The organism is Pseudomonas sp. 910_23, from assembly GCF_052850795.1.
On record NZ_VXCZ01000026.1, the window covers coordinates 1 to 57,671 of the forward strand.

49 protein-coding genes and 1 pseudogene (1 of these 50 running past the window's edge) are annotated in these 57,671 nt (G+C 60.9%); 23 read left to right on the top strand and 27 right to left on the bottom strand.

Features of this window, described 5'->3' with window-relative positions:
- Positions 1-64 precede the first annotated feature (64 nt).
- Positions 65-1,294 (bottom strand): acyl-CoA dehydrogenase, encoded by a 1,230-nt coding sequence (locus tag FW800_RS24920; protein ID WP_103734472.1) that lies wholly within the window; start codon positions 1,292-1,294, stop codon positions 65-67.
- Positions 1,295-1,444: 150 nt separating this feature from the next.
- Here FW800_RS24920 and FW800_RS24925 point away from each other — a divergent pair, with 150 nt between their 5' ends.
- The 3 genes from FW800_RS24925 to FW800_RS24935 all read left to right on the top strand — a co-directional run bounded on the left by FW800_RS24925 (position 1,445) and on the right by FW800_RS24935 (position 3,804).
- The gene (locus FW800_RS24925; RefSeq protein ID WP_032880570.1) at positions 1,445-2,380 is read left to right on the top strand and encodes a LysR family transcriptional regulator; all 936 of its coding nucleotides are present in this window, start codon (positions 1,445-1,447) and stop codon (positions 2,378-2,380) included.
- A 115-nt stretch (positions 2,381-2,495) separates the two neighbouring features.
- Positions 2,496-2,888 carry a MerR family transcriptional regulator gene (locus FW800_RS24930; protein WP_005789203.1) on the top strand — a complete coding sequence of 131 codons (393 nt, stop codon included), beginning with the start codon at positions 2,496-2,498 and terminating at the stop codon, positions 2,886-2,888.
- A gap of 16 nt (positions 2,889-2,904) precedes the next feature.
- On the top strand, positions 2,905-3,804 hold the full coding sequence (locus FW800_RS24935; protein ID WP_148853527.1) for a hydroxymethylglutaryl-CoA lyase: 900 nt from the start codon (positions 2,905-2,907) through the stop codon (positions 3,802-3,804).
- Between the two features lie 541 nt (positions 3,805-4,345).
- Here FW800_RS24935 and FW800_RS24940 read toward each other — a convergent pair.
- Positions 4,346-5,983, bottom strand: coding sequence for an AMP-binding protein (locus tag FW800_RS24940; RefSeq protein ID WP_446438670.1), 1,638 nt, complete (start codon positions 5,981-5,983; stop codon positions 4,346-4,348).
- Positions 5,984-6,134: 151 nt separating this feature from the next.
- Between FW800_RS24940 and FW800_RS24945 the strand changes: the two genes are divergently transcribed.
- From FW800_RS24945 to FW800_RS24960, 4 genes are read left to right on the top strand one after another with little or no spacing between them, the layout of a single operon-like run.
- Positions 6,135-7,298 carry an isovaleryl-CoA dehydrogenase gene (locus tag FW800_RS24945; RefSeq protein ID WP_005789212.1) on the top strand — a complete coding sequence of 388 codons (1,164 nt, stop codon included), beginning with the start codon at positions 6,135-6,137 and terminating at the stop codon, positions 7,296-7,298.
- 11 nt (positions 7,299-7,309) lie between these two features.
- Positions 7,310-8,917, top strand: coding sequence for a carboxyl transferase domain-containing protein (locus FW800_RS24950; protein ID WP_216091728.1), 1,608 nt, complete (start codon positions 7,310-7,312; stop codon positions 8,915-8,917).
- A 15-nt stretch (positions 8,918-8,932) separates the two neighbouring features.
- Positions 8,933-9,739 (top strand): gamma-carboxygeranoyl-CoA hydratase, encoded by an 807-nt coding sequence (locus tag FW800_RS24955; RefSeq protein ID WP_032880565.1) that lies wholly within the window; start codon positions 8,933-8,935, stop codon positions 9,737-9,739.
- Positions 9,736-11,661, top strand: a complete 1,926-nt coding sequence (locus tag FW800_RS24960; protein WP_446438671.1) for an acetyl/propionyl/methylcrotonyl-CoA carboxylase subunit alpha — start codon at positions 9,736-9,738, stop codon at positions 11,659-11,661. The genes FW800_RS24955 and FW800_RS24960 overlap by 4 nt, the downstream gene beginning before the upstream one ends.
- Here FW800_RS24960 and FW800_RS24965 read toward each other — a convergent pair.
- Positions 11,658-12,293: a LexA family protein gene (locus tag FW800_RS24965; RefSeq protein WP_446438672.1), complete on the bottom strand. Its 636-nt coding sequence runs from the start codon at positions 12,291-12,293 to the stop codon at positions 11,658-11,660. The genes FW800_RS24960 and FW800_RS24965 overlap by 4 nt on opposite strands.
- Positions 12,294-12,423: 130 nt before the next feature.
- On the opposite strand from FW800_RS24965, the gene FW800_RS24970 reads away from it, so the two are divergent.
- Entirely contained in the window at positions 12,424-12,774 is a 351-nt protein-coding gene (locus tag FW800_RS24970; RefSeq protein WP_177464476.1) for a DUF6124 family protein, read from the top strand.
- 462 nt (positions 12,775-13,236) lie between these two features.
- The gene (locus FW800_RS24975; protein WP_005789223.1) at positions 13,237-14,388 is read left to right on the top strand and encodes a M14 family metallopeptidase; all 1,152 of its coding nucleotides are present in this window, start codon (positions 13,237-13,239) and stop codon (positions 14,386-14,388) included.
- Between the two features lie 30 nt (positions 14,389-14,418).
- On the opposite strand, the gene FW800_RS24980 is transcribed toward FW800_RS24975, so the two are convergent.
- The 5 genes from FW800_RS24980 to FW800_RS25000 form a co-directional block, all read right to left on the bottom strand.
- Positions 14,419-14,958: a cytochrome b gene (locus tag FW800_RS24980; protein ID WP_032880561.1), complete on the bottom strand. Its 540-nt coding sequence runs from the start codon at positions 14,956-14,958 to the stop codon at positions 14,419-14,421.
- Positions 14,955-16,037, bottom strand: a complete 1,083-nt coding sequence (locus FW800_RS24985; RefSeq protein WP_078821699.1) for a catalase family peroxidase — start codon at positions 16,035-16,037, stop codon at positions 14,955-14,957. The genes FW800_RS24980 and FW800_RS24985 overlap by 4 nt, the downstream gene beginning before the upstream one ends.
- A 118-nt stretch (positions 16,038-16,155) precedes the next feature.
- Positions 16,156-16,920, bottom strand: a complete 765-nt coding sequence (locus tag FW800_RS24990) for an enoyl-CoA hydratase-related protein (RefSeq protein WP_032880559.1) — start codon at positions 16,918-16,920, stop codon at positions 16,156-16,158.
- Positions 16,921-16,962: 42 nt separating this feature from the next.
- A complete protein-coding gene (locus FW800_RS24995; protein WP_446438673.1) occupies positions 16,963-18,249 on the bottom strand; it encodes a hypothetical protein in 1,287 nt (428 codons plus the stop codon).
- Entirely contained in the window at positions 18,242-19,849 is a 1,608-nt protein-coding gene (locus tag FW800_RS25000; RefSeq protein ID WP_446438674.1) for an amino acid adenylation domain-containing protein, read from the bottom strand. Before FW800_RS25000 ends, FW800_RS24995 begins: the two co-directional genes overlap by 8 nt.
- Positions 19,850-20,046: 197 nt before the next feature.
- Between FW800_RS25000 and FW800_RS25005 the strand changes: the two genes are divergently transcribed.
- On the top strand, positions 20,047-20,553 hold the full coding sequence (locus FW800_RS25005) for a sigma-70 family RNA polymerase sigma factor (RefSeq protein WP_148853534.1): 507 nt from the start codon (positions 20,047-20,049) through the stop codon (positions 20,551-20,553).
- Complete coding sequence (locus FW800_RS25010) at positions 20,550-21,287, top strand: anti-sigma factor family protein (RefSeq protein ID WP_446438675.1); 738 nt, start codon at positions 20,550-20,552, stop codon at positions 21,285-21,287. Before FW800_RS25005 ends, FW800_RS25010 begins: the two co-directional genes overlap by 4 nt.
- On the opposite strand, the gene FW800_RS25015 is transcribed toward FW800_RS25010, so the two are convergent.
- The 7 genes from FW800_RS25015 to FW800_RS25045 form a co-directional block, all read right to left on the bottom strand.
- The gene (locus FW800_RS25015) at positions 21,284-22,240 is read right to left on the bottom strand and encodes a Csu type fimbrial protein (protein ID WP_216092176.1); all 957 of its coding nucleotides are present in this window, start codon (positions 22,238-22,240) and stop codon (positions 21,284-21,286) included. The two genes, FW800_RS25010 and FW800_RS25015, sit on opposite strands and share 4 nt — an antisense overlap.
- Before the next feature lie 41 nt (positions 22,241-22,281).
- Positions 22,282-24,630 carry a fimbria/pilus outer membrane usher protein gene (locus FW800_RS25020; RefSeq protein ID WP_446438695.1) on the bottom strand — a complete coding sequence of 783 codons (2,349 nt, stop codon included), beginning with the start codon at positions 24,628-24,630 and terminating at the stop codon, positions 22,282-22,284.
- Between the two features lie 72 nt (positions 24,631-24,702).
- On the bottom strand, positions 24,703-25,491 hold the full coding sequence (locus FW800_RS25025) for a fimbrial biogenesis chaperone (protein ID WP_248132556.1): 789 nt from the start codon (positions 25,489-25,491) through the stop codon (positions 24,703-24,705).
- 26 nt (positions 25,492-25,517) lie between these two features.
- Entirely contained in the window at positions 25,518-26,006 is a 489-nt protein-coding gene (locus FW800_RS25030) for a Csu type fimbrial protein (protein ID WP_032880552.1), read from the bottom strand.
- A 2-nt stretch (positions 26,007-26,008) separates the two neighbouring features.
- Entirely contained in the window at positions 26,009-26,551 is a 543-nt protein-coding gene (locus FW800_RS25035) for a Csu type fimbrial protein (protein ID WP_032881297.1), read from the bottom strand.
- A gap of 18 nt (positions 26,552-26,569) precedes the next feature.
- Positions 26,570-27,115 (bottom strand): Csu type fimbrial protein, encoded by a 546-nt coding sequence (locus FW800_RS25040; RefSeq protein WP_446438676.1) that lies wholly within the window; start codon positions 27,113-27,115, stop codon positions 26,570-26,572.
- Positions 27,109-27,609, bottom strand: coding sequence for a Csu type fimbrial protein (locus FW800_RS25045; protein WP_446438696.1), 501 nt, complete (start codon positions 27,607-27,609; stop codon positions 27,109-27,111). The genes FW800_RS25040 and FW800_RS25045 overlap by 7 nt, the downstream gene beginning before the upstream one ends.
- Before the next feature lie 181 nt (positions 27,610-27,790).
- Here FW800_RS25045 and zapE point away from each other — a divergent pair, with 181 nt between their 5' ends.
- Together zapE and FW800_RS25055 are read left to right on the top strand one after the other, a co-directional pair.
- Positions 27,791-28,885, top strand: coding sequence for a cell division protein ZapE (gene zapE / locus FW800_RS25050; RefSeq protein WP_446438677.1), 1,095 nt, complete (start codon positions 27,791-27,793; stop codon positions 28,883-28,885).
- 37 nt (positions 28,886-28,922) lie between these two features.
- Positions 28,923-30,215 carry a protein kinase gene (locus tag FW800_RS25055; protein ID WP_446438678.1) on the top strand — a complete coding sequence of 431 codons (1,293 nt, stop codon included), beginning with the start codon at positions 28,923-28,925 and terminating at the stop codon, positions 30,213-30,215.
- A gap of 54 nt (positions 30,216-30,269) precedes the next feature.
- On the opposite strand, the gene FW800_RS25060 is transcribed toward FW800_RS25055, so the two are convergent.
- Positions 30,270-30,977 (bottom strand): YebC/PmpR family DNA-binding transcriptional regulator, encoded by a 708-nt coding sequence (locus tag FW800_RS25060; protein ID WP_005789254.1) that lies wholly within the window; start codon positions 30,975-30,977, stop codon positions 30,270-30,272.
- Positions 30,978-31,086: 109 nt separating this feature from the next.
- On the bottom strand, positions 31,087-32,412 hold the full coding sequence (locus tag FW800_RS25065) for an MFS transporter (RefSeq protein WP_103734460.1): 1,326 nt from the start codon (positions 32,410-32,412) through the stop codon (positions 31,087-31,089).
- A gap of 258 nt (positions 32,413-32,670) precedes the next feature.
- Here FW800_RS25065 and FW800_RS25070 point away from each other — a divergent pair.
- A pseudogene (locus tag FW800_RS25070) lies at positions 32,671-33,537 on the top strand (LysR substrate-binding domain-containing protein); the annotation flags it as partial.
- Here FW800_RS25070 and FW800_RS25075 read toward each other — a convergent pair.
- Positions 33,536-34,390, bottom strand: a complete 855-nt coding sequence (locus tag FW800_RS25075) for a LysR substrate-binding domain-containing protein (protein WP_103734458.1) — start codon at positions 34,388-34,390, stop codon at positions 33,536-33,538. The pseudogene FW800_RS25070 and the gene FW800_RS25075 sit on opposite strands and share 2 nt — an antisense overlap.
- A gap of 111 nt (positions 34,391-34,501) precedes the next feature.
- Between FW800_RS25075 and FW800_RS25080 the strand changes: the two genes are divergently transcribed.
- From FW800_RS25080 to FW800_RS25090, 3 genes are all read left to right on the top strand, one after another.
- Positions 34,502-35,611 carry a 2-aminoethylphosphonate--pyruvate transaminase gene (locus FW800_RS25080; protein ID WP_078821710.1) on the top strand — a complete coding sequence of 370 codons (1,110 nt, stop codon included), beginning with the start codon at positions 34,502-34,504 and terminating at the stop codon, positions 35,609-35,611.
- Between the two features lie 29 nt (positions 35,612-35,640).
- Complete coding sequence (gene phnX / locus FW800_RS25085) at positions 35,641-36,468, top strand: phosphonoacetaldehyde hydrolase (RefSeq protein WP_248090082.1); 828 nt, start codon at positions 35,641-35,643, stop codon at positions 36,466-36,468.
- A 114-nt stretch (positions 36,469-36,582) separates the two neighbouring features.
- Positions 36,583-37,143, top strand: coding sequence for a cytochrome b (locus FW800_RS25090; protein WP_446438679.1), 561 nt, complete (start codon positions 36,583-36,585; stop codon positions 37,141-37,143).
- A 3-nt stretch (positions 37,144-37,146) separates the two neighbouring features.
- Here FW800_RS25090 and FW800_RS25095 read toward each other — a convergent pair whose 3' ends face one another.
- Together FW800_RS25095 and FW800_RS25100 are read right to left on the bottom strand one after the other, a co-directional pair.
- Positions 37,147-38,034: a 1-aminocyclopropane-1-carboxylate deaminase/D-cysteine desulfhydrase gene (locus tag FW800_RS25095; protein ID WP_446438680.1), complete on the bottom strand. Its 888-nt coding sequence runs from the start codon at positions 38,032-38,034 to the stop codon at positions 37,147-37,149.
- A gap of 57 nt (positions 38,035-38,091) precedes the next feature.
- Entirely contained in the window at positions 38,092-40,131 is a 2,040-nt protein-coding gene (locus tag FW800_RS25100) for an oxidoreductase (RefSeq protein ID WP_446438681.1), read from the bottom strand.
- Positions 40,132-40,342: 211 nt separating this feature from the next.
- Here FW800_RS25100 and FW800_RS25105 point away from each other — a divergent pair, with 211 nt between their 5' ends.
- The 3 genes from FW800_RS25105 to FW800_RS25115 all read left to right on the top strand — a co-directional run bounded on the left by FW800_RS25105 (position 40,343) and on the right by FW800_RS25115 (position 43,843).
- A complete protein-coding gene (locus FW800_RS25105; RefSeq protein WP_032880538.1) occupies positions 40,343-41,473 on the top strand; it encodes a carbon-nitrogen hydrolase family protein in 1,131 nt (376 codons plus the stop codon).
- Positions 41,474-41,476: 3 nt separating this feature from the next.
- Positions 41,477-42,511 carry an AraC family transcriptional regulator gene (locus tag FW800_RS25110; protein WP_103734452.1) on the top strand — a complete coding sequence of 345 codons (1,035 nt, stop codon included), beginning with the start codon at positions 41,477-41,479 and terminating at the stop codon, positions 42,509-42,511.
- Between the two features lie 327 nt (positions 42,512-42,838).
- On the top strand, positions 42,839-43,843 hold the full coding sequence (locus tag FW800_RS25115) for a transketolase-like TK C-terminal-containing protein (protein WP_446438682.1): 1,005 nt from the start codon (positions 42,839-42,841) through the stop codon (positions 43,841-43,843).
- 54 nt (positions 43,844-43,897) lie between these two features.
- Here FW800_RS25115 and FW800_RS25120 read toward each other — a convergent pair whose 3' ends face one another.
- Complete coding sequence (locus FW800_RS25120; protein ID WP_005789278.1) at positions 43,898-44,368, bottom strand: MarR family winged helix-turn-helix transcriptional regulator; 471 nt, start codon at positions 44,366-44,368, stop codon at positions 43,898-43,900.
- A 145-nt stretch (positions 44,369-44,513) separates the two neighbouring features.
- Between FW800_RS25120 and aceE the strand changes: the two genes are divergently transcribed.
- Entirely contained in the window at positions 44,514-47,174 is a 2,661-nt protein-coding gene (gene aceE / locus FW800_RS25125) for a pyruvate dehydrogenase (acetyl-transferring), homodimeric type (RefSeq protein WP_446438683.1), read from the top strand.
- 1 nt (position 47,175) lies between these two features.
- Here the strand turns inward: aceE and FW800_RS25130 are convergent, their stop codons facing one another.
- A complete protein-coding gene (locus FW800_RS25130; RefSeq protein WP_446438684.1) occupies positions 47,176-47,994 on the bottom strand; it encodes a DUF2242 domain-containing protein in 819 nt (272 codons plus the stop codon).
- A gap of 83 nt (positions 47,995-48,077) precedes the next feature.
- Positions 48,078-48,983, bottom strand: a complete 906-nt coding sequence (locus FW800_RS25135) for a LysR family transcriptional regulator (RefSeq protein ID WP_446438685.1) — start codon at positions 48,981-48,983, stop codon at positions 48,078-48,080.
- Positions 48,984-49,098: 115 nt separating this feature from the next.
- Here FW800_RS25135 and FW800_RS25140 point away from each other — a divergent pair, with 115 nt between their 5' ends.
- Together FW800_RS25140 and nhaA are read left to right on the top strand one after the other, a co-directional pair.
- Positions 49,099-50,277 (top strand): MFS transporter, encoded by a 1,179-nt coding sequence (locus FW800_RS25140; protein WP_446438686.1) that lies wholly within the window; start codon positions 49,099-49,101, stop codon positions 50,275-50,277.
- A gap of 118 nt (positions 50,278-50,395) precedes the next feature.
- Positions 50,396-51,739, top strand: a complete 1,344-nt coding sequence (nhaA, locus tag FW800_RS25145) for a Na+/H+ antiporter NhaA (RefSeq protein WP_446438687.1) — start codon at positions 50,396-50,398, stop codon at positions 51,737-51,739.
- A gap of 82 nt (positions 51,740-51,821) precedes the next feature.
- On the opposite strand, the gene FW800_RS25150 is transcribed toward nhaA, so the two are convergent.
- From FW800_RS25150 to clpX, 4 genes are all read right to left on the bottom strand, one after another.
- A complete protein-coding gene (locus FW800_RS25150; protein ID WP_446438688.1) occupies positions 51,822-53,696 on the bottom strand; it encodes a SurA N-terminal domain-containing protein in 1,875 nt (624 codons plus the stop codon).
- A 230-nt stretch (positions 53,697-53,926) separates the two neighbouring features.
- The gene (locus FW800_RS25155) at positions 53,927-54,199 is read right to left on the bottom strand and encodes an HU family DNA-binding protein (protein ID WP_003174819.1); all 273 of its coding nucleotides are present in this window, start codon (positions 54,197-54,199) and stop codon (positions 53,927-53,929) included.
- Positions 54,200-54,347: 148 nt separating this feature from the next.
- On the bottom strand, positions 54,348-56,744 hold the full coding sequence (gene lon / locus FW800_RS25160) for an endopeptidase La (RefSeq protein ID WP_032880520.1): 2,397 nt from the start codon (positions 56,742-56,744) through the stop codon (positions 54,348-54,350).
- Between the two features lie 188 nt (positions 56,745-56,932).
- Positions 56,933-57,671, bottom strand: partial view of an ATP-dependent Clp protease ATP-binding subunit ClpX gene (clpX, locus tag FW800_RS25165; protein ID WP_003238279.1) — the 3' portion only. It continues 545 nt past the right edge of the window; the window shows 739 of its 1,284 coding nt (coding positions 546-1,284); its start codon lies beyond the right edge, outside the window; it ends in the stop codon at positions 56,933-56,935.

Consider the following 57,671-nt stretch of genomic DNA (forward strand, 5'->3'; position numbering starts at 1 on the left):
CTTGGATTTGTGAATACAGTCAAAATGTGGGAGGGGGCTTGCTCCCGATAGAGGTGACGCGGTGTTACTGCCCGCCGCGCATCAACTCACGCGGCACATACTTGCCAATCTCGAACTTGCCGATCGCCGCGCGGTGCACTTCGTCCGGGCCATCCGCCAGGCGCAGGGTACGTTGCATGGCGTACATATAGGCCAGCGGAAAATCATTGGAAACCCCGGCGCCGCCATGAATCTGGATCGCACGGTCGATCACCTTCAAGGCCACATTCGGCGCCACCACCTTGATCTGGGCGATTTCGCTTTTCGCCACTTTATTGCCCACGGTGTCCATCATGTACGCCGCTTTCAGGGTCAGCAGGCGCGCCATGTCGATTTCCATGCGTGAGTCGGCAATCTTGTCGATATTGCCACCCAGGCGGGCCAGCGGCTTGCCGAACGCGGTGCGGCTCACCGAGCGTTTGCACATCAATTCCAGGGCACGCTCAGCCATGCCGATGGAGCGCATGCAGTGGTGGATACGGCCCGGGCCAAGGCGGCCCTGGGCGATTTCGAAGCCACGACCTTCCCCCAGCAAGACGTTCTCATACGGCACGCGCACGTTGTCGAACAGCACCTCGGCGTGGCCATGGGGGGCATCGTCGTAGCCGAACACCGGCAACGGGCGCACGATTTTCACGCCGGGGGTGTCTACCGGCACCAGAATCATCGAGTGCTGCTGATGGCGCGGCGCATCCGGGTTGCTCAAGCCCATGAAGATCAGGATTTTGCAACGCGGGTCACAGGCGCCGGAGGTCCACCATTTCTTGCCGTTGATCACCCACTCATCGCCCTGGCGTTCGGCGCGGGCGGCCATGTTGGTGGCATCCGAAGAGGCGACATCGGGCTCGGTCATGGCGAAGGCGGAGCGAATCTCTCCCCGCAACAGTGGCTCAAGCCAGCGTTGTTTCTGCTCTTCGTTGGCGTAGCGCACCAGCACTTCCATATTGCCGGTGTCGGGAGCGGAGCAGTTGAACGGCTCCGGGCCCAATAACGAACGCCCCATGATTTCCGCGAGCGGCGCGTACTCAAGGTTAGTCAAGCCAGCGCCCAGCTCGGATTCCGGCAGGAACAGGTTCCACAAGCCCTCCGCTTTTGCCTTGGCCTTGAGTTCTTCCATGATGGCCGTGGGCTGCCAGCGATCACCTTCGCTGACTTGGCGCTCAAACACCGGCTCGGCCGGATAGACGTATGCGTCCATGAACGCAGTGACGCGCTCACGCAGTTCCTGAACCTTGGGCGAATAGGCGAAATCCATGAGCAGCTCCCTTCTTTGAGAGGTTGTTTAGGTCATGTATTCGATGCTAGAACAGCGCTGATAATTTACCTAGCCTATTCTCGGCGTGTATTAACATTCATCACCGATATATGATCGGCGCATGGACACTCACAATAAGAGCGCAACGAAATGAATTTGAGCAAGGTCGACCTCAACCTCTTCATCGTCTTTGATGCGATCTATACCGAAGCCAACCTGACCCGCGCCGGGCAGATCGTCGGCATCACCCAGCCAGCGGTGTCCAACGCCCTGGCACGTCTGCGCGAAACCTTCAACGACCCGCTGTTTGTGCGCACCGCCCAAGGCATGGTGCCCACACCGATGGCGCAGAACATCATCGGCCCGGTGCGCAATGCGCTGTCGTTGCTGCGCGTGTCGGTGCAGGAAAGCCGGATTTTCAATCCCCAGCAGGCCGCCAAGACCTACCGCATCAGCATGACCGACCTCACTGAAGCGGTGATTCTGCCGTTATTGTTCCAGCGCCTGCGCCGCCTGGCGCCGACCGTGGTGATCGAGAGTTTCCTGTCCAAGCGCCGTGAGACCACCAAGGAACTGGCCGCCGGGCGCCTGGATTTTGCCGTGGATGCGCCGCTCAACACCGACCCGCAGGTGCGCCATGTCAAATTGATGGAAGACCGCTACGTGTGCGCCATGCGCAAGGGTCACCCCATGGCAGGCAAGGACAAATTCAGCCTGGATGACTACCTGTCATTAACCCACATCCATATCTCCAGCCGTCGCAATGGCTTGGGCCATGTGGACCTGGCGCTGGGCAAAATGGGCATCCAACGCAAGATCGCCCTGCGCTCGCAGCACTACCTGATGGCTTCGCAAGTGTTGCAGCAGACCGACATGGTCATGACCGTGCCCGAACGCTTCGCTCGTCGCCATGAACTGCACTGGTTCAACCTGCCGGTCAACGACGTGCCCCCGGTGGAAACCCACCTGTACTGGCATGAAAGCACCGACCAGGACCCGGCAAACCGCTGGATGCGTGAGCAGATGATCGAGTTGTGCCAGCAAGTCACCGCCCACGAAAAGAAGCTCGACAAACAGCAATCCTAAGGTTCAAGAATACCCATTGTGGGAGGGGGCTTGCCCCCGATGGCACGCGCAGCGCCCCTTGACGTTCACGTCAACCTGCAATTAGCTTAGCGCCAAGCCTTTCTTGAGCATCGCTATGAGCACCACCTACAGCATCTCCGACCTCGCCCGCGAGCTCGACATCACCACCCGCGCCATTCGCTTCTATGAAGAACAAGGCCTACTGGCCCCGGAACGTCGGGGCCAGGAGCGTATCTACTCGGCGCGGGACAAAGTCAGCCTCAAGCTGATCCTGCGGGGCAAGCGCATCGGCTTTTCCCTGGCCGAATGCCGCGAACTGATCGAACTCTACGACCCCAGCGGCGGCAACCAGATCCAGCTCAACAGCATGTTGGCGAAGATCGCCGAACGCCGCGAACAGTTGGAACAGCAACTGCTGGATATCGAACAAATGAAGCTGGAACTGGACACCGCCGAAGAGCGTTGCACCCAGGCCCTTGCGCACACCATGAGCCAAGCCGGCCATTAACCAGAAGGTAACTGCCATGTCCCTCCCCTCTTACGTGCGCCTGGTGGAAGTCGGCCCACGCGACGGTTTGCAGAACGAAGCCCAGCCCATCAGCGTGGCGGACAAAGTCCAGTTGGTAGACGCGTTGAGCGAAGCCGGCTTGAGCTATATCGAAGTCGGCAGTTTTGTCTCGCCAAAATGGGTGCCGCAGATGGCCGGTTCGGCTGAGGTATTCGCGCAGATCCAGCGCAAGCCCGGCGTGACCTACGGTGCACTGGCGCCGAACCTGCGCGGGTTTGAGGATGCGCTGGCGGCCGGGGTCAAGGAAGTTGCGGTGTTTGCCGCGGCGTCCGAGGCGTTTTCCCAGCGCAATATCAACTGCTCCATCAGCGAAAGCCTGGAGCGATTCGCGCCGATCATGGCCGCGGCCAAACAGCACGGCATCAGCGTGCGCGGGTATGTGTCGTGCGTGTTGGGCTGCCCTTACGAAGGCGATATCGCCCCGGAGCAAGTGGCCGCGGTCGCCAGTGAGCTGTACGCCATGGGCTGCTATGAAGTGTCCCTGGGTGACACCATCGGCACGGGCACCGCGGGCGCAACTCGGCGCCTGTTCGAAGTGGTCGGGGCGCAAGTGCCAAGGGACAAGCTGGCCGGGCATTTCCATGACACCTACGGCCAGGCCATCGCCAATATCTATGCCAGCCTGCTGGAAGGCATAAATGTATTCGACAGCTCTATCGCGGGCCTCGGCGGCTGCCCTTACGCCAAGGGCGCCAGTGGTAACGTGGCCACCGAAGACGTGTTGTACCTGCTCAACGGTTTGGGGATCGAAACGGGGATCGACCTGGAACGCTTGATTGGCGCAGGCCGGCAGATCAGCCACGTCCTTGGTCGACCTAGCGGGTCCCGTGTTGCGAAGGTGCGTAACGCCAGTTGAGTAGCACAGCTGTGACAATGTGTTACCGCACACCTGCACAACGGGTAACGCGGGAACATAATTCGTCATGCCTAGGCAAAACTATTTGCCCGAAAAATACTAACTACATGATTTTAAACGAATTTAAAAAGTTGGCACGGCTCCTGCTATCTCTATGGCATAACAAGAATAAAAAGCGCCAAACCTAATAAAAACAAGACGAAACGACTCTGACATAACAAAAACAACACGGCAGAGACGCAGCTAACAGATTTTTTTGGAGAAGATGTGCTTCGCAGGGTACGGCATGCCGCAACCCGCAACCGGATAGAGAAAAATAAAACTACCTCAGGTAGCTACCACTGGTTGGATCGTTTACGAAGAAGCAGGTCAGCGCTCAAAAAAATACGTTTGCTCTTGACCCCGGATGGGGGTCGCCAAAAATAGCGGTACGGGCCACGGCTACCAAAAACAACAACAGGCCGCCCCTCAATAATAAGAAAAGAGCACGCAACGACAAATTAAAGGGGACCTTCGGGTCCCCTTTGTGCTTTCTGGCGCGTTATTGAGGACGCTTTCGCAACTCTTCGATGGAAATTTCGCGCATCCGGAATTTCTGGATCTTGCCCGTCACCGTCATCGGAAACTCGTCCACAAACTTGAAGTACCTGGGCGTCTTGAAGTGGGCGATGCGGTCCTTGCACCAGCTCGACAGTTCCAGCTCGTTGGCCACATGGCCGGGATGAAACTTGATCCAGGCGACGATTTCTTCACCGTAACGCTCATCCGGAATACCGATGATCTGCACATCGGCCACTGCCGGGTGGGTGAAGAAAAACTCTTCCAGCTCACGCGGGTACACGTTCTCGCCCGCGCGAATAATCATGTCCTTGTTACGCCCGGCAATGCAGACGTAGCCGTGCTCGTCCATGGTTGCCAGGTCGCCGGTGTGCATCCAGCCGGCCTCATCGATTGCCTCGCGGGTGCCGTCGGGGTTGTTCCAGTAACCGAGCATCACGCTGTAGCCGCGCGTACATAGTTCACCGATCACGCCGCGCACCACGGTGTTGCCGGCATCATCGACAATCTTGGTCTCCAGTTGCGGTTGGGTGCGGCCCACCGTGGTGACGCGCCGTTCTATATCGTCATCCGCCCCGGTTTGCAGCGACACGGGGCTGGTTTCGGTCATGCCGTAGGCAATTTGCACTTCGCGCATGTGCAGTTCGTTGATGACCCGGCGCATGACTTCGATAGGGCATGTCGCCCCGGCCATAATGCCGGTGCGCAGGCTGGCCAAGTCGAACGCGGCCCGGCCTGGGTGATCAAGCATGGCGATAAACATGGTCGGCACGCCGTACAGGCCGGTGGCTCGTTCTTCGGCGACGGCAGTCAGTGTCAGCAGCGGGTCGAAACCATCATTGGGATAGATCATGGTGGTGCCGTGGGTGATGCAACCGAGGTTGCCCATCACCATGCCGAAGCAGTGATACAGCGGCACCGGGATGACCAGGCGGTCCTGCGCGGTCAAGCCCAGGCTTTCGCCGACCATGTAACCGTTATTGAGGATATTGTGATGACTGAGGGTGGCACCCTTGGGGAAACCGGTGGTGCCGGAGGTGTATTGGATATTCACGGGTTGGTCGAAGTGCAGGCTGGTCTGCCGGCTTTGCAGTTGCTCGGGCGGCACGCCTGCGCCCAGGGCCGATAATTGCGACCAGGGCATGAATGTCGGCGGCGGGCTGGGATCGAGACTGATGAGGCCGCGCAGCTCAGGCTTCAATGCCTGGAGCATGGCGTGGTAATCGGAGTTCTTGAACGAACCGGCGCACACCAGCCATTGGCAGCCGGATTGCTTGAGCACGTAATCCAGCTCACTGCTGCGATAGGCCGGGTTGATATTGACGAGGATCACACCGAGCTTAGCGCTTGCCACCTGGCAGATCAGCCATTCGGCGCAATTGGGTGCCCAGATACCCAGGCGGTCACCGATCTGCATACCCAAGGCGAGGAACGCCCGTGCATGCAGATCAACCGCCTCGGCCAGTTGCCGCCAGGTGTAGCGCAGCTGCTGATGGCGAACCACCAAGGCTTCGCCATCGGGATACTGCGCGACGGTTTGATCGAATGCCTGGCCAATGGTCATGGCCAGCAAGCGCTTGTCCTGAGAGCCACGGCTGTAGCTCTGATTCGGTTGATCCATAACGACCCCTTGTTGTCTTTTTTGTAGGTTGACGTAAACGTAAACTACGATTGACAGCACCGCAACGCAAGCTTACGTTAACGTAAAGGTGAGCGCCCTCCTCCTGCGCCCAACCCACACAACAACAAAGCTGACATTAAGGTGCCTGCCCATGAGTTACCCGTCCCTGAACTTCGCCCTCGGCGAAACCATCGACATGCTGCGCGACCAGGTGCAGTCCTTTGTGGCCAAGGAAGTCGCACCGCGTGCGGCGCAGATCGACATCGATAACCTGTTCCCCGCCGACCTGTGGCGCAAGTTCGGGGACATGGGCCTGCTGGGCATCACCGTGCCGGAAGAATACGGCGGCGCCGGCCTGGGTTACCTGGCCCATGTAGTGAGCATGGAAGAAATCAGCCGCGGCTCGGCCTCGGTGGCGCTGTCATACGGTGCGCACTCCAACCTGTGCGTCAACCAGATCAATCGCAACGGCAACCACGAACAGAAACTCAAGTACCTGCCCAAGCTGATCAGCGGCGAGCACATCGGCGCCCTGGCCATGAGCGAGCCGAATGCCGGCTCCGATGTGGTCTCGATGAAACTGCGCGCCGACAAACGCGGCGACCACTACGTACTCAACGGTAGCAAGACCTGGATCACCAACGGCCCCGACGCCAATACCTATGTGATCTACGCCAAGACCGACCTGGAAAAAGGCCCCCACGGCATCACAGCCTTCATCGTCGAGCGCGACTGGAAAGGCTTCAGTCGCAGCAACAAGTTCGACAAGCTGGGCATGCGCGGCTCCAATACCTGCGAGCTGTTTTTTGATGACGTGCAAGTACCGGAAGAAAACATCCTCGGCGTGCTCAATGGCGGCGTGAAAGTGCTGATGAGCGGCCTGGACTACGAACGCGTGGTGCTGTCCGGCGGCCCCACCGGGATCATGCAGGCGTGCATGGATTTGATCGTGCCCTACATCCACGACCGCAAGCAGTTCGGCCAGAGCATCGGTGAATTCCAGCTGATCCAGGGCAAGGTTGCCGACATGTACACCCAGCTCAACGCCAGCCGCGCCTACCTCTACGCCGTGGCCCAAGCCTGCGAGCGGGGCGAGACTACGCGCAAGGACGCCGCCGGTGTGATCCTGTACAGCGCCGAGCGCGCCACGCAGATGGCCCTGGATGCGATCCAGATCCTGGGCGGCAACGGCTATATCAACGAATTCCCCGCCGGGCGCCTGTTGCGTGACGCCAAGCTGTATGAAATCGGCGCCGGCACCAGTGAAATTCGGCGGATGTTGATCGGTCGCGAACTGTTCAACGAAACCCGCTGAAGGAGCGCGTCATGGCCACCCTGCATACCCAACTCAACCCGCGCTCGGCGGAATTTGCCGCCAATAGCGCGGCGATGCTTGCACAGGTCGACGCCCTGCATACCCTGCTCGCCCACGTGCAACAGGGTGGCGGTGCCAAGGCCCAGGAACGCCACACCTCGCGCGGCAAGCTGCTGCCCCGGGAGCGCATCAATCGCTTGCTCGACCCGGGTTCGCCGTTTCTTGAACTCAGCCAACTGGCGGCTCATCAGGTGTATGGCGAAGACGTACCGGCGGCTGGCGTGATTGCCGGAATCGGCCGTGTGGAAGGCGTGGAGTGCATGATCGTCGCCAACGATGCCACGGTCAAAGGCGGTTCCTACTACCCACTGACAGTGAAAAAGCACCTGCGCGCCCAGACCATCGCCGAGCAGAATCGTCTGCCGTGCATCTACCTGGTGGATTCCGGCGGCGCCAACCTGCCGCGCCAGGACGAAGTATTCCCCGACCGCGAACACTTCGGGCGGATCTTCTTCAACCAGGCCAACATGAGCGCCCAGGGCATCCCGCAGATCGCCGTGGTGATGGGTTCATGTACCGCCGGCGGCGCCTATGTGCCGGCGATGGCCGATGAAGCAATCATGGTGCGCCAGCAAGCCACCATTTTCCTTGCGGGCCCGCCGCTGGTGAAGGCGGCCACCGGTGAGGTGGTCAGCGCCGAAGACCTCGGCGGCGCCGATGTGCACTGCAAGATCTCCGGCGTGGCCGACCACTACGCCGACAGCGACGAACACGCCCTGGCGCTGGCCCGGCGCAGCGTGGCCAACCTTAATTGGCGCAAACAAGGTGAGTTGCTGCAGCGCACGCCTGTGGCACCGCTGTACAGCAGCGAAGAGCTGTACGGCGTGATTCCGGCGGATGCCAAGCAGCCGTTCGATGTGCGCGAAGTCATCGCGCGGTTGGTGGACGCTTCGGTGTTCGACGAGTTCAAGGCGTTGTTCGGGACAACGTTGGTCTGCGGCTTTGCGCACTTGCATGGCTACCCGATTGCGATCCTGGCCAACAACGGCATCCTGTTCGCCGAGGCCGCGCAGAAAGGCGCGCACTTTATCGAACTGGCTTGCCAGCGTGGGATCCCCCTGCTGTTCCTGCAAAACATCACCGGCTTTATGGTCGGCCAGAAATACGAAGCCGGCGGCATCGCCAAACATGGTGCCAAGCTGGTCACGGCGGTGGCGTGCGCCAGGGTGCCGAAGTTCACCGTGATCATCGGTGGCAGTTTTGGCGCCGGTAACTATGGGATGTGCGGCCGCGCCTATGACCCGCGCTTCTTGTGGATGTGGCCCAACGCACGCATTGGCGTGATGGGCGCCGAACAGGCCGCCGGGGTGCTGGTACAAGTCAAGCGCGAGCAGGCTGAGCGCGCAGGCAGCGGTTTCAGTGCGCAGGAGGAAGCCGCCATCAAGCAGCCGATCCTCGACCAGTATGAAACCCAGGGCCACCCCTACTACTCCAGCGCGCGCTTGTGGGATGACGGTGTCATCGACCCGTTGCAGACTCGCGACGTGCTGGCCCTGGCCTTGTCCGCCGCACTGAACGCCCGCATCGAGCCGAGCCGCTTCGGCGTGTTCCGCATGTAAATGGAGCTGCACCCCATGAACGATTTCAACACCCTCGAACTGATCACCGACAGCCGTGGCTTTGCCACGCTGTGGCTCAGTCGTGAAGCCAAGAACAACGCGTTCAATGCCGAAATGATCCGCGAACTGATCATCGCCCTGGACCGGGTGCAAGCCGACCCGTCCCTGCGATTTCTGATACTGCGCGGGCGCGGCAAGCATTTCAGTGCCGGCGCCGACCTGGCCTGGATGCAGCAGTCGGCCGAGCTGGACTACCACACCAACCTGGACGACGCTCGCGAACTGGCGGAGCTGATGTACAACCTGTCCAAGCTGAAAATCCCCACGCTGGCCGTGGTGCAAGGTGCGGCCTATGGTGGCGCGCTGGGGTTGATCAGTTGCTGCGACATGGCCATCGGCGCCGATGACGCGCAATTCTGCCTGTCGGAAGTGCGCATCGGCCTGGCGCCCGCAGTGATCAGCCCATTCGTGGTGCAGGCCATCGGCCAACGCGCGGCCCGCCGCTATGCTCTGACGGCTGAGCGATTTGGCGGCCAGCGGGCGCAGGAGATCGGCTTGCTGGCAGAGAGTTATCCGGCCGAGAGCCTGGATCACCAGGTGGACCAGTGGGTGGCCAACCTGCTGCAAAACAGTCCGGCGGCGATGCGCGCCAGTAAGGATTTACTGCGTGAAGTGGGCAACGGTGCCCTCACCCCGGCGCTGCGACGTTATTGCGAAAACGCCATTGCGCGCATTCGCGTAAGCGCCGAAGGCCAGGAAGGGTTGCGGGCCTTCCTGCAAAAACGTGCGCCGAGCTGGCAAGCCCAGGAGCCGCGCTCATGAGCACACTGACCACCGTACTGGTAGCCAACCGTGGCGAGATTGCCTGCCGGGTCATGCGCACCGCCAAGGCCATGGGGCTGACGACCGTGGCCGTGCACAGCGCCATCGACCGTGATGCGCGCCATAGCCGCGAGGCGGATATTCGTGTCGACCTGGGAGGCAGCAAAGCCACCGACAGTTACCTGCAAATCGACAAACTGATTGCCGCCGCCCACGCCAGTGGCGCCCAGGCGATTCACCCCGGCTACGGCTTCCTCTCGGAAAACGCTGGCTTTGCCCGGGCCATCGAGGCGGCAAACTTGATCTTCCTCGGCCCGCCCGCTGCCGCCATCGACGCCATGGGCAGCAAATCGGCGGCCAAGGCATTGATGGAAACCGCCGGTGTGCCCCTCGTGCCGGGCTATCACGGCGAGGCCCAGGACCTGGAGACCTTCCGCGCCGCCTGTGAGCGTATTGGCTACCCGGTATTGCTCAAGGCTACGGCCGGTGGCGGCGGCAAGGGCATGAAGGTGGTCGAGGATGTCAGCCAATTGGCCGATGCCCTGGCCTCCGCCCAGCGCGAGGCGCTGTCGTCCTTCGGCAATGGGCAGATGCTGGTGGAGAAGTACCTGCTCAAGCCGCGCCATGTCGAGATTCAAGTGTTTGCCGACCAGCATGGCCATTGCCTGTACCTCAATGAGCGCGACTGCTCGATCCAGCGGCGCCATCAAAAGGTTGTCGAAGAAGCGCCGGCGCCAGGGCTCAGCGTTGAGCAACGCAAGGCCATGGGCGAAGCGGCCGTGCGGGCGGCCCAGGCCATCGGCTACGTCGGTGCCGGTACGGTGGAGTTTCTGCTGGATGCCCGTGGCGAGTTTTTCTTTATGGAGATGAACACGCGACTGCAGGTGGAGCATCCGGTCACCGAAGCGATTACCGGTCTGGACCTGGTGGCGTGGCAGATCCGGGTCGCCCAGGGCGAGGCGCTGCCGATCACACAGGAGCAGGTACCCTTGATCGGTCATGCGATTGAAGTGCGGCTGTATGCCGAAGATCCGGCCAACGAGTTCCTGCCGGCCACCGGTCACCTGGCGCTGTACCGCGAATCCAGCCCAGGCCCGGGCCGTCGGGTAGACAGCGGTGTCGAGCAAGGGGACAGCGTGTCGCCCTTCTACGACCCGATGCTCGGCAAACTGATTGCCTGGGGTGAAGACCGCGAACAGGCACGCCTGCGACTTTTAAGTATGCTCGATGAGTTCGCGGTGGGTGGGCTCAAGACCAACCTGGGTTTTCTGCGGCGCATCATCGGCCATCCCGCGTTCGCGGCGGCCGAATTGGACACCGGGTTTATCCCGCGTTATCAGGATGAACTGTTACCGGCGCCCGGTGCGTTGAGCGATGCATTCTGGCAGGCAGCAGGTTCGGCGTTTATGCAGAGCCTGCCGGTAGGTGATGGGCCTTGGGCCAATAACCAGGGCTTTCGTGCGGGCCTGCCCGCCGAAGTGTCGCTGCATCTGAGCTGCAACGGGCAGGATCGGCTGGTGACATTGGCCGGGCACACGTCGCAGTTGTGCGGCGAGCAGCTGCTGATCGAACACCAGGGTGTACGCCGTGCCCATCTGGCGGTCCGCAACGAAGGCAGCCTGTACCTGCGCTGGAATGGCGAGATGCATGCCGTCAGGCTGTTCGACCCGATTGCGGCGGTCGAGGCCGGCCAATCTCATCAGGGCGGTCTCAGCGCACCGATGAACGGCAGCATCGTTCGCGTGCTGGTAGAGGTAGGCCAAACCGTTGAGGCTGGCACACAGCTGGTGGTACTCGAAGCCATGAAGATGGAACACAGCATCCGTGCGCCCCATGCCGGGGTGGTCAAGGCGCTGTTCTGCCAGGAAGGTGAAATGGTTGCCGAAGGCAGCGCGCTGGTGGAGCTTGAAACCACCGCCTAGAACTTCGCGGTGGCTTGCACCACGACGCCAAGGATGTGGCAGTCGTCGGTGAGCAGCGCCTTGGGGTACGTCGGATTGAGCGGCACCAGATAGCGCTGGCCGCTCTCTTCCTGCAATTGGCGAAAAGTGGCCTGGGAACTGCCAGACCATTGGGCGACCACCAGTTTGCCGGGTACAGGATCGATGGCCGGATCCACCAGGATCATCGTCCCGGCACCGATGCTCATGCCCGTGGGCGCGGTCATGGCGTCGCCCGTTACAGGCAGCCAGAACGCCTCGCCACGCGCGTGGTAATCGCTCAATTCGTAGCGGCCAGGCCCATAGGGTGCACGCTCTTCGCGCAGCTCGCACGCCTGCTGCCAGTCGCTGACCGGATAGCGAAAATACGGGTTGTAGTGCTGTTGCAACGCAGGCTCTTGCGCGGCCCGTTCGCGAATCTCCAGCGCCACCTCCAGGTAGCCCAGCCCGAGCTCGGCCAGCACCCGGTTCATGTCCGCAAGGCTCGGCACTCGGCGCTTGTTGAGCCAATGGCCGACGCCGCCCTGGGACATACCCAGGCGCTCTGCCAGTTGCTCCTGCGTGACCTTGCGGTCTTTCATGTTGGCTTTGACCAACGCTATCCAGTTATCCATGGCGCCTGACAATACGGTGCGTATTTTTCGGGGCAATAAACAGTTTGTAGTAATCCATAAAACGACATAAATACGATACGTACTATCATCAAGCCTAAGGATTTCGACACCCACCGGAGTACTGCCGCTTATGACGAATAGCCCGCTTTCATTGCCTGAAATACCCGAACAGGTTGAATTACAGAACATGTGCCACAGCGGCGCGGCCCAGCGCGCGCTGGACTATTACTTGAAAGAAGATATGTCGGCACCAGCCGTGGAGGGTGCCCTGTTCGCGATCAAGCCGGGCGTCAGCCAAGAGGAAGCCCTGGTTCACGCGTCTGACCTGCTGCGCAGTGCTGCGGCAACCGCCTACGAATCAGCGTGCAGCCATCAAGGCAATCAGCGCGACCTGGCGTTTTCCGTGGTGTATTTGATCGATATGGCGAAGGCGATGGTGGAGCGCTCGTTGCAAGCGCCGGGGGCCCAGGCAAACGCGTAACAGACACGAAAGAAAAATATTTCTATCCAAGGGATAAAAACATTTGACTTGCAAATGATAATGATTATTATTGGACCCAGCTGATCGCGAGATCAGTCGATAGACCAAGGGACCTTAGGTCGGACTCTTGGAATATCTCCTCATCAGGCTAATCACGGTTTTTGACCCGGCTCTTTGGCCGGGTCTTTTTTTTGCCAGTTTCCCTGGCATGGCTTCAGGCTAATGAAGACTGTGTTACTCGATGGCGCGCATGGTAGCAAAAGACCATCGTCGAAAGAAAGCCACACGACCGCTCTAGCCCGGATCTTTGCGAAATAGCGCTTGAGAATCAATCTCATAGCCCCTAAGCTGCCGCGGCGTCAGGGATGACGCCCCCTCCCCGTGCAACAATTTTGCATCCAGGTTTTACCTGACCTCTGTGTAATATAGCCGCCACATCACTCATATTCAGGCAACCAGACTATGACCGTGGCCTTGACCTCCATCAAGATCAGCACCGACTTCGACAGCGGCAATATCCAGGTCCTGGATGCCAGCGATGCCTATCAGTTGTTACTGGCAATCAAACCCGACACCCGCAGCAAACATTTTCAATGGTTCCACTTCAAGGCCGAAGGCATGCATGTGGGGCACACCCACACTTTTCGATTGAGCAACGCCGGTGGCTCATCCTATAAACACGCCTGGAGCGGCTACAACGCCGTGGCATCCTATGACCATATCAACTGGTTCCGGGTGCCAACGCGCTTTGATGGCGAGATCCTGCATATCACGCTCCAGACCCGCGAAAAGCACGTATGGTTCGCCTACTTCGAACCCTACAGCCGTGAACGTCACGACTGGCTGATCGAACAAGCCCTGAAGTACGCCGGCGTCAAGCTGCTGGCCACCGGCAAGAGCGTCGAAGGCCGCGATATACAACTGTTGCGCCGTGGCAAAGGGGCTGAAGGTCGCCGCAAGGTGTGGATCATTGCCCAACAGCACCCCGGCGAACACATGGCCGAATGGTTTATGGAGGGCGTGATTGAACGCCTGCAAAAGGACGGTGACGCGGAGTTGAAAAAACTCTTGAAAGTGGCCGACCTGTACCTGGTGCCCAACATGAACCCCGATGGCGCTTTTCACGGTCACCTGCGTACCAACGCCATGGGCCAGGATCTCAACCGCGCCTGGCAGAGCGCCAATCAGGAAACCAGCCCGGAAGTACTGTTTGTGCAGCAGCAAATGGAAAAGTACGGCGTGGACCTGTTCCTCGATATCCATGGCGACGAAGAAATCCCCTACATCTTCACTGCCGGCTGCGAAGGCAATCCAGGCTACACCCCACGCATCGAAGCCCTGGAAAAACACTTTCGCAACCACCTGAGCCATCTGACCCGGGACTTCCAAACCACCTACGGCTACACCCGCGACCTGCCGGGCGAAGCTAACATGACCCTGGCCTGCAACGCAGTCGGTGAGAAGTACGACTGCCTGTCCCTGACCCTGGAGATGCCCTTCAAGGACAACGACGATGCGCCCAACCCGCGTACCGGCTGGTCGGGCGATCGATCGAAACAGCTGGGCAAGGACGTATTGAGCAGCGTCGCCGATATCGTCGGGCTTTTGCGTTAACCCTTGTGGCAAGCTTTTTGTGGTGAGCGATCAATCCCGGGTGCCGGTCATGCTCTGCAATACCCCATCGCGGCGGATCAACCCGTGGAACAGCGCCGCCGCCAAGTGCACCAGCACTGTCAGGAACAACAGATAGGCAAGGTAGCCGTGAGCCTTACGCAACAGCGCAAACAACGGCGCATTCGCCCCTACCAGCGCTGGCAGTTGCACAGAACTGCTGAGCATCACCGGGTCACCGGCGGCCGAAATCATCGCCCAGCCCAGCAGCGGCAACACCAGCATCAACGCATACAGCAGCACATGGGAAGCCTTGGCCGCCAGCACTTGCCACATCGGCAAATCGGCTGGCAACGGCGGTTGCCGGGTGGCAAAGCGCACGGCCAAACGCACGAGCACCAGGGCCAGGATCGCAATACCCAGCGGTTTGTGCAGGTGGATCAGCCATTCATGGCGTTCCGACACCGACGCCGCCAATCCCGCACCAATAAACAGCATGGCAATGATCATCAGCGCCATCAGCCAGTGCAACAGACGCGCCAGCGGTGCAAAAAAACGCGGTTGAGCATTCATGGCTTCGACTCCTGAGGGGGGCTGTGCAACGGGCTGACTTCACCCGCACGGCGCAGATACGAACTGGCATACGCGGCGGAGCGTGCGGCCAGCAACGGGTCGTTGGAGGCCTCGATACCGCTGGGCAAAATCAGCGGGTCAAAGTTGATATCACGGCAATCACCGTCTGCCTGCGGCTGGCTGCTTTGCAGTACCAGAGTGCCGGCGTTGAGCTGCGTATGCGGGCCGGTCCAGGTCTTGCTCGCGTCATCCAAGGGGTCGCCGGGGTTGGCCAGGGTCATGTTCAACTGCCAACGCAAAGGCCCGGCGGCCAGGCGCTGCACCAAATCCTGTTCCAGGAAGTCACTGCCCGACGGCGCAGCATCACCCGCCGCGTCCTGGCTTTGCGGCACCACACTCCACCGCACGGCCTGACGCTTGCCACCTTCGCCCACCAGGTAAAACGCATTGATGCCGTTGTAGGTTTGCGTCGCATAACTGGCCGATGGCTTGGCAGTCTTGACCCAGGCCAGGAACGGCGCCGTCTCCGGGTGTGCGGCAAAAAACGCCGGCATGTTCGCAGGGTTCGGCTTGCCGGTGGCCGGGTCTGGCGCACCCGCCTTGAGCAGCTGGTAGAACGCCTCGGGCGTGCCCACCGGAAACACCGGCATACTGTTCATTCCCGTTCGCCACTGCTGGCCGTTTGCCTGGCTGAATTGCACGGCAAAACTGCGAATCGGCACACTGCTGTCCGGTGCATATGGATTGCCGCTGGGCAAAGCAAACCGGCCAATCACCGGGGTCTTGGCCTCGCTGAACACCTGGGCGCTGGAGTAAGCACGCGCCTCTGTGCTCGCCTCGAAGTAACCCGCCACACACACACCTTTGGCATGATTGCGGCGAAAGCCCGGGTGTACGCCGTTATTGGTTTCCAGGGCATTGACCAAGGTCTTTGGCCGCAGACGCTGTGGGTCGAGGGTGCCGTTGACGTAGGCAAATGCAACCACCAACACTGCCACAACGCCCCCTATACACGCCAGCCTGACGAGCAGACTTGTAGTACCAAGAGGCGGACGCGGCGGTAAAGAGTGATCAACCATAGAAGCTCCAGGGCCCGAGGCCGCAGGGGGAAAGTGTTATGAGACGAATCCCACGTAGGCTTATTCCCCCTTCACTGTAGTTTCTTTGTAGTCAACGCGCGGCCAGATCGAGTGCCGGCTAGGGCTGATTAAACAAGGCCTGCCGCTTGTGAAGAAATGCCTGCATTCCTTCTTGCTGATCAGGCGTGGCAAACAGTCCATGAAACAACCTTCGCTCCTGACGCACACCTTCGTGCAACCCGACCTCCAGAGAATGCTCCACCGCCTGCCGCGCTGCACGGGTGGCCGTTCGCGAGAAGGAGGCAATTTGTGCCGCCACCGCCATCACCTCGTCCAGCAAGTTCGCAGCCGGGTAAACCCGCGACACCAACCCCGCCTGCTCTGCTTCCGTGGCGGTCATTGACCGGCCAGTCAACACCAGGTCCATGGTCTTGGCCTTGCCGATCAGCCCGGTCAACCGCTGGGTCGCGCCCATGCCCGGGATGACGCCTAGCTTAATTTCCGGCTGTGCAAAGGTAGCGGTATCAGCAGCGAAAATCATGTCGCACATCATCGCCAGCTCACAGCCTCCGCCAAACGCATAGCCCGCCACTGCGGCAATCGTCGGGGTGCGCAAACGGGTGAAGCCCTCCCAACCGACGAAGTAGTCTTCGTTGAGCACGTCCAGATAGGACTTGCCGCTCATCTCTTTGATATCGGCCCCTGCCGCGAAGAACTCTGCGGTGCCGGTAATGACAAAACACCCAATCCGAGGGTCTCGATCCATTGCTTCCAGATGACTGATCAACTCAGTCATCAGCGCCGAACTCAGCGCATTCTTGACTTCAGGACGGTTGAGCTTGACCAGGACCACTCGATCATGACGTTCCACAAACACGTTCATAGGCATCTCCACTGATTGATGTTGTTCACACTTGGGGCTGTCTCAGGAATCCCAGATCGCGCCATGGGCGGGTATTCCCCGAGCTTCCAACTCTTGCACCAGACGCTGGGTCACCGTTTGGTTGGCAATACAGATCACGGCTTCTGCACCAAAGGCTTGCACTGCACCATAAGCCAACTTCACCAGGTCTGGCTTGCCGCGCTCATCGGTGTCCCAGATCAATGCGCTAGGCTGGGCGCGCAGAATTTCCTCCACCAGTTCATCGCCATAGGTCGTCCTCGGGCTACGGGCAGACCAGATCAACTGAATCGGTACCTGAGCCGCCAGCAGATGCGGCATGACAGGCCCGATGCCGCTGCCAGTGGCGATGTACACCACCGACTTGAACAGGGTTTCTACATTGGCAACACCCGCTGTGGTGATGCCCTTAACCCACACATGTTGCGGCAAGTCCTCGATAAATCGGCCGGTCCAATCCCCTGCGCGGGAAATTATCAGGCGGAAACCCGCCTCGTGTGGCGTGGGAATATTGGCAAAGGAATGCCACTCCAGCAGTGGGTTGCGGCTGATCGCGGTGGATGAACCGGCGAACGGTGTGGTGTGGCTCAAACGCGTAATCACCGCATGCCCGGAAGGCTGTGCGTGTTCAACAGCCACCTTGCGCAGCCGCAGCCAGGGCAGCAGGACGCTCAGGGTCAGCACTGCCAGCATCCAAAACGTAACGCTGTGCAGCAGGCTCGACGTGGTCAGTAACGTTTGCCACCAGAACAACAGCAACGCACTCCAACCGCCAAACCGATGAACGCGTTCAAACCCATTGTGGAACCGGCCTCGAATACGTGGTTGAGCCATGACCACTATGAGCAGCAATAAGCCGAGCAGCATAACGCTGACCCATAACCCGGCCACCGAAACACTGTCAGGTTGTTGCAGGTAGCGCGTAACCTGCACGCCAACCAGGGCGGCAAACCACCCAGTGGCCGCAAAGGCTGCGCCACTGTGCAGCCCACCGAAGTGGTACACCTTGGCCGCGCTACGCCGCACCTGTAAGGGCCATGTAGGCGGTATTCGCGTTGCCAGCCAGAACAGCCCATTGATCACGTATTGCTGGCGAACGAGAATGGCAACCGACAGGTTGATCAGCACCATGTCCGACAGCGTCTGAACCGTGATGGCGTGCAGGTCCACAGCCAACAGCAAAAACACCAGGTTGCCCATCAGCGCGGCGGCTGCCAGGCGGTTGTAACAGGAAAACATCGGCAGTGACGTCCAGCGACGCCAAAGCGCCGGCTTGGGCGGTACAACGGTACGGATCAGCGTATCAATCATGGCCGGGCTCCCCGGTCGCGAACGCCAGCACCGCCAACTGATTCTCCCGGGCCGTTTGCAGTAACAATGCCTTATCGATCTTGCCCCTCGCTGTCAGTGGAAAATGCTCCACTGCGTAGATCGACTGAGGCACGCAGTAATAGGCCAGGCGCTGTTGGCACGCGGTTTGGCAAGCCTCGATGTCAGTGCTGGCAGGCGAAACAAAGGCCACCAACGTGCGGCTGTCCAGCTTCAAAGTGACGGCGCGCATGCATCCAGCGCCGGCCTCCAGAGCCGCCGACACCGCATCCAGTTCCACGCGAAAGCCGCGGACTTTCACTTGGTCATCCACGCGCCCTAAGTGTTCGAGCTGGCCGTCTCCCACCCAGCGCCCCAAATCTCGTGTGCGGAACATCATGGCGTCGCCACCGAGAAAGGGATCCGGACGGTATCGCTGCTGGGTCAATGCCGTATTGTTCAGGTAGCCTGCTGTCACACCCGCACCACCGGCCCACATCTCTCCCGTTTCACCCAAGGCACAGGCACGCCCCTGCTCATCGAGCACATAGACAGTGTTATTGGGGGTTGGCCGGCCAATAGTCAGTGGCGTGCCTAATACATGCCGGTGCAGCGTGTTGACGATGGTCGTCTCGGTAGGACCGCAGCCGTTGTAGAACGTACAGTGCTCGGCCCACCGATCCGCCAGAGCCTGGGAGCAGGCTTCTCCAGCCACCGCAACGACGTTGAGGTGGGGACACTGTCGAGGCTCAAGGGTGGCCAGTATCGAAGGCGTTGCGATCAACACATTGCACTGTGCGGCCGTCTGCGCGATGTCTTTGCCGCGAATCAGCAAGGTCGCACCATGAGCCAGGCAACCGAGTATTTCCCAAGCCGCCATGTCAAAGCCGATATTGAGAATCTGCCCTACGGTACGACCCGGTGCCATCCCCATCCGCCCAGGTTCAGTGAGCAGAATGTTGCATACGTTACGGTGGCTGACACACACGCCGTTAGGGCGCCCTGTGGTTCCAGATGTAAACAGTACAAAGCACAGATCATCCGGGCCAGCACCGACACGCACGCAATCATTGTCTTCAGCCAGCCATGGCGTTTGAGCAATGAACGTATCCAAATTGAGGCAGCGGTGGGACGCGTCTGCCGGAATGCGCTCCACCAGGCTCGATAAGGTCAGAATCACCGGGCTGGTCAATGATTCGAGGACCATGCCCAATTGCAGGGTGGGTACGATTCTGGCGTCCTGAGGGACATACGCGGCGCCAATCTTTAACACCGCCAGGAGACCGACCAGCATGGGAATCGAGCGCTCGACGAACAATCCCACCGTGTCCCCACGCTTAACACCCTGCCCAAGCAGATGCTCAGCCAATCGATTGGCTTGTCGGTTGAGTTGTTCATAGCTGATACGTTGGCCCGCGCATACCGCAGCTGTCGCCTGGGGTGCCAGCCTCGCTTGCGCTTCGAAGGCGTGGTGCACGTTGGCGTAGGTGGCTCGGGTTGAGAGGCCACAACCCCATTGCTCAAATAAAACCCGCTGCGCGGCAGGCAAATGAGCCAGCGAGATGCAGGAAAAAAACTGTTTATCACTCGGCAAACACGTCATAAGCACCCTCTCACTATTCAACTGCCGGCTGAATGCCGACAGATGCAAGGGTGGATAGAGGGCTGCGCACGAGATTACAGACTCTCAAGGTATACAGACGCTTCCCACGTATTAGCCGGGAAGTTTCTTTGCGCAAAGCGTGGAATAACCTACAGGGACCAACGTCTACTTCAACACACGTGAGTAGACTCATCCCCATGCATGAACTCGACGAACAGTTACACGAACTCATCCCCAGGTTGCGGCGTTTTGCCGTGTCGCTGACGCGCAACAGCAGCAGCGCCGATGACCTGGTGCAGGCGACCCTGGAGCGGGCGATTATCGCCTGGGCTGATAAGCGTGTCGAAGGCGACCTGCGCGCCTGGCTGTTCGCGATCCTCTATCGGCAGTTCCTCGACGCCCATCGCCGCAGCCGACGCTATGCACGTATGCTCGAATTCTTCACCGGGCGCGATGATGCGCAACCGTCGGTGGAGCGCACAGTGATGGCCCAATCCACCCTGCAAGCCTTCGACCAACTCAGCACCGAACAACGCGCCCTTTTGCTGTGGGTGTCCGTGGAGGGTTTGAGCTACAAGGAAGTCGCCGAGATCCTTCAGGTACCCATCGGCACCGTGATGTCGCGCCTGTCCCGTGCGCGCCAAGCGTTGCGTCAGCTCAGCGATGGCGAAATTGCCGGCCCTGCCCTGCGGAGACTCAAATGATCAGCCTGCCCCCCAGCGAACGCGATTTGCATGCCTACGTCGATCACCAACTGCCGGACAGTGACCGCCGCGTGCTTGAAACCTGGCTGGCCAACCACCCCGAAGCGGCCGCCCAGGTCCACGCCTGGCAACAGGACGCGCAATTATTGCGGGCATCCTTGAGCGGTACCCTGCAGCAGGCGAGTAATCCGGCACTGGACCCGGCGTTGATCCGTCAGCGTATCAAGCGTCAGTCCCGCCGCCACTTCGCCAGCGCGGCGGTGTTGCTGATTGCCGTGAGCCTTGGCGGGCTTGGCGGCTGGCACGCCCGCGAAGCCACCCAACCCCAGCCGCTGCCGATGACCGATGCCATGCAGGCTTACCGTCTGTTTGCCCAGGACGGCGTCATGCCCGCCGACTACAACGACGACGGCAGCGGCACTATGCAAGCCTGGCTCGACCGCTATTTCAATCAAGCCCATCGCCTGCCCGACCTGAGCCAGGCAGGCTTCAAACCGGTCAGCGGGCGCCTGCTCACTACCGATCAGGGAGCAGCCGCCATGGTGCTGTACCAAGACCCCCAAGGCCGACGCATCAGCTTTTATATCCGCCCGCCGGGACCGAACAACGGCTTCCTGCCCCGTGGCAGCCGCAGCGCCGATGGTTTGCAGGCCGAGTACTGGTCGGGCGGCGGCTATAACTACGCAATGGTCAGCCCGGCAGACCAGCCCACCCCGGCGCTGATGAAGTTCTAGAAACCCACGTCCAGCACCACGTTGTCCAGGTAGGTGCCGCCGGGTGGTGTGGGCTGGTCGGTGTAGATGCGAGCGTTGTAGTTAAATACCTGGCTGCCTGTGCCCAACCCATTGCCGGGGTTGACCTCCGCTGTGGAACTGGCCCGCCGCGCCGCGCCGACGCTGCCCCAACGTGTGGTGCCGGCGCTTTTGAAGAGGTCATAGGCCAGGTAGTTGCTGCCGGAAACCATGCGTCGGCGCCCGCCGACACTGATCGGGTTCTGGCCGTCGCTCAAGCCCACGGTGTAGGCACTGCCCTTGGTGCAGGCGATATTGATGGTCTGGCCGGTCACTGCGGTAAACCCACTCACCACCGGGGCGCTGCCAAAGCTGATATTCGGCGCGGTGATCTGGCAGTCATTGGTTACGGTCATGCTGACGGTCAGGCTTGCCGTGCCGCTGCCCGTGTCACGCCCCAGGCAAATGCCGCCAACGCCGATTCCCGAGCAATAATTCCACACCCAGGCGATGTTCAATGTCTCGGTGTACAGCCCCGCTGCGATATTGCTGCCGGTAATGCTGCTCAGGTACAACGGCACGGTTTTCGCCCCGGGCCCGGCGATCAGGCCAATGCTCTGGGCAATGCCGCCCGCGCCCCCAAAATCGAATTGAGTGCCGCGGGTGATGGGATAACTGGTGCTGTTGTTGCCATAAATCGTGTAGCCAATCACATCACCGGTCGGCCCGACCATGCCGGCGGTGGACGAGGTGATCGTGGCGTAGAAGTGGTCGGTGGACACCAGCAGCGAAATCAACGCCTGGGTGCAACTCAATCCGGAGTTGGTGGTAGAGCTGGTTTGCGCGGCAGTGCGCACCGTCATCGAGCTGATCGAACCGAAACTGGCCGGCACCGTGGAAACCACCGAACACACCGCCATCACCTGCCCGGAAAATAACAGCCCTGCCCCATACATCCATGCCTTGCCCCTCACCCGCAGTCTCCTTGCTCAAGCACTCACTGGCACACCAACGGCCCGATCAGGGGCACGTCCTGTTGCTGCTCATCGATAGCGAATGTCGCCTGGCAGGTGCGCCCCTCACTGAGGGTGACCTGCAAAGTATTGTGGGCGCTGAGGTTTTCCAGATAGACCAGCCCATCCCACCCCACCACCGCCTGGGTGTTGCTTTGCTCGTGCACCACCAGGCTGCCCAGCGGTAGCTCATGATGCTGGCGATCCACCAGGGTGATACTGGCGGCGAGCACCCGGCGCAGCGGGAACTCCAACAGATAGCCGCTGCCCCGGCGTACCGACACGCGCTGCTCCACATTGGGGCTCTGCACGTTCGCCGGCAGGTTCAACGGGTCAATTTCATATTTGCCGCGGTAATACGCGCTGCTCCATGGCACCAGCAAATGACCGTTGCGGTCGGTCTGGCCCACCTGCTGGTTTTCGTAGCGCACTGGAATCCCGGCGAACCCCTGGGTACTCACCACCACAAACGCGTCATTGATACGGTTGGCAGCAAAGGTTTCGCCGCCCATCCACACCAGCGAGCCGCTGGCATCCGCCCAGCGCGTTTGGGCGTCACTGCTGCCGTACACGCCGGCCTGCAACTGCACTGACTGCAAGCGCCAGGTCAGGTCGGCCTGCCGATAGCTTGGCGCATCGCCCTGGGCATAGCCGAGGTTGTAGCCCACGCCGCCTTCGCTGGGCACCGCGCGGCTGTAGTTGATGCGCTGGCGACTGGCGCCGTCCTTGCTGCGCTCGGTGCTCAAGGCCAGGCTGCCGTTGAGGTCGAACGGGATCACCAGTTGCGCCTGCATGGCCCAGTTGCTGTCGCCGATTTCGCGGTTGGCCGACAGGTAGAAGCTGGTGTTGCGCCACAGCGGTTTGCTCCAGCTGAGGTTGAGCAGCCGCGTGCGCGAATCGTCTGCCGCCTGCACGTCGAAATACCCCAGGCCCAGGCTGCCGAAACGTTGAAGGTTGAGGCTCAGCGTCACCTGCTCGCTGCGCTTGCTGAGGCTGGCGTAAGGGGTGTCGACCAGGGTCAGGTCGGCGTAGTCATCGCGCCGTTCAACGCGCTGGTACATCAGGCTGTAGCGCGTGCTGTTGTACTGGTAGCCAAGGCTGAGTTGCTGGCCGCTGCGGCTGTCGAACTGGCTCTGGCTGAGGGCGGTATTGAGCACGCCGAAGTTGCCCAGGCGCAGGTTGGCGCCAAGCCCGCCGAGGGTCAGGTCGCTGGATGCTTCGGCATGGCTTTCCAGGGTCAGGCTGTCGGAATAGCCATAGCGAAAGGTGCCACTGGTTACGCCCGGCCCGTAACCGAAATCGCGCAGGGTGTAGTCACGGCGCAAGGTACCGGCAGCCACGGAAAAATCCGTCAGGCCTTGTTGCAGCAAGGTGCTGGTGACGTAGAACGGCACCGTGGTCGACACCTGGCGCCCGAGGGCGTCGGTGGTCACCACGACAGCCTCCCCGGCGCCGTTGATAAATGGCACGTTGGTCAGGGTATAAGGCCCGGGTTGCAGCTGCGCGGTGTCGGATTTATAGCCGTTGATAAACAGGTCCACCGACGAGGGCACCGCCGCCTCACCGGCGAACTGCGGCAAAGGGTAAGTGACCAGGTCCGGGCGCACGGCAAAGTCCCGGGACACTTGCACCCCGCCCAGACGCACCGAACTGCTCCAGGGCAGCGAGCCGCTGATCACGTCGCCCGCCTCGTAGGTGAGCAGGCGCTCATCATCGGAAAATCGCCAGGTGGTGTCGTAGCGCCGGTAACCGTTGCCGAGGGTACTGTCGGTGATGCCATCAGCCAGGGTCTGGCGCACCTGCCCGGTGTTGGACAAGGTGCCCCAGGTGTCGAACAGCCGCACTTCGTTCCAGGCGGCGAGGTAGCTGCCGCCGTCATCGGTGTCGTTGAAATACACGTCATAGTTGAGCAAGGCGCCGAAGCTGCTCATGGCCTGGGTGCGCGGATAGGTATTGCGATTGCCGATAAACTGCGCCTGCAACCAGGATGGCGGTACATCCAGCAATAGGCGCTGGCCATTGCTGTCGTAGTCGCTGTGCAGCCCAGGCACCTGGTCCAGGGCCACGCTGCCGACAGGCTCGCCGGGCAATTTCATACCCACGTCCTGCAGCGCGCTGGCGGGCACAAACAACTGGCCGGCGCGCTGGTCGACCGCAATGACGCGGCCGGTGTCCATCTGGTTGACCACCAGTTCCAGAAACAGCTGTGCATCGGCGACTGCCTCCATGCTGCCCGGCGGCGGCGGCAAGTCGCCTGCCATCGCAGCGCCCCACAGCCCGCTTGCCACTGCCACCGACGGCCATAAACCCCGAGCCCAACCACGACTCACCATGGCGTTGTGTCCTTCAATGGACATCTCCATCCTGTTAAAACCCGGGCGTATGCCCGTAGCGCTACCTGACGGTTATCGCTTGGGCGCCAGGCTTTCCAATTGCGGCGCACCGTTGACCCTGACCTGCAACGGCTGGTCGGCCGATACGGCATCCGGCACCGGCCAGCGCATACTCGCGCCCGGCAGCACATAGCCGAGCAAACCTTCTACCAGCGGCCGGGTCTGCCCGCCTTGTTTGAACGACGCATCGGTGAGCCGCGCATGCACGGCGCCCTGATTGCGCACCTCGATGTAACTGCGCCCGCCTACGTTGACCTTTTGCCAGCTCAAGTCCGGCTTGCCGGCACCCTTGGGGTCGCGTTGACGTGTGGCGTCGTCCTTGCTCCACAACCCGGCGCCGTAGGCAAACAAGGGCACCGAATAGCGCATCTGGAAGCGAATCGCTGCCGCCGTGTTCTTGCCTTCCGGCGGCGCCGGCACCTGCAGCGCCGAGGGGATTTCATCGATGATGATGCGATAGGCCAGCTCCTGTCCCGGCGGTACTTCGCGGGTTCGGGTCAGGCGCACCAGTTGCTTCTGGCCGGGCTCGATTTTGGCCACCGGCGGGCTGCCGATCACGTCGCGCTGGTTTTGGTACTGCTCGTCGAAACCGTTCTGGCTCCAAGCAAATACGCGGATCTGCAGGTTGGCCGTTTCCGTGCCACGGTTCTCCAACCACAGCGCGCTGGCCTGTTGATCGGCCTCCAGCACCGGGTCGATGGGCCAGATCAGCACCGAACTGGCCGCCTGCACCAGCCCTGCGCCACACAAAAGCCCCAAGGCAATACCCGCGGCCCACCACCGCCGGGAAGTTGAATGCATAAATCCACTCCTCAATACCGTTAGCCCTACCACGACAGCTGCACCTGCAGCGTGTCGCTGTACGTCCCCCCAGGCTGATTGCCGGGTAATACCACCCGCCCGTAAATCGGCAGGCTGATGTTGTTGGCATCGCTGTAAGTCACGCTGACGCTCTGGCTGACGCCCAGGCTCTGGCTGAACGCCGCATCGCGAAACAGTTGATAGGCCACCCGCGCGCTGCCGCTGTTGAGCTGCAAATTGCGCCCGGCGCTGTTGTAAAGGCCGCCATCCACACTCATGGTCAGCGCCACCCCCGGAGTGCATTGCAAGGTCACACCGCCAGTAAGGGCTGCCGTGACCGTACCGGTGGCCAATGCCGAATAGCTGCCATAGGCCAACGCGCCGTAGTTGGAGCCGCCGCCCACGATCAGGCAACCGGGAGTAATGGTCGCGCTGACCTGAAAGCTCTGGCTGGTCGCTGCCGACAACGGCAACGGCAGCGCCAATCCACAGGCCACCCCCAGCCTGAGCCACAGGGTCAGAACGTCAGCTCCACGGCCACGGTATCGGTGTAAGTACCTGCCGGCAGGCCCGCCTTGCCCACCGCGCGACCGTAGAGGTTGACGGTTTGTGCCACGCCGGTACTGGTGGCGAGCGTCACCACGCCATCGATCGCCAACAGCGCGGAACGCCCGCTGTCAGTGTAGAAATCGTAAGGCACGAAGTTACCCGCCCCATCGGCCAGCGCACGGGTGCCCCCCGGCGAGGCGCCATCATGGGCGCCGGCACGCACCGTCACCGTTGGCGTGGTACCGGCTGAACACAGAATCGACAGCGCCCCGCCGGTGCCGGTGCCGCCCAGCAACTGGGCGTCGGCATTGGTAAACAGGCTGTTGGTGGTGCCGAAGTTCAAGCTACCGAAATTCAGCCCGGTAGCCGCCCCGGAGCCGTTGACCTGGCAACTGGCGATCAAGGTCAGGCTCGAACTGATCTGCCCGGTAACCGTGGTCGCCGCATTCAGGCTGGAGGCCAGCGCCAGGCCCAGGGCACATACGCCCATTCGCGATACGAGTACATGCATGATATCCATCCTCATGGTTTACCAATCCAGAGTCACCGTCAGGGTGTCTGTGTAGATGCCGGCCGGTAGGGCCCTGGTATTCGCCACCACGGAGCCGAATACCGGGATGGGTACCTGCGCGCCCTGGGTCACGACGAAATTGCGTTGCTGGCCGATGCGGTAGGCACTCTGGCCCAACGCATCGGCCCATAGCCGATAGGGAATGGTCTGGCGCCCGTTGCTCAAGCGGCGCGTGGTGCCGTCGCCATGGGCGCCACCGTCGATGGTCACGGTAAAACTGCTGACCAACGACGGGTTGCAGGAGACCGACAGCGGCGCTTTATCGCCATCGGCAATGGTCGCGCCCAAGGTGTCGTTCCAGGTCGGTCCCTGGCTGCCGAAATCCAACAGCGCAGTGCCACCGTCCGGCGTCACTGGCGCGCGTTCCACGCCTTTGCTGACTTCGCAACTGGCGGTAATCACCAACCGCGCATGAATCTGCCCGTTGACCACAGCCGCCTGCGCGTCCTCGGCCAGCAACAGCAGGCCGCCCAAGGCCGCGATGGCCAGATAGCGGCTTACCATGTGACCGTGACCTTGAGCAGGTCGGAATAACGCCCCACCGCAGGGATGTCTTTGAGCGGTTCAATGCGGCCATACAACGGCAGATCAACCGAGCCGGTGTCCGGTACGCGGCCGCTGACCGGCACGTCCACCGGCAAGGGGATCAACCGGGCTGCGTCGGCATAAATGCGATAAGGAATGGGCTTGCTTGCGGGCATCGCATTACTGAGGTAACGCACTTCGCCCACGCCACCGTGCAGGCCGCCGTCAACGCGCATTTGGTAAGGCGTGTCGGGGTTGCACTCCAGGCGCGGCTGGCGCTGGCTGATCAGGGCCGCACTCAGGGGGCCGGCCGGGTCATCCAGACGCGGGCCGCTGCCGAAATCCAATACGCCAAGTTGCTCGATGCCCGCATTGCGAGTGGTGCCCACCAACTGGCAACCCCGCTGCACGTCGAGGCGCACCTCCACCTGGAGTTGCGCAGCAGAAGCCGTGTTGCAGAGCATCGCGCCCATGACAGCCAATACCGCCGGTCCCTTCACTGCCCCAATTCCTTATACAGGGGTAACAACCTTGTATGAGGTTAGCCAGTTAACGCGAAAGTGCCAGTTTGCAAGGGTCGGCGCCCTTCACTGTTGGTCAAATGGCATCGAGCGTCCTACAGTGAGCGACCACCGCAATACAGAGTGATTATTCTTGGCCGTGCTTGCCCTGTTCCAGCGCCTGCTGGGTAAAAAATCCGACGCCTGGGGCGCCTCGCCCATTCCTGCCTATTTTCAGACAAAGGCCGAACAACAGGGCTACACCCTCAGTGACGGCCAAATCCGGGCGATTACCGCCCTGAATCGGGAGGCCCAGCACCTGCTTTATGGCCAGGCCACGCGCAGCCTGTACCTGCACGGCCCGGTAGGTCGCGGCAAGAGCTGGCTGCTGGATGGTTTTTTCCAGGCGCTGCCCATCGCCGAGAAGCAACGCGTGCATTTCCACGACTTCTTTGCCCGGCTGCACCAGGGCATGTTTGTGCACCGCGAGCATGAGGATGCCTTGGGCGTCACTCTGGATCAGTTGCTCGCTGATTGCCGTGTGCTGTGTTTTGACGAGTTCCATGTGCACGATATCGGCGATGCAATGCTCATCAGCCGCTTGTTCAAGGCCCTGTTCCAACGCGGCGTGCTGGTATTGGTAACGTCCAACTACCCGCCCGAAGGGTTGCTGCCCAACCCGCTGTATCACGAACGATTCAAACCGGTGATCGACCTGATCGCCGCACGCATGGACGTGCTGGAAGTCAGCGCGCCCCAGGACTTTCGCAGCCTGCCCCAGGCCCACGCCCAACAACGTTTCACCCGCGGCCACTATGTGTGGCCGGGTACACCGGCGCAGCGGGAGAGCCTGGGTGTGCCTGCCACCAATGGCCCGGCGCAAACCCTGACGGTTGGCAATCGGCAGTTGTTGTGCCGAGACCATCAGGCGCGGACCATCCTGTTCACCTTCAATGACCTGTGTGAACAGCTCACCGCCGTGATGGATTACCTGCTGCTGTGCCAGGACTTCGACCACTGGATCATCGACGGCTTGCCGCAGTTGGCCGAATGCCCTATCGCCGTGCAACAGCGTTTTATCAACCTGGTGGACGTGCTCTACGATCAGGACAAACACCTGACCCTCATGGGTCACCAGCCGCTGGATAAAGCCCTGGAAGGCCAGGCCATCGACCTCGCCCGCACCGCCAGCCGCCTGCAGCAGTTGCACATGCTCTGCCCGCAAACCGCACCCGAGCCGCTATCATGAGCGCCTTTTACGCCCCCTTCCGAGTGCCGCGCTGTTCATGAATACCCTCGCCCAACTCAAGGCCGGCCAATTGGCCGGCGCCAAGCGCCTGGACCTGGCCTGCGGGCTGACCGAGTTCCCCCGGGAAATCTTCGACCTGGCCGACTCCCTGGAAATCCTCAATCTCACCGGCAATGCCTTGAGTAGCCTGCCCGAGGACCTGCACCGCCTGACGCACCTGCGTGTGCTGTTTTGTTCGGACAACGCGTTTACCGAGCTGCCGGCGTGCCTGGGGCAGTGCGCGAAGTTGAGCATGATCGGCTTCAAGGCCAACAAGATCGGCCATGTGCCCGCCGCCGCCCTGCCGCCGCAGTTGCGCTGGCTGATCCTCACCAACAACTGCATCAGCCAATTGCCGGATGAACTGGGTCAGCGCCCGTTGCTGCAAAAGTTGATGCTGGCCGGTAACCAACTGACGCAATTGCCGCAAAGCCTGGCCCACTGCCAAAACCTGGAACTGATCCGCATCGCCTCCAACCGCTTGACCCACCTGCCGCAGTGGCTGCTGAAGCTGCCAAGCCTGACCTGGCTGGCCTACGCCGGCAACCCGGTGGAAATGGCCGTGACAGTGACGGGCGAAGATGGGACGCCGAACATTCCCTGGTCTGAACTGGAACTGGGAGAAGTATTGGGCGAAGGCGCTTCCGGGATCATTCACAAAGCAATCTGGAAACCCCAGGCGCTGCCGGTCGCGGTCAAGCTATACAAAGGCACCATCACCAGCGACGGGTCACCGCTGCATGAAATGCAAGCCTGCATTGCCGCCGGGCTGCATCCCAACCTCATCAAGGTGCAAGGCCGTGTCATCGGGCACCCGCAAGATCAGGCAGCATTGGTCATGAGCCTGATCGACCCGAGCTACCGCAACCTCGCGGCGCTGCCTAGCCTGGCGTCCTGCACCCGGGACATCTACGAAGCCGATACCCGTTTCAGCCTCGACGTGGCGCTGCGCATGGCACGAGGCATCGCTTCGGTGGCGGCGCACTTGCACCGTCAGGGGATTACCCACGGTGACCTGTATGGCCACAACATCCTGTGGAATGTGACGGGTGATTGTTTGCTCGGAGACTTCGGCGCGGCGTCATTCCATGCCACGGCCGACACCTTGGAAACCAGGGCGTTGCAGCGTATTGAAGTGCGCGCGTTCGGGGTGTTGCTGGGGGAGTTGTTGGATCGAGGTGAAGGGGCAGTAAATGAGGATCTGGTTGAACTGCAAAAAAGCTGTTGCCAGCCCGATGTGTTGGCGCGGCCAAGCTTTGAAGAAATCGACGGCGTACTGAGCGCTATCTAACACCGCTGGAACAATGTGGGAGGGGGCAAGCCCCCTCCCACTATGCAGTGATGACTAGCCAGCCAGGCCGACAAACATATCCTGCACATCATCATGGTTATCCAGGCCTTCCAGGAACGCCTCGACTTCGGCCATCTGCTCATCGGTCAAACCACTGACCGGGTTCTTCGACAGGTAACCCAGCTTGGCCGACAGCACGGTGAAACCCTGCTCTGGCAAAGCTTTCTGCACGGCATCCAGGTCGGTGGTTTCGGTGATGAACAGGGTGGTGCCCTCTTCTTCACCGTCTTCAAAATCCTGGGCGCCAGCTTCGATGGCGGCCATTTCCGGATCAGCATCAGGGGTGTCCGGCGATGCTTCAATCAGGCCGACGTGGTTGAAATCCCACGCCACCGAACCGGAAGCGCCCAGCTGGCCCTTGCGGAACGCCACGCGGATTTCCGCCACGGTGCGGTTGATGTTGTCGGTTACGCACTCAACGATCAGGGGCACCTGGTGCGGGGCAAACCCTTCGTAGGTCACACGGTGGTACTGCACGGTTTCACCGAGCAGACCGGCACCCTTCTTGATCGCACGATCCAGGGTTTCCTTGGGCATCGAGGCTTTCTTGGCCTGCTCCACCACCAGGCGCAGGTGCGCGTTTGTCGCGGTATCGGCGCCGTTGCGGGCGGCGATGGTGATCTCTTTTACCAGCTTGCCGAAAATCTTGCCCTTGGCATTGGCTGCCGCTTCTTTATGTTTGACTTTCCACTGTGCGCCCATGACTCACTCTCTACTTTCCATGGCGCCGAAACGTCTACTGGCCGGCGCTTTGGGGGCAGAGTTTATAGCGCAAGAACACGCTAATCCACCAAAAAACCGGCCAGGTGCCTCAGGTGCGCAGGGGTTTGATGGTGGCACTGCGATCCGGTATGAAGTCCCCCACCTGCGCCAGAACAGCGGGCCTGGCGTTCCAGTAGGGCATCAATACCAGTGAAGAAAACAGCGCCGCGCCGGCAAACACGATAAACACCGTGACGGTATCGAAGTAGCCCGGCAGCAAACCGCCCAGGATCGCGCCCACCGAACCGCAACCATTCACAAACCCTGCCGCCGTGGCGCCGGCTTTGGCAGTGCCGAAGTCAATGGCAGCGGTGCTGCTGATCATCGAGTCCGGACCGTACAGAGTCAGGCCCATGACAAACAGCAAGGCCATCACCAGCACCACACTGCCGGTGTGCAGCGCGCCCATGAACAACGCCAGGGCCACGGTCAACGCCAGCAGGCTCAGCACACAGGCCGGCATACGCCGGGCGCCGAACAGTTTGTCGGAAGCCAGGCCGATCAGTACCGGCCCGAGCAAACCGGCCAGCTCAAACGCGGTGGGCACGATGGCCGCGCCGACCTTGCCCACCGACGGCATCTGTTCGTAGACGATTACCGGGCCCCACAGCAAAATCGCGTAGCGCGCCGGCTTGAGCAGGAAATACGCCAGCCCCAGCGTCAACACCGTGCGGTTGCGCAAGATAGCGCGCAACGGTTCAAGCACACTGATGCGCTGTTCGGCGGCCCTGTTCTCGGCACTCATGAGCGGCTCGGGCTCCACCGCTGGCAAACCCACATCCTGGGGGGTATTGCGCTGGAAAATAAAGAACAGCACGGCCACCACCGCCACCACCGCAGCACTGGAGATAAACGCCGCGTGCCAACTACCGATCAGGGTGTAGGCCCACCAGCCGGCGAACGGTGAAGCCACCAAGCCGCCAAAGGCATAGCACGAACTCCACAGCCCCAACACCCGCCCACGCTGCTGGGCCGGGAAGAAACTACCGAGGTTCTTGCACAACCCCGACCAGCCGGTGGACTGCGCCAACCCCTGGATCAACATGCAGGTGACAAAGATCGGCAAGGTCGCAAACGTGCCCATCACCAGCGCGGCGGCGGCGGAAACCAGCAAGCCGCCAAGCACCACCACCCGTGGCCCGAAGCGGTCGGCGAGCATGCCCCAGGTGAACTGGCCCACGGCGTACGCGGCGAGATACAAGCCATCGAGGTTGGCCATCATCATTTTATCGAGGGGGAAGCTTGGGTCGTCGCCGATCCCCAGTTTTGCCACCGAGAAGGCTTTGCGGGTGAAATAGAACGCGGCGTACGCCAGCCAGGTGATGGCGAAAATCTGCACGCGCCAACGCTTGATGCTACCCATAGGGATATTCATGGTGGTTCTGACCTCAGGTGTGAGTGTGCCGGCAGAATCGAAAGAAAACGCCTGTTTTTTTTATGGTTGAGCACTGCAATGCCGGGCCTTGGAGGGCGCGGTATTGGTCAGATGAACGCGGTGTGCCTGCGCCCATGGCCGTCGAGGTTGTAGGACTCAACCTACGGCGGCTGAGGTGCATCAAAGCAATGGCTGACTAATAGGTAAAATCGATTTATCGTATTTCAAATATAAGCTCAGCTTGTAAGAGGACGTGCCATGTCGGTTTCCCATGCCCAACTCAAAGCCTTCCATGCGGTGGCCGTGCACGGCAGTTTTACCGGCGCCGCCGAGCGCCTGTTCCTGACCCAGCCCGCGATTTCCGACCAGGTGCGCAAACTCGAAGAGCGCTTCGGCGTGTTGCTGTTTCACCGCAACAAACGTTCGGTACGCCTGACCGACCTGGGCGAACGCCTGCTGGGCATTACTCAGCGCCTGTTTGTGATCGAGGCGCAAGCCGAAGAATTGCTGCAAGACTCCCGCGCCCTGCTCACTGGCACCCTCACCCTGGCGGTGGATGCACCCGTACATGTACTGCCACAGATTGCTCGCTTCTGCCGGCTGTACCCGGGAATCAGCGTGAAGATCGAAACCGGCAACACCGATGAGTCGTTGTTGCGCCTGTACAACTACCAGGCCGACCTGGCGCTGTTGGGTCGCGATGTCGACGATGCGCGCCTGCTGTCGCTGCCATTGCCCGACGATCAACTGCTGGCGTTTGTCGCCCGCAACCATCCCTGGGCCGGGCGCGAGTCCATCTGCCTGGCCGACCTGGATGACACGCCCTTGGTGCTGCGGGAAATCGGCTCGGTGACCCGTCAGACCCTGGAGCAGGAAATGCGCCAGGCCGGCCTGCGCATTCGCCCGGCGATTCAGGTTGAAGGCCGCGAAGCCGCGCGTGAAGCGGTGGTGGTGGGCATTGGCGTGGGCGTGGTGTCGGCTGCAGAGTTCGGCGCCGACGCTCGGGTGTACGCCATGCCGATCCGCGACTGCACTCAACGCATGAAGGAAACCCTCGTCTGCCTGAAAGAACAGAGCTCACGTCGCGTGGTGGCGAGCTTTTTGGAGATCGTGCGTGACAGCCTCACGCCAACTCGAAAAAAGCCTGAATCAAGCGCAGCGAACGGCGCCGCTCCATGCAGCCGAGCGTATGCCGGTTCAGCAGGCCATCGCCCAGGATCGGCACAGCGTGTACCCGCGGGTCCGGGCTGACCTCCATCGACGACACCACCCCTACCCCCAGTTCGGCCGCGACGGCTTCGGTCACGGCTTCACGGCTGTCCAGTTCCAGCAGCACCCTGGGCTGCACATTCGCCGCCAGGCACGCGTCATCGAACGTGCGCCGGGTAATGGAACTGGGTTCACGCAGCACCATGATCACCTCATGCAGCTGCGCCAGTTCAATCCCGTCGGGCTGCTTTGCCCACGGATGCGCTGCCGGCACCAGGGCACAAATCCGTGACTCGTCCAGAGGTTGCAGGTGCAAGCCATTGCGCGGCTCCACCTCGGTGAGCACTGCCACATCGGCATGTTCGGACAGCAGCGCCGCCAGGGTTTCCTGAGCGTTGCCCAGGCGCAGGTTCACGGTAATGCCCGGGTAGCGCGAACGCAGGCTGGCGATCATCGGCATCACCAGGTGCGGACCATCCGCCGCCACCTCCAGACGCCCAGTGAGCAACTGACGGTTGGCCTCCAGCATGGTCTGCGCCTCATCCACCAAACCGAAGATCGCCCGGGTGATGGCCGCCAGGCGTGCGCCCTCTTCGGTCAACTCCACCCGGCGGGCGGTACGGCGCAACAGCGCAATCTGGTAATGCTCTTCAAGCGCCTTGATATGCCCGGTTACCGCCGGCTGGCTGATGAACAGCCGCGCCGCAGCACGGGTAAAACTGCCCTCGCGGGCCACGGCATCGAATGCACGCAGTTGAAACAGGTTCATAGCTATCGGCCTCACTGATAGCTCGCATAACAACAAACAATTTGATTGATAACAAGCCAAACTGCAATTTAGGCGCCGTAGCTTCAACCCCGACCCTTGCGAGGATTTGAGATGACCACTGCCGCGCCGATCCTGTTGACCCCTGGCCCCCTGACCACTTCGACCCGCACCCGTCAGGCGATGATGGTGGATTGGGGGTCATGGGATGATCGCTTCAACCAGCTCACCGCCAGCGTCTGCACGCAGCTGCTGGCGATCCTCAATGCTGCCGACAGCCATCATTGCGTGCCGTTGCAGGGCAGCGGCACCTTCGCCGTCGAAGCCGCCATCGGCACGCTGGTCCCGCGCAATGGCAAGGTGTTGGTGCTGATCAACGGCGCCTACGGCAAGCGCCTGGCGAAGATTTGCGAAGTGCTCGGTCGCTCGTTCAGCACCTTTGAAACCGCTGAGGACGAGCCCACCACCGCTGCCGATGTAGATCGCCTACTGCAGGCTGACGCGGCCATCACCCACGTCGCGTTGATCCATTGCGAAACCAGTACCGGCATTCTCAACCCGCTGGCGGAGATCGCCCAGGTCGTCAAACGCCACGACAAGCGCCTGATCATCGATGCCATGAGTTCTTTCGGCGCGCTACCGATTGATGCTCGCGAAGTGCCGTTCGAGGCGCTGATCGCCGCCTCGGGCAAATGCCTGGAAGGCGTACCGGGCATGGGCTTTGTCTTTGCCGAAAAAGCTGCGCTGGCCGCCTCCCAGGGCAACTGCCATTCCCTGGCAATGGACCTGTTCGACCAGCACACCTATATGGCCAAGACCGGACAATGGCGTTTCACCCCACCGACCCACGTCGTCGCGGCCCTGCATGAAGCGTTGCTGCAATACGCCGAAGAAGGCGGCCTGCCCGCCCGTCATCAACGCTACGCCGACAACTGTCAGGCACTGCTGGACGGCATGGCTGCGCTGGGCCTGCGCAGTTTCCTGCCGGCGGCGATCCAGGCGCCGATCATCGTCACCTTCCACGCACCAAAAGACCCGCGCTACCAGTTCAAGGACTTCTACGAACGGGTCAAGGCCAAGGGTTTCATCCTTTACCCCGGCAAGCTGACCCAGGTGGAAACCTTTCGCGTGGGCTGCATCGGCCATGTCGATGCGGCCGGTATGCAGGCGGCGGTCAAGGCTATCGCCGACGTGCTGCAAGAAATGGAAGTGCTGGACATTTGACTGCCCCCATTACCCACAGGACCTGAACCATGAACTATCAAAACCCCAACACCCTCCAGGCCGTTATCCTCGACTGGGCCGGCACCGTGGTCGACTTCGGCTCCTTCGCCCCCACGCAGATCTTTGTCGAGGCGTTTGCCGAGTTCGACGTGCAAGTCTCTATCGAAGAAGCCCGTGGCCCGATGGGCATGGGCAAGTGGGACCATATCCGCACTCTCTGCGACCAGCCGCAAGTTGCCGAGCGCTACCGCAAGGCCTTCGGCCGCACCCCGACCGATGATGACGTGACCGCCATCTACCAGCGTTTCATGCCGCTGCAAATCGAGAAGATCGCCGAACATTCAGCCCTGATCCCCGGCGCCCTCGACACCCTGGCCGGCGTGCGCGCCCAAGGTATCAAGATCGGCTCCTGCTCCGGCTATCCCAAGCAGGTGATGGACAAGGTCGTCGCCCTGGCCGCCACCAACGGCTATGTCGCCGACCACGTGGTCGCGACCGATGAAGTCCCCAACGGCCGCCCGTGGCCGGCCCAGGCCCTGGCCAACGTGATCGCCCTGGGCATTGATGATGTGGCCGCGTGCGTGAAGGTCGACGACACCGTGCCGGGTATTCTCGAAGGCCGTCGTGCCGGGATGTGGACCGTAGCGCTGACCTGTTCGGGCAATGCCCTGGGCCTGACCTACGAGCAATTTCGCGCCCTGGACAGCGCCACACTGGCCAGCGAGCGTCAGCGTATCGAAGCGATGTTCCAAGCCTCGCGCCCGCATTACCTGATCGATACCATCAACGACCTGCCGAATGTCATCGCCGACATCAACGCACGCCTGGCACGCGGGGAAATGCCGCAAAGTTACTGACCAGGATCAAGGCAACGGCATTGGCAACGAGCGAAGCGCTCAAAACGGGCATACAGTTAACGTACTCCGTCGCCAAAGAACGGAGGTATGCCCTGATGAGTGAGGAACACAGCAATGCCGTGGAAAAATTCCGATACGCGCTACAGCACCATGTCGATTGCGCTGCACTGGTTGATGGTAGTGCTGCTGGCGGTGGTCTACGCCTGCATTGAGTTACGCGGGCAATTCCCCAAAGGCAGCGGTGCGCGCACGCTGATTGTGGAAATGCACTTTATGTTCGGACTCACCGTGTTTGTGCTGGTGTGGCTGCGCCTGTTCGCACGCAGCCTGGGGGTGGCGCCGAAGATCGTGCCGGCACCGCCGCCATGGCAGAGCCTGCTGGCGAAGCTGATGCATGGGGCGCTGTATGCGTTGATGATCGGGTTGCCGATTGCCGGTTGGTTGATCGTCAGTGCCAAGGGGCATTCGGTGATGTTCTATGGGATGGAGTTACCGCCGCTGATTGCAGAAAACAAGGCGTTGGCCGAGGAGATTGAAGGCTGGCACGTGCTGTTCGCCCAGATCGGTTACTGGCTGATCGGGCTGCATGCGCTGGCGGGGATCGTTCACCATTATGTGATGCGCGATAACACTGCCTTGCGAATGATGCCGGGCGGGCACAATCCCACCCGTTGACACCTACAGGAAACCTCGGCGGCCTTGCAGGCCGCCAGTGTGGATGAAGATCAGCCGCGCGCCGGGGGCAAAGCGTCCGGCCTCGATCTGTTGCTTCAATGCCAGCAGCGCCTTGCCGGTGTAGAGCGGCTCCAGTGGCACACCGCAGGCCCGTTCGGTGCGCTCGATAAAGTCGAGCAGCAGCGGATCGACCTTGGCAAAGCCGCCACGGCAGGCGTCCAGCAACTCATAACCGGTCTGCACAATCGCACTCACATTCTGCGCCACGCCATGATCATCCGGCACAGCCATTGCGCCGTACACCGGATGCGCGCCGACCTCCGCCAACACCAGCCCGGCCAGGGTAGTACCGGTGCCCGCCGCCAGCCACCATGCGTCGTAATCCGTCCAACCGAGGTGGCTCAACTGCGCCCGCGCCTGCTCCACCAACACCCCACAGCCCAGCGCACCGTCCAGACCACCACCGCCTTCGGGTATCGGATAAAGGTCGGGATACTGCTCGCGCCAGGGCAGCCAGAAACCCGGCTCATGCCGCGCCCGATAACCGCCGTAGCCCAGCCAATGCAGTTGCATGCCGAAGGTCTTGAGGTCGAGCACCGTGGGAGTGTCTTGGGGATGGCCGCGCAACAGGCCGACCGTGGGAAAATCAAAGCGCTTGCCCGCCGCTGCCAGTGCGTGCAGATGGTTGGAGTGAGCCCCGCCAAGGCTGATAACCCCTTTGGCGCCGGTAGCGCGGGCCTGAGCCAAGTGTTCGGTAAGTTTGAACCACTTGTTGCCGCTGATCAGCGGGTCGATGCGGTCCAGGCGCAGCACGGCCAGCTCGATGCCGTTCAGCCAATCAAGCTGCACAGGTTCAAGGGGCGCATAAGGCAGCCAATCGAAAGGGCCCATCGGCAGGTATCTGAATGAGAAAGGGGCGGCAAGTCTAACACCGCCCCTGTTGTCGCCTTACAACTCGGCCGCCAGGCGCGAGCCCTGGTTGATGGCGCGCTTGGCGTCCAGCTCGGCCGCCACATCGGCGCCGCCGATCAGGTGCACGTTCTGGCCGGCAGCGACCAGGCCGTCATGCAGTTCGCGCAGCGGGTCCTGGCCGGCGCAGATGACAATGTTGTCCACCGCCAGCACCTGCGGTTCACCCTCGGCGCCGATGCGGATATGCAAGCCTGCGTCATCGATCTTCAAGTACTCGACACTGTTGAGCATCTGCACCTGTTTGTTCTTCAAACCGGTACGGTGAATCCAGCCGGTGGTCTTGCCCAGGCCGTCGCCAACCTTGGAAGCCTTGCGTTGCAGCAGGAACACCTCGCGGGCCGGCGCATGGCGCTCGGGCTTGATCCCGGCCACCCCGCCACGTGCTTCCAGTTGGGTATCGATGCCCCACTCTTTCCAGAACGCCTCGCGATCCAGGCTGGTAGACACGCCTTGGTGTACGAGGAATTCCGATACATCGAAACCGATGCCGCCGGCACCGATAACCGCCACACGCTTGCCCACCGGCTTGCGCTCCAGGATCACATCCAGGTAGCTCAAAACCTTGGCGTTCTCGACGCCCGGGATCGCCGGGGTGCGCGGCGCGATACCGGTGGCCAGGATCACCTCGTCATAACCACCTGCCACCAGCTGCTCGACGCCCACACGAGTGTTGAGGCACAGCTCTACGTGAGTGGTCTGCAATTTGCGTTTGAAGTAACGCAGGGTTTCGAAAAACTCTTCCTTACCCGGCACACGCTTGGCGATATTGAACTGGCCGCCAATCTCGCTGGCGGAATCGAACAAGGTCACCTGATGCCCACGCTCAGCGGCAACAGTGGAAGCGGCCAGACCGGCAGGGCCGGCGCCGACCACCGCGATTTTCTTGATCTGCTTGACGGGCAGGTAATTGAGTTCGGTTTCATAGCAGGCGCGCGGGTTGACCAAACAGGTGGTCAGCTTGCCGCCGAAGGTGTGGTCCAGGCACGCCTGGTTGCAGCCGATGCAGGTGTTGATTTCATCGGCGCGCCCAGCGGCGGCCTTGTTGACGAACTCCGGGTCGGCCAGAAACGGGCGCGCCATCGAGACCATGTCGGCATCGCCTTCGGCCAGGATCTGCTCGGCGATTTCCGGGGTGTTGATGCGGTTGGTGGTGATCAGCGGAATCTGCACCGCACCGCGCAATTTGGCGGTGACTTTGCTGAAGGCGCCACGCGGGACCTTGGTGGCAATGGTAGGGATACGCGCTTCGTGCCAGCCGATACCGGTGTTGATGATCGTCGCGCCAGCCTGCTCGATAGCCTTGGCCAACTGCACGATTTCCTTCCAGACGCTGCCGCCTTCCACCAGATCAAGCATCGACAGGCGGAAGATAATGATGAAGTTCGGGCCGACGGCCTCGCGCACGCGACGCACGATCTCCACCGCCAGGCGCATACGGTTTTCAAAGCTGCCGCCCCAACGGTCGGTGCGATGGTTGGTCTGGGCGGCGAGGAACTGGTTAATGAAGTAGCCCTCCGAACCCATGATTTCCACACCGTCGTATTCGGCGGCCTGGGCCAGCAAAGAGCAGGTGACAAAATCCTGAATCTGCTTCTCGATGCCCTCCTCATCCAATTCCTTGGGCTTGAACGGGTTGATCGGCGCCTGGATCGCACTCGGCGCCACCTGCTTGGGGCTGTAGGCATAACGCCCGGCGTGAAGGATCTGCATGCAGATCTTGCCGCCCGCCTCGTGCACCGCCTGGGTGACGATCTTGTGCTTGCGCGCCTCTTCTTCAGTGGTCAGCTTGGCTGCCCCGGCGTATACACCGCCTTCATCATTCGGACCAATGCCGCCGGTGACCATCAGGCCCACGCCACCACGGGCGCGCTCGGCAAAGTAGGCTGCCATGCGCTCGAAACCGCCGGGCTTTTCTTCCAGGCCGGTGTGCATCGAGCCCATCAGGGTACGGTTGCGCAAGGTGGTAAAACCCAGGTCCAACGGGGCCAGCAGGTGCGGGTAGGCAGCAGCGGTCATGGTACAGCTCCACAACGGATCATCACGGGACGTGGCGCACTCGAACGGTGTGCCATCGGTTTATGTCCCACAGACTAAGAGGCGGTGGACCACGGCTCAATGACTGAAACTGACAAGTTATTGATCCAAATGCACAGCGCCCCTTGGCAAGCCGCGCCATGGGCCCTACCCTAGTCGCGAACCCTGCACCTGGTCTGTTGTCTGTTGCCCCATGCGTAAACTTCTAGCGTTCACCGTCACCATGGCCCTGGTTGCCGCCCTCGCCGCGTATCTGGTCTGGACCCAGGAGCGCCCCGTGGCGCATTACCTGTCGGACCTGCGTATCACCCTCGCCGTCAATGAGGGCGAACCAGCCGACCGTGGCAATCTGCTCGGCATTCAGCCAGAGCTGTTCCCTGCCGACTACCAAAGCCTGGAACGCCTGCATTTGAAGCTGTCGAGCTACCTGCAAAAAGCGCGCGACCAAGGCCTGATCAACGCCAAGACCATCGTGGTGCTGCCCGAACATATCGGCACCTGGCTGATGCTCAAGGGCGAAAAAAACGAGCTGTACCAGGCCACGCATTTGAAGGATGCGATGAACTGGCTGTCGATCAGCAACCCACTGCAGTTTGCGAAAGCCTGGATCAGCGCCACCGGCGACAACCGCATGGATGACGCCTACCTGCGCATGAAGGCCCCTGCCATGGCGCGCGACTATCAAGTGGTGTTCGGCGGGCTGGCAAAAGAATTTGGCGTAACCCTGGTGGCCGGTTCCATCGCCCTGCCCAACCCGAGCGTGATTCAGGGGCAGTTGGAAGTCGGCCATGGCGCGCTGTACAACGCCAGCGTGGTGTTTGCCGCCGACGGTTTGCCACTGGGCCAACCGCAGCGCCAGCTCTACCCGATCTACGATGAACGTGGCTTTATCGAGCCAGGCGATGAGAATGTCGTCAGCGTGGTGGATACGCCTGCCGGGCGCCTGGGCACCCTGGTCGGCAGCGACAGCTGGTACCCGGACAACTATCGCAAGCTTAACGAGCAAGGTGCGCAACTGATCGCAGTACCGGCCTTCGTCACTGGCCGCGATACCTGGGACCGTCCATGGCGCGGCTTCAAGAGCGTGTCGACGCCTTCCGAGGTCAGCCTCAAACCCGAAGAAACCAGCGAAGGCGCCGCCTGGCGCCGCCTCACGCTGATCAGCCAGCAGCCTGTCAGCCAGGCCATGGCGGGCATGAGCGTGTTTTTACGTGGGCAGTTCTGGGACCTGGGCAGCGCCGGCCAGAGTTTTCTGAGCAGCAACGGGCAAGTGTTCGCCGACGGCGAGGCCCGTGGCGCGCGCCTGCTGAATATCTGGCTGTAGCCCTTGAAGCCGGTGCGCCTGGGGGATCTGTCGGTGGGCTTCGTGCACACCCTGGCCGATGCCATCCAGAGCCACGGCCTGGACCCGCAACCGCTGTTGCTGCAATACGGCCTGGACCCTGCACGCCTGGCTGAAGCCGGCGCACGCCTGTCGATCCCGCGCTATATGCGCCTGGGCCACGCGGCCATCCAACTGACCGGCGACCCGGGCCTGGGCCTGCGCATGGGCCAACTCAGCCGCTTGAGCCAGGCCGGCCTGGCCGGTGTCACCGCCGCCCAGGCCCCCAATGTGCGCGAAGCGGCGCGCACGCTCACACGCTTTGAAGCGCTGTACGGCTCCAACTATCGCGGGCAATCGAGCTTTCATGAAGATGCCGAAGGCGCCTGGCTGCGGTTCTACTCCATCAGCCCCTACAACGCCTATAACCGCTTTGTGGTGGACTCGATCATCGCCGGTTGGCTGCAACAATTATCCAGCCTGGCGCAACAGCCGGTGCAGGCACAACGGATAGAAATCGAATTCGACGCGCCGGACTATCACGAACACTACAACAGGCTGGGAAGCGGCCTGGTGCACTTCGGCGCCGATGCCAATCAACTGCGTCTGAGCCAACCCACCTTGGCGCTGCGCAACCCACAGCACTGCCCAAGCACCTGGCACCTGCTGCTGCAGCTGTGTGAAAGGGAGTTGGAGCAGCTGACTCGCACCCGCAGCCTGCGCGAGCGCATCACGCGGTTGCTCGGGCCGATGCTCAATGGCGGCCGGGAACCCGACCTGGAAGAGGTGGCGGCACGCTTGAAACTGCCGACCTGGACACTGCGGCGCAAACTGGCCGAGGAAGGCACACAGTTTCGCGCAATTCTCAACGACACCCGCCGCGACCTGGCCATGACCTATATTCGCGATACCGAGCTGGCATTTGGCGAGATCGCCTACTTGCTTGGCTTTGCTTCAGCCCAAGCCTTCCAGCGGGCCTTCAGGCGCTGGAATAACCAGACCCCAGGGGAATTTCGCCGCAGTCAGCGGCATTCCGCCTGAAGTCAGCGTTACAGCTCGGTGGCATCGTCGACCGGATCCAGCGGGTCCAACTCGAATGCCTGATACTCCAGCAGTTCTTCCTGGTAATCGTCCATGGTGGACTCCTTCTTCAAATGAAAGCGGTGGCAGGTAAATGACCTGCGAACCCAGCCTAAAGTGCCGTCATGACGAAAAAATGTCGACGTTGTGACATTCCTGCGCTTGAAAAGTTAAACGCGACAGGCGCCGGATAATTTAATCCCATGACTTGAAGTGCGATTGCAATCATTGCAAATGCAATCACATTTCCAGTAGGGTACAAATATCCGTTGGAAGGAGCTTGGACCCATGCCTGCCTCTATCGCGCATTCTGCGCAGAGCTGCATCGATGCACTCAACACCGCCGTTTGCCCGGGCAACTCGCCGCTGTATACGGTGATGAGCATGGCCAATACCCTGGAATCCAGCCGGCACGCCTGGGTGATCCGTGGCCAGTCATGCAGCCGCCGCCTGGGCAACTGGCCTATCTGGTTTGCGCGCAATCGCGGCGAAAAACCCCTGCTCTATCTGCACAGCGCAGTGTCGTCTGCACAGTTGTGCGCACTGTCGGAGCAGACCGCCCAACGTGGCATCTTGTGCAATGACATCGAGAACCAGCCTTCCCCGTGGCCCAAGGGCACGCACCCGTCATTGCCAGTATGGCTGGCGGCTCATCCACGCTGCACACCCTACGATCCCGCCTCGGGAGACGAAGCTCGAGCGATTGTGCTGGCAGGACTACGCACGCTGTACGTCGACGGCCAGCCAGGTTTTTATTATCTGGCGCTGCATGACCAGGATGCCCACACGACATTGTCTGCCCAGGACCGAGAGGATGCCCACAAAGGCATGTATCCGATCCGGCGTGGCCAAGCAGCAGATGTGCGCCTGCTCGGGGCTGGCCGGGCGCTGGAAGAGGTGATGTACGCCGCAGAGTTGCTGGAACAGGACTGGAATATTACCGCGCAGGTGTGGAGCAGCCCCAGCTACACACGGTTGGCCCGTGAGGCGGCGACCGCGGAGCGCTGGAACCGCTTGCACCCCTTGGCCCCCAGGCGCAGCTGCCATTTACGTGATTGCCTGGCAGGCAGTAGCGCATCCGTCATTGCCGTCACCGGTTATCCGCAGGTGATTGTCGATCAATTAGCCGCGCATATAGATGCACGATTTATCGCCTTGGGCGCAGGCTCGGTGCAGGCCTCTGCGCCGAGCCGCTATTGGATTGTGGCGTCAGCGTTAAGAGCGCTGGCCGATGAAGGGCGTACCGAGGTGCAGCAGGTGGAAAACGCACTGCAGCGCTATCACCTGAAGTGAGGGGGAATGCAATTGCGCAAGCACGGTCCCCCCGCACTGAGTCTGTTTTCAAACCTACGATTTACGTCGGCTGCGCACTTGCACACCCGCATCCATCGCCAAGCCCGCCGTGCGCTCCAGGGCATCGGCAAATGCCTGGCGCTGCTCGGGTTCGATTTGTGAAAGGAACAGCTCGTCCACGGTGCTTTCGTAGATTTTCCACATGCTCTTGCGCAGCGCTCGACCCGTGTCCGTGATCGAGGCAAACGCCGCACGACCGTCGCCATCGGAGCGGGAACGCACTACCAGGCCGTCCTTTTCCAGGCGGTCCACCAGGCGCGTGAGGTTATAGCGCTCAATGGCCAGCACATCGGCCAGTTCGTGCATACGCCGGGTGCCGCCGGGCCCGCTTTCCAGGCCCCACAACGCATCGTACCAGGCGTACGGCGGCAGGCCCGCCGCAGCCAGGCGCCGCTCGATTTCACGGATGACCGTCCTGTGAGCCCTGACAAAACGGAACCATACATCCGGCTCTTTCGACGACATGCAACACCATCCGGGGAATTTCAAGAAGGTTGCAATAGTAGCTCATCCCGCGCTAGATTCTGGCATGTCGTTGCAATTGCAACTACATTTTGCATCACTCCCGCGAGGAGCTCGCTGCTTGAATCCGCCTACCCTGGAGCCTCACATGACCCCGAATGACCCAGTAAGACTCGACGATGATCCGCAGGAAACCCGCGAATGGCTGGACTCCATCGAATCGGTGCTGTCCACCGAGGGCCGTCCCCGCGCTCATTACCTGATCGATCAGTTGCTGGATTTCGACGTTGCACGGCATGGCGACTTCTACGGGCGGGTGACCACCCCCTACGTCAATACCATCCCGGTTGAGCGCCAGTTGCCCTACCCCGGTAACCAGGCCATCGAGCGGCGCACCAATGCGTTCATCCGCTGGAATGCCATGGCGATGGTATTGCGCGCAGGCAAACACTCAGGCGTGGGTGGGCATATCGCCACCTATGCGTCAGCCGCCGTGCTGTATGACGTAGGCTTCGATCATTTTTTCCGTGGCCGAACCGACACATTCGACGGCGACCTGGTGTACATCCAGGGCCATTCCTCACCAGGCATTTATGGCCGTGCCTATCTGGAGGGCCGTATCAGCGAAGCGCAGCTGGATAACTTTCGTCGCGAGGCCGGTGGCGAGGGCTTGTCTTCCTATCCTCACCCACGGTTGATGCCGGACTTCTGGCAATTCCCTACGGTCTCCATGGGCCTGGGGCCGATCACCGCCGCGTACCAGGCGCGTTTTATGCGGTACCTGGAGTTTCGAGACCTCAAGCAGCATCAGGGCCGCAAGGTTTGGGCATTCCTCGGCGATGGCGAAATGGACCAGCCCGAATCCCTGGCGGCCATCTCGCTGGCGGGCCGCGAAAAACTCGACAACCTGATCTTCGTGGTCAACTGCAACCTGCAACGCCTGGATGGTCCGGTGCGCGGCAATGCCAAGGTGATCCAGGAGTTCGAGAGCCTGTACCGTGCCGCCGGCTGGAATGTGATCAAGGTGATCTGGGGCGGCGGCTGGGACGCGCTGCTGGAAAAGGACCAGAGCGGCCTACTGCGCCAACGCATGATGGAATGCGTGGACGGCGACTACCAGAATTACAAATCCCAGAATGGCGCTTATGTGCGTGAACACTTCTTTGGCAAATACCCGCAGTTACTGGCGCTGGTTGCGGACATGTCCGACGACGACATCTGGAAACTCTCACGGGGCGGGCATGACCCGGACAAGGTCTACAACGCCTACGCCGCCGCCGTGCGCCACAAGGGCCAGCCCACGGTGATACTGGCCAAGACGGTCAAGGGCTTCGGCATGGGTGAAGCTGGCGAAGGCCAAAACATCAACCATCAGCTGAAGAAGATGGGGGCCGAAGCGGTAAAAGCTTTCCGCGACCGCTTCGGCCTGGAGGTCGACGATGACCGGCTCGAAGAAATCCCCTACCTCAAACCCGCCGTCGACAGCGAAGAGGCCCACTACTTTGCCGCACGACGGCAGGCGCTGGGAGGCTATGTGCCAGCGCGCCACACGAGCGTTGCGCCGCTGCAAATCCCCGAGCTGAGCGCCTTCGCCACCCAACTCAAAGACACCGGTGAGCGCGCCATCTCCACCACCATGGCCTTTGTGCGCATCCTCGGCACGCTGCTCAAGGACCCGCATTTGGGCAAGCTGATCGTGCCTATTGTGCCGGATGAGTCGCGCACCTTTGGCATGGAAAGCCTGTTCCGCCAGATCGGTATCCACTCAGCCGTCGGCCAGCTCTATACCCCACAGGACGCCGGGCAATTGAGCTACTACAAAGAAAGCAAAGACGGACAGATCATGCAGGAAGGGCTGAATGAATCCGGCGCCATTTCTTCCTGGATTGCGGCAAGCACGTCCTATAGCAACCATGGCCTGATGACCGTGCCGTTCTATATTTTCTACTCGATGTTCGGCTTCCAGCGCGTCGGCGACCTGGCCTGGGCGGCGGGCGATGCGCGAGCGCGGGGCTTCCTGCTGGGCGCCACGGCCGGACGCACCACGCTGATGGGGGAAGGCTTGCAACACGACGACGGACACAGCCATATCCTGGCGTCGGTGATTCCCTGCTGCGTGGCCTATGACCCGACTTTTGCCTACGAACTGGCGGTGATTATTCGCGAGGGTATGCGGCGCATGTATGTCGAACAGGAGGACATCTACTACTACATCACCCTGCTCAACGAAAACTATCCGCACCCGGCGATGCCGGAAGGCGTTGAAGAAGGCATTCTCAAGGGCATGTATCCGCTGAGCAGCCACCCGCAGGCAAAGGTGCAGCTAATGGGCAGCGGTTCAATCTTGCGCGAAGTGATCGCCGCAGCCGAGTTGCTCGCCAAGGATTTCGCCGTGCACAGCGATGTCTGGAGCGTCACCAGCCTGACCGAATTGCGCCGTGCTGGGCACGCCGCCGAGCGCTGGAACCTCCTGCACCCGCAAAGCGAGCCGCGCCAAAGCTATGTCGAAACCTGCCTTGCCGGGAGAACCGGCGCTGTGGTGGTGGCCACGGACTACATGAAGTTGTTCGCCGACCAGATTCGCCCCTTCGTGCATAACCGCCGTTTTGTCGCACTGGGTACCGACGGTTTCGGGCAATCGGACACCCGCGAGACATTGCGCGAGTTCTTCGAGGTAGACCGGCACTTTATCGCTTTAGCAGCCTTGAAGGCGTTGGCTGATGACGGTGTGATTGGTCGTGACAACGTCGCCCTGGCCATCAGCCGCTACGGGATCAACGTCGACAAGGCCGATCCCGTAGCCATCTGAGTTACTGCGCAGGCGCTGGCAGGGGCGGTATTGCCTCAGTCGGCGCAGGCAGGTTGGGATTGGTCGGCGCCGGTTCGGTTGCTGGCGTCGAGGCAGGCACAGGTTCCGGGGTCGGTGCGATCGGCGCAGCCTCAGGTGGCGGTGCCAGGGGTTGCGAAGCGGCAGGCGCTACAGGTGCCTCCTTCGGCGCCTCGACCTTCTCGGCTACTGGAGCGGCTACCGGAGCGACCTTGGGTTCAGGCACACCCAGGTCAGCCTTGGGCTGCTCGGGTATATGCTCGGCCTGCTTGACCTCTTGCGGCAGGAACACATCCACCAGCGCAAAGTAACGCTCGTAGAACTTCGGTGCCGAGACGGTCTCGCTCGCGACTTTCACCATCGAGTCGTCAGTGGAGCCGATCGGCATCGACACCGAACCCAACACACCCACGCCGAGGCTGGCGGAGTTGTTGACCTTCTTCAGCGCATAGCGATCCTGCAAGGCGTTGGCAAACATCGTCGAGTGATTGCTGCCTTTGCCATCAGCAGCGCACACCACGTTGAAACTGATCTGCAGATGGGTCTCGCCGGTCTGCTGAAAACTCTTGTTGCCCGCCACCAGCTTTGGATCGCTGCTGGTAATGATGTAACCCTGGCTCAGCAGGGCACGACGCGCCGCTTCACACGCCGCTACATCGCTGACCGGGTAATCGCGGGAAAACGTACCGGAATCGTCGAAATTCTCATGTTCATAGATAGCGGTCTTGGGTGAGGAGCAGCCCGCGGCGCCCGCCAGCACCAGCGCCAACCCGAGGCTACGCAAGTGAAATGATGTCGACATTGAAAATCCTGTGGAAAACGGTCCGGACGGTATTGTGCAACAGAACGCGGCCTTGAAGCGCGCATTCCTGTCGGTTAAACATCTCAGCCTTGTGAAGCCGCGTCAGTAGGAAAAAGCCCGGCACACATATGATCGATAAACACGCGCAGTTTGGCCGAGGCATGGCGACTGGCCGGCCACAGCAACCAGAAACTGCCACGGTGTTCGAGGTGATCATCCAGTACGCGCTGCAAAGCCCCTTGCGCAACCGCCTCGTTGACCATGTAGTCCGGCAGGCACGCAATACCGAGACCTTCCTGGGCCACATGCTTGAGAGACTCAATGGTGCTGCTGACCAGCGGCGCACGCAAGCTCGGCTCCACCGCGCCCGGCACCAGTCGCAGCGGCCAGGACTCGAGTTTGCCGGAGGCGCAGAATTTATGCCGCAGGCAGGCGTGATGACTCAAGTCCTGGGGCAGATGTGGCGTGCCGTATTGCTCGAAATAGCCGGGCGTACCGACAAGTACCAATTGGTAATGCCCCAGATGGCGCGCCATCAAGCGCGAGTCTTCCGGCTTGCCGGTGCGGATCACCGCGTCGAAGCCTTCATCGATGACATCCACCATACGGTCGGAAAAATCCACGTCCAACTCGATATCCGGATAGGCGCGCATAAAACCACTGATCACCGGCATCAGCAACCCGCGCACTTGGGGCACGCTGATACGCAGTTTGCCCCGCGGGGTGGCACTGGCCTCGCTCAACTCCAGCTCAGCCGCTTCCACTTCCGCCAGGATGCGCCGCGAGCGCTCCAGCAACAGCGCACCCTCACTGGTCAGGGTGATACTGCGGGTACTTCGATGAAACAGCCTGACGCCTAGCCGCTCCTCCATGCGTGCGATGCTTTTGCCTACCGCTGAGGATGACACGCCCAATACCCGCCCGGCGGTGGTGAAGCTACGGGTTTGCGCGACCTGTACGAATACCGAGAGCCCGCTCAGACTGTCCATGCTGATGCCTTGGTCGATTGCGGACAAAAATGTCCGATAAGTTCGGCACCTTAGCCTGTTTTTCCGCGCATCGCAGCCCCCTACCCTGCCTCCTTGCCCCTTCAAGGAGACTCCCATGAACAACACTTCAGTGACCGCTACGGCGCCCGTGCATGAACCCTTGCCATTGGCAGGGTTGCTGGCCCTGGCCTCGGCCGGCTTTATCACCATCCTCACCGAGGCCATGCCCGCCGGGCTGCTGCCGCAAATGAGCGCCGGGCTGGAAGTGTCACAGGCGCTGGTCGGGCAGTTGGTGACGCTCTACGCCCTGGGCTCATTGCTCGCGGCCATCCCGCTGACCTTGCTGACCCGTGGCTGGCGTCGCAGGCCTCTGCTGTTGATCGCCATAGGCGGCTTTGCCCTGGTCAACAGTGTCACCGCGTTTTCCAGCCACTACGGCGTGACCTTGATCGCTCGCTTCTTTGCGGGTGTATTCGCCGGGCTGCTGTGGGCGCTGTTGGCAGGCTACGCCAGCCGCATGGTTGCCCCTCATCTGCAGGGCCGGGCGATCGCCGTGGCCATGCTCGGTGCGCCGCTGGCCTTGTCCCTCGGCGTACCTGCTGGCACCCTGCTTGGCACGCTGGTCGGTTGGCGCAGCAGCTTTGCCATCATGACCGGCCTGACCTTGTTACTGCTGGTGTGGGCGCGCTGGCAATTGCCGGATTTTGCCGGCGAAGCAGCCAGCAAACGTCTGGGCCTGAATCGCGTGCTGGCCCTGCCGGGAATCCGCCCAGTGCTGTGGGTGACCTTCACCTATGTGTTGGCTCATAACATCCTCTACACCTACATCGCTCCCTTGCTGGTGCCCGCCGGCATCGGCAGCGAGATCGACCAGGTATTACTGGTGTTCGGCTTGATGGCGTTGGTAAGCATCTGGTTGGTGGGCATATGGATTGATCAACACCTGCGGTTGCTGACCCTCATCAGTTGCGCGACGTTCGCCGCAGCTGCCCTGCTCCTGGGTTTCTGGACCAGCTCTGCGATCTGCATCTACATCAGCGTGGCGGCCTGGGGCCTGGCTTTCGGAGGCCTGCCGGCCCTGCTGCAAACCGCACTCGCCAAGTCGGCCGGCAACTCGGCCGATGCCGCGCAATCCATGCTGGTCACCGCGTGGAACCTTGGCATTGCCGGGGGTGGGCTGGCTGGCGGCTTGATGCTCCAACACTGGGGCGTCATCGCATTTCCATGGGCCGTGCTGGGGTTGATAGCGCTGGCGCTGGGTGCAATGACGGGCAAGGCCTGGCACGGCCGATGACAAGTTTGTTTACAACTTATTCCTCAACTTCCTATCATCGCCTCTGGGTGCGTTGCTGCATAAGGCGCGGCGCAGGTTAAAAGCCAAGCATTGGTCGGGCCGCCAATGGAGATTTGTCGTGCCTGATAAACACCCTGCCATCCCCCGCCCTCAGCGCCTGACTGAGGGCGCGCTGTCTGCCCTTGAGCGTTTTTCCCATATCGAAGCCGTGAGCGGTATCGTCCTGCTGTTGGCAGCGATCGTGGCGCTGATCTGGGCCAACAGCCCCGCCGCAGCGACCTACGAGCACTTCTGGAATACGCCTGTTACCCTGGGACTTGGCGATTACAGCGTGTCGCGCTCCCTGCACTTTCTGGTCAATGACGGGCTGATGACCATCTTCTTTCTGGTAGTCGGCGCCGAGATCCGTCAGGAAATCAAAGATGGCGCCCTGGCCAACCTGAAACTGGCCACGCTGCCCTTGGGCGCTGCGCTGGGCGGTGTGCTGATGCCTGCACTCATCTACACCCTGCTCAACCACGGCACCGTCGCCGCCAGTGGCTGGGCGGTACCCACCGCGACCGACATCGCCTTTGCCGTGGGCGTGCTGGCGCTGCTGGGCAAGTCGATTCCCAGTGGCGTGCGTATCCTGTTGCTGGCCCTGGCGATCATCGATGACATCGTGGCGATCCTGATCATCGCGATCTTCTTCACTGCCAGTCTCGATTACATGGGCTTGGTGATTGCCGCAGGCGGGCTGGCGCTGGTGCTGGTGTTCCAACGCATGGGCATCGGCAAGGCCGCGATCTATCTGTTACCTGGCGCGATTGTATGGTTCGGGCTGCTCAAGACCGGCGTGCACCCGACCCTCGCCGGGGTGATCCTGGGCTTGATGACGCCGGTCAACTCCAAGCCCACCACGGAGCGCCCGCTGGAGACCATTGAACGCACGTTCAACGAGCTGATGGAGCGCTTCTCGCATTCGGCAGAAGGCCCCCAACAGGTCGCCCAGCCCCTCAAGCAACTGCGCCAAGCCCAACGGGAGATGTTGCCGCCGGTGCAACGGGTGCAATCGGCACTGCATCCGTGGGTGGCATTCGGCGTGATGCCGCTTTTCGCCTTGGCCAATGCCGGCGTGAGCCTGGAAGGCTTCAACCTGGATGATCCGATGGCTCACGGGGTGTTCATGGGGGTCATCTTTGCGCTGGTACTCGGCAAACCCCTGGGCGTGATGCTGGCGAGCCTGATGCTGGTCAAGCTCAATATCTGCAAGCTGCCGGACGGTGTGACCTGGACAGGAGTCGGCCTGGTTGGCCTGCTGGCCGGGATCGGGTTCACCATGTCGATCTTTATCTCCTCCCTGGCCTTCTCGGACCCTGCCTTGCTGTCGGCCGCCAAGCTCAGTGTATTGGCCGCTTCGACCCTGGCAGCGGTGATCGGCCTGACCTGGGGCAAGCTCAAGTTTTCAGGCAAGCACCCATAAGGCGAGTTAAGCACCCACTTTATCAAAGGCAAAAAAAGACCCCGGCCTTTTCAGGACGGGGTCTTTTTTATTCAAGCCGGCATCAGTACTTCTTGATGTCTGCCTGGGTTTCCAGCTGCTTGCGGAACGCCGCGAAGTCCTGCTGGCCGATACGGGAAGCGAGGAAGCGGCGGTATTGCGCCTTTTCTTCGTCCGTAGGGGCTGCCGCTTCGTTGACGCCGTTCAAGCGCACAATCACCAGGCTGCCATCACGCAGCGTCACCGTGGTGAAGGTCGGCTTGTCCTTGGCCGCAGGCTTGGGCATGCGGAACAGGGCTTGCAGCACGGCTGGGTCGATGGATTCCTGACCGCGGGTCGCCGCTTCAGTCACCTTCCAGGCCTGACCGTCAATCGGCTGGTCCAGCGCGGTTTTGCCGTCACGCAGGCTGGCGATCAACTCGTCGGCATGGGCTTTGGCGGCAGCGCTCGCACGCTCCTTGGTCATCTGGGTGCGAATCGCCGCAGCAACGCTCTCAAGCGGCAGTTGAGCCGGCTTGAGATGCTCTTTGGCACGCAACACGATGATGGTTTCCGGGTCCAGCTCGATGGCGCTGCTGTTGGCACCTTCATCCAGCACTTCCGGGCTGAATGCCGCAGTCACCACGGCACGGTTGGCTGCAACGCCTTCGCCACCTTCACGGCCAAACGGCGCCGAGGTGTGGACGGTCAGCTTCAGGTCAGATGCCGGCTGGGCCAGGTCGGACGCTTCGAATGCCGCATCTTCCAATTGCTTGGTCGCTTCGACAAACCGCTGTTCAACCTGTTGGGTCTTGAGCTCGCGGGTCAGCTTGTCTTTCAGGCTGGCAAACGATGGCACCTCAGGTGCTTCAACGCCCAGCAACTTGATCAAGTGCCAACCGAAGGCACTGCGCACCGGCGCCGATACCTGGTCTTGCTTCAAGCCGTACAGGGCCGTTTCGAAGTCCGGATCGTAGACGCCCGGGCCGGCAAAGCCCAGGTCACCGCCATTGTTGGCCGAACCTGGATCCTGGGAGAACTCCTTGGCCAGGGCTTCGAACTTCTCGCCCTTGGCCAGGCGTGCCTGGACTTCTTCGATCTTGGCCTTGGCTTGCGCCTCGGTGACCTTATCGTTGACTTCGATCAGGATGTGCGCGGCACGACGCTGTTCAGCGAGGTTGGCGGTTTCCTTCTCGTAGGCAGCCTGCAGTTCATCGTCCTTGACGGTGACCTGGTCGAAGAAGGAGGACTTCTTCAACTCCAGATAGTCGATGACCACCTGGTCCGGGGTCATGAACTCTTTGGCGTGCTGATCGTAGTAAGCCTTGACCTCATCATCGGTGAGCTTCACCGCTGCCGGGTCTGCCTTGATGTTGACGGTGGCGAAATCGCGGGTCTGTTTTTCCAGTCGGGCGAACGCCAGCACCTCGGCATCGGTGACGAAACCGCTGCCGGCGATACCTGCGCGAACCTGGCCGATCAGCATTTCCTGGGTCAGCATCTGACGGAATTGCATACGGCTATAGCCCAGTTGACGGATCACCTGGTCAAAACGTTCGGCATTGAACTTGCCATCCACCTGGAATTCCGGCGTCTGCAGGATCACCTGGTCCAAAGCGGCTTCCGAAAAGCCGAACTTGGCATCAGCAGCGCCTTGCAGCAGCAGCTTGCGGTCGACCAGGCCCTTGAGGGCCGCGTCGCGCAGCAGTTTTTCGTCCAGCAGCGAAGCATCGAAATCCTTGCCCAGCTGTTGCATCAGCTGGCGACGTTGCATGTCGACAGCCTGGCTCAGTTCGGTCTGGGTGATCTGTTCACCGTTGACCTTGGCCACGTCCTGCGCGTTATTACCCGAAGCCTGGAAAATGGCTTCGATACCGGTGAACGCCATCAATGCGACGATGATCCCGATAATGGTCTTGGCAATCCAGCCTTGTGAATTGTCCCTGATATTTTGCAGCATGCGTCCCCCAGAAACGGTTGAACTTCAAAAATAGGCAACCGTGGAGCGTGGGTAGAGTCCGGATAGAAGAAAGGCGCATCCGAGGATGCGCCTTCTCGTAACTGGCGGAGCGGACGGGGGTTTGAACTCTCACCCCCGGCGTGGCGACCCGCTGGATACGTGGGTCGCTACCGCTCCGCTGCCAGGTCGGACGTGCGTCCGACCCGGGTAAGCAAAGGCTTGATCGAAGCTTAGTTAACGGCTTCTTTCAGGGCTTTACCGGCTTTGAAACCTGGTTTCTTGGCAGCAGCGATTTGCAGTGCTTTGCCAGTCTGTGGGTTACGGCCAGTGCGAGCTGGGCGGTCAGTCACAGAGAAAGTACCGAAGCCTACCAGTACCACGGAGTCGCCGGCCTTCAGAGCGCCAGTGACGGATTCGATTACTGCGTCCAGCGCACGGCCAGCAGCAGCTTTCGGGATATCAGCGGATGCGGCGATAGCATCAATCAGTTCCGACTTGTTCACTCTAAGTCCCCTTATATATCTATTGAGTATGATTCTAAGTTTTTTGGTAAAAGCAAAAACCAGTGCTGGGTGGCCTACAGACACTTAAGAGCCGCTTTATAACAAGGGCTCTAAAAAGCTGTCAAGGAAGCCCCCAGGCTTTAACACATTAATGCGTGCTAATTCTTTCCTTGGAATCTGACTCGCGTTTTTCGTCCTTCGCGACTATCTCCGGAGCTACATCCGGCAAGGGTTCCGGCGCGTATTGCAGCGCAATTTGCAGGACCTCGTCAATCCATTTAACCGGTTTAATCTGAAGATCCTGCTTGATGTTGTCAGGAATTTCCTTCAAGTCGCGAACATTCTCTTCCGGAATGATCACCGTCTTGATTCCGCCCCGGTGAGCCGCCAGCAATTTCTCTTTCAGACCACCGATGGCCAATACCTGACCACGCAGGGTAATTTCCCCAGTCATTGCGACGTCAGCGCGCACAGGGATGCCAGTCAATGCCGACACCAGGGCCGTGCACATGCCTACGCCCGCGCTAGGGCCGTCTTTCGGGGTCGCCCCTTCCGGCATATGGATATGGGTGTCGTGCTTCTCATGGAAGTCCAGCGGGATGCCCAGGCTGCGGGCGCGACTGCGCACCACGGTCTGCGCGGCCGTGATGGATTCGACCATCACGTCACCCAGGGAGCCGGTCTTGATCAACTGGCCTTTGCCGGGAATCACCGCAGCTTCAATGGTGAGTAATTCGCCACCCACCTGAGTCCACGCCAGGCCAGTCACCTGCCCGACCTGGTCCTGCTGCTCGGCCAGGCCGTAGCGGAATTTCTTCACGCCCAGGAAGTGTTCCAGGGAGTCGGCAACTACCTTCACAGAGAAACGTTTTTCCAGTGCGTGTTCTTTCACCGCCTTGCGGCAGATCTTCGCGATCTGGCGCTCAAGGCCCCGTACACCGGCCTCGCGGGTGTAGTAACGCACGATGTCGCGGATCGCCTCGACCTCAAACTCGATCTCGCCCTTCTTCAGGCCGTTGGCCGAAATCTGCTTGGGTGCGAGGTATTTGACGGCGATATTGATCTTCTCGTCTTCGGTGTAACCCGGCAGACGAATCACCTCCATCCGGTCCAGCAAGGCTGGCGGAATGTTCATGGAGTTGGAGGTGCACAGGAACATTACGTCAGACAAGTCGTAGTCGACTTCCAGGTAATGGTCGTTGAAGTTGTGATTCTGCTCCGGATCGAGCACCTCAAGCAGCGCGGAGGCAGGATCGCCACGCATATCGCTGCCCATTTTGTCGATTTCATCGAGCAGGAACAGCGGGTTGCGCACGCCCACTTTTGTCATCTTTTGAATCAATCTTCCTGGCATCGAACCGATGTAGGTACGGCGATGACCACGGATTTCCGCCTCGTCACGCACACCGCCCAGGGCCATGCGCACAAACTTGCGGTTGGTGGCACTGGCAATCGACTCGGCCAGGGAGGTTTTACCCACACCCGGAGGGCCGACCAGGCACAACACCGGACCACGAATCTTTTTCACGCGCTTTTGCACGGCAAGGTATTCGAGGATGCGCTCTTTGACTTCCTCAAGACCATAATGGTCGGCATCGAGGATTTCTTCGGCGCGAGCCAGATCCAGGCGCACCTTGGTCTGGGCCTTCCACGGCACCTGCACCAGCCAATCGATGTAGGAACGCACCACCGTGGCTTCGGCCGACATTGGCGACATCTGCTTGAGCTTGTTCAGCTCTGCGGTAGCCTTGGTCAAGGCATCTTTGGGCAGGCCAGCGGCATCAATGCGCTTTTTCAGCTCTTCGATTTCGTTGTGGCCTTCCTCGCCGTCGCCGAGTTCCTTCTGAATGGCCTTCATCTGCTCATTCAGGTAGTACTCGCGCTGGCTGCGCTCCATTTGCTTCTTCACCCGACCGCGGATGCGTTTTTCTACCTGCAACAGGTCGATTTCGCCGTCCAGCAGCGCCAACACGTGCTCGACACGGGCCGACAGGTCGATGATTTCGAGGATGTCCTGCTTCTGCTCGATTTTCAGCGCCATGTGCGCGGCCATGGTATCAACCAGGCGGCTTGGTTCATCAATGCTGCTGAGGGAAGACAGCACTTCAGCGGGGACTTTCTTGCCCAACTGCACATACTGCTCGAACTGCGAGAGCAGGCTGCGCACAAACACTTCGGATTCGCGCTCTGCAGCTTCGACTTCTTCGATCAGTGCCACTTCGGCGCGCAGGTGCCCGTCCACTTCCATGAAACGCTCTACGGCACCGCGCTGCTCGCCTTCCACCAGCACCTTGACGGTGCCATCAGGCAGCTTGAGCAATTGCAGCACAGTGGCAATGGTGCCGACGCGATACAGGGCATCTTCACCCGGATCATCATCAGCAGGATTCTTCTGGGCCAACAGCAGGATCTGCTTGTCGCCCGTCATCGCAGCCTCGAGGGCTTCGATAGACTTCTCGCGCCCCACGAACAGCGGGATAACCATGTGCGGATAGACGACGACATCACGCAACGGCAGGAGAGGCAATTCGATGGTTGTCTTCATGATTTCGCCTCTATGACAGTTGATAAGTAAGCATGAAACCAAGATGGGGGTTACATGCAAAAAAAACAAGCTCAATGCCAGTAGTTAAACGCATGAATACACGCGAATTTAACCACTGCACCAAGAAAACGCCCCAAAAAACAAGGGGCCCCTAAAGGCCCCTTGCTTGTACCGCAACTGCTGAACGCTTACGCGTCTGGCGCAGCCTTGGCCGTCGGCTCACTGTTTTCGTAGATATACAGTGGCTTGGACTTGCCTTCGATAACGCTTTCGTCGATCACCACTTTGCTCACCTCAGACTGCGAGGGGATTTCGTACATGGTGTCGAGCAACACGCCTTCGAGGATCGAACGCAGGCCACGTGCACCGGTCTTGCGCTCCAGTGCCCGCTTGGCCACCGATTTGAGCGCGTCGGTACGGAACTCGAGGTCCACGCCTTCCATCTCGAACAACTTGGCGTATTGCTTGGTCAGGGCGTTCTTAGGCTCGGTGAGGATCTGAATCAAAGCCGCCTCATCCAATTCGTCCAATGTCGCCAGGACCGGCAAGCGGCCAACGAATTCCGGGATCAGACCAAACTTGACCAGATCGTCAGGCTCGACTTCACGCAGGGACTCGCCCACCTTCTTGCCTTCTTCCTTGCTGCGCACTTCCGCACTGAAACCAATGCCGCCACGGGTGGAGCGCTGCTGGATAACCTTCTCCAGGCCGGAGAATGCGCCACCACAAATGAACAGGATGTTGCGCGTATCAACCTGAAGGAATTCCTGCTGCGGGTGCTTGCGGCCGCCTTGTGGCGGTACGGAAGCAACCGTGCCTTCGATCAGTTTCAACAGTGCCTGCTGCACGCCTTCACCGGAAACGTCCCGAGTGATCGACGGGTTGTCGGACTTGCGCGAAATCTTGTCGATTTCATCGATGTAGACA

Excerpts from the sequence above, each read along its gene's own strand:
- FW800_RS24920 (WP_103734472.1), bottom strand. The coding sequence starts at position 1,294 with ATGGATTTCGCCTATTCGCCCAAGGTTCAGGAACTGCGTGAGCGCGTC.
- FW800_RS24925 (WP_032880570.1), top strand. The coding sequence starts at position 1,445 with ATGAATTTGAGCAAGGTCGACCTCAACCTCTTCATCGTCTTTGATGCG.
- FW800_RS24930 (WP_005789203.1), top strand. The coding sequence starts at position 2,496 with ATGAGCACCACCTACAGCATCTCCGACCTCGCCCGCGAGCTCGACATC.
- FW800_RS24935 (WP_148853527.1), top strand. The coding sequence starts at position 2,905 with ATGTCCCTCCCCTCTTACGTGCGCCTGGTGGAAGTCGGCCCACGCGAC.
- FW800_RS24940 (WP_446438670.1), bottom strand. The coding sequence starts at position 5,983 with ATGGATCAACCGAATCAGAGCTACAGCCGTGGCTCTCAGGACAAGCGC.
- FW800_RS24945 (WP_005789212.1), top strand. The coding sequence starts at position 6,135 with ATGAGTTACCCGTCCCTGAACTTCGCCCTCGGCGAAACCATCGACATG.
- FW800_RS24950 (WP_216091728.1), top strand. The coding sequence starts at position 7,310 with ATGGCCACCCTGCATACCCAACTCAACCCGCGCTCGGCGGAATTTGCC.
- FW800_RS24955 (WP_032880565.1), top strand. The coding sequence starts at position 8,933 with ATGAACGATTTCAACACCCTCGAACTGATCACCGACAGCCGTGGCTTT.
- FW800_RS24960 (WP_446438671.1), top strand. The coding sequence starts at position 9,736 with ATGAGCACACTGACCACCGTACTGGTAGCCAACCGTGGCGAGATTGCC.
- FW800_RS24965 (WP_446438672.1), bottom strand. The coding sequence starts at position 12,293 with ATGGATAACTGGATAGCGTTGGTCAAAGCCAACATGAAAGACCGCAAG.
- FW800_RS24970 (WP_177464476.1), top strand. The coding sequence starts at position 12,424 with ATGACGAATAGCCCGCTTTCATTGCCTGAAATACCCGAACAGGTTGAA.
- FW800_RS24975 (WP_005789223.1), top strand. The coding sequence starts at position 13,237 with ATGACCGTGGCCTTGACCTCCATCAAGATCAGCACCGACTTCGACAGC.
- FW800_RS24980 (WP_032880561.1), bottom strand. The coding sequence starts at position 14,958 with ATGAATGCTCAACCGCGTTTTTTTGCACCGCTGGCGCGTCTGTTGCAC.
- FW800_RS24985 (WP_078821699.1), bottom strand. The coding sequence starts at position 16,037 with ATGGTTGATCACTCTTTACCGCCGCGTCCGCCTCTTGGTACTACAAGT.
- FW800_RS24990 (WP_032880559.1), bottom strand. The coding sequence starts at position 16,920 with ATGAACGTGTTTGTGGAACGTCATGATCGAGTGGTCCTGGTCAAGCTC.
- FW800_RS24995 (WP_446438673.1), bottom strand. The coding sequence starts at position 18,249 with ATGATTGATACGCTGATCCGTACCGTTGTACCGCCCAAGCCGGCGCTT.
- FW800_RS25000 (WP_446438674.1), bottom strand. The coding sequence starts at position 19,849 with ATGACGTGTTTGCCGAGTGATAAACAGTTTTTTTCCTGCATCTCGCTG.
- FW800_RS25005 (WP_148853534.1), top strand. The coding sequence starts at position 20,047 with ATGCATGAACTCGACGAACAGTTACACGAACTCATCCCCAGGTTGCGG.
- FW800_RS25010 (WP_446438675.1), top strand. The coding sequence starts at position 20,550 with ATGATCAGCCTGCCCCCCAGCGAACGCGATTTGCATGCCTACGTCGAT.
- FW800_RS25015 (WP_216092176.1), bottom strand. The coding sequence starts at position 22,240 with ATGTATGGGGCAGGGCTGTTATTTTCCGGGCAGGTGATGGCGGTGTGT.
- FW800_RS25020 (WP_446438695.1), bottom strand. The coding sequence starts at position 24,630 with ATGGTGAGTCGTGGTTGGGCTCGGGGTTTATGGCCGTCGGTGGCAGTG.
- FW800_RS25025 (WP_248132556.1), bottom strand. The coding sequence starts at position 25,491 with ATGCATTCAACTTCCCGGCGGTGGTGGGCCGCGGGTATTGCCTTGGGG.
- FW800_RS25035 (WP_032881297.1), bottom strand. The coding sequence starts at position 26,551 with ATGCATGTACTCGTATCGCGAATGGGCGTATGTGCCCTGGGCCTGGCG.
- FW800_RS25040 (WP_446438676.1), bottom strand. The coding sequence starts at position 27,115 with ATGGTAAGCCGCTATCTGGCCATCGCGGCCTTGGGCGGCCTGCTGTTG.
- FW800_RS25045 (WP_446438696.1), bottom strand. The coding sequence starts at position 27,609 with ATGGGCGCGATGCTCTGCAACACGGCTTCTGCTGCGCAACTCCAGGTG.
- FW800_RS25055 (WP_446438678.1), top strand. The coding sequence starts at position 28,923 with ATGAATACCCTCGCCCAACTCAAGGCCGGCCAATTGGCCGGCGCCAAG.
- FW800_RS25060 (WP_005789254.1), bottom strand. The coding sequence starts at position 30,977 with ATGGGCGCACAGTGGAAAGTCAAACATAAAGAAGCGGCAGCCAATGCC.
- FW800_RS25065 (WP_103734460.1), bottom strand. The coding sequence starts at position 32,412 with ATGAATATCCCTATGGGTAGCATCAAGCGTTGGCGCGTGCAGATTTTC.
- FW800_RS25075 (WP_103734458.1), bottom strand. The coding sequence starts at position 34,390 with ATGAACCTGTTTCAACTGCGTGCATTCGATGCCGTGGCCCGCGAGGGC.
- FW800_RS25080 (WP_078821710.1), top strand. The coding sequence starts at position 34,502 with ATGACCACTGCCGCGCCGATCCTGTTGACCCCTGGCCCCCTGACCACT.
- phnX (WP_248090082.1), top strand. The coding sequence starts at position 35,641 with ATGAACTATCAAAACCCCAACACCCTCCAGGCCGTTATCCTCGACTGG.
- FW800_RS25090 (WP_446438679.1), top strand. The coding sequence starts at position 36,583 with ATGCCGTGGAAAAATTCCGATACGCGCTACAGCACCATGTCGATTGCG.
- FW800_RS25095 (WP_446438680.1), bottom strand. The coding sequence starts at position 38,034 with ATGGGCCCTTTCGATTGGCTGCCTTATGCGCCCCTTGAACCTGTGCAG.
- FW800_RS25100 (WP_446438681.1), bottom strand. The coding sequence starts at position 40,131 with ATGACCGCTGCTGCCTACCCGCACCTGCTGGCCCCGTTGGACCTGGGT.
- FW800_RS25105 (WP_032880538.1), top strand. The coding sequence starts at position 40,343 with ATGCGTAAACTTCTAGCGTTCACCGTCACCATGGCCCTGGTTGCCGCC.
- FW800_RS25115 (WP_446438682.1), top strand. The coding sequence starts at position 42,839 with ATGCCTGCCTCTATCGCGCATTCTGCGCAGAGCTGCATCGATGCACTC.
- FW800_RS25120 (WP_005789278.1), bottom strand. The coding sequence starts at position 44,368 with ATGTCGTCGAAAGAGCCGGATGTATGGTTCCGTTTTGTCAGGGCTCAC.
- aceE (WP_446438683.1), top strand. The coding sequence starts at position 44,514 with ATGACCCCGAATGACCCAGTAAGACTCGACGATGATCCGCAGGAAACC.
- FW800_RS25130 (WP_446438684.1), bottom strand. The coding sequence starts at position 47,994 with ATGTCGACATCATTTCACTTGCGTAGCCTCGGGTTGGCGCTGGTGCTG.
- FW800_RS25135 (WP_446438685.1), bottom strand. The coding sequence starts at position 48,983 with ATGGACAGTCTGAGCGGGCTCTCGGTATTCGTACAGGTCGCGCAAACC.
- FW800_RS25140 (WP_446438686.1), top strand. The coding sequence starts at position 49,099 with ATGAACAACACTTCAGTGACCGCTACGGCGCCCGTGCATGAACCCTTG.
- FW800_RS25150 (WP_446438688.1), bottom strand. The coding sequence starts at position 53,696 with ATGCTGCAAAATATCAGGGACAATTCACAAGGCTGGATTGCCAAGACC.
- lon (WP_032880520.1), bottom strand. The coding sequence starts at position 56,744 with ATGAAGACAACCATCGAATTGCCTCTCCTGCCGTTGCGTGATGTCGTC.